The sequence below is a fragment of the Brevibacillus ginsengisoli genome (assembly GCF_050113715.1).
Lineage (GTDB): Bacteria > Bacillota > Bacilli > Brevibacillales > Brevibacillaceae > Brevibacillus_H > Brevibacillus_H ginsengisoli.
The window spans coordinates 1-55,827 of record NZ_JBNJQR010000014.1; the positions used below are offsets into that span (position 1 = coordinate 1).

72 protein-coding genes and 2 other annotated features (1 of these 74 only partly in view) are annotated in these 55,827 nt (G+C 44.9%); of the genes, 3 read left to right on the forward strand and 69 right to left on the reverse strand.

The window, feature by feature from the left end; genetic code table 11:
• Positions 1-275 precede the first annotated feature (275 nt).
• Together ACQCN2_RS22400 and ACQCN2_RS22405 are read right to left on the reverse strand one after the other, a co-directional pair.
• On the reverse strand, positions 276-509 hold the full coding sequence (locus ACQCN2_RS22400; RefSeq protein ID WP_426931192.1) for a hypothetical protein: 234 nt from the start codon (positions 507-509) through the stop codon (positions 276-278).
• A gap of 171 nt (positions 510-680) precedes the next feature.
• Complete coding sequence (locus ACQCN2_RS22405; RefSeq protein ID WP_426931193.1) at positions 681-1,328, reverse strand: stage II sporulation protein M; 648 nt, start codon at positions 1,326-1,328, stop codon at positions 681-683.
• 208 nt (positions 1,329-1,536) lie between these two features.
• Between ACQCN2_RS22405 and pdaB the strand changes: the two genes are divergently transcribed.
• Positions 1,537-2,307 (forward strand): polysaccharide deacetylase family sporulation protein PdaB, encoded by a 771-nt coding sequence (gene pdaB, locus ACQCN2_RS22410; RefSeq protein ID WP_426931194.1) that lies wholly within the window; start codon positions 1,537-1,539, stop codon positions 2,305-2,307.
• Between the two features lie 38 nt (positions 2,308-2,345).
• Here pdaB and ACQCN2_RS22415 read toward each other — a convergent pair whose 3' ends face one another.
• Positions 2,346-2,936: a KinB-signaling pathway activation protein gene (locus tag ACQCN2_RS22415; protein WP_426931195.1), complete on the reverse strand. Its 591-nt coding sequence runs from the start codon at positions 2,934-2,936 to the stop codon at positions 2,346-2,348.
• A gap of 116 nt (positions 2,937-3,052) precedes the next feature.
• Here ACQCN2_RS22415 and gerD point away from each other — a divergent pair, with 116 nt between their 5' ends.
• Positions 3,053-3,727 (forward strand): spore germination lipoprotein GerD, encoded by a 675-nt coding sequence (gerD, locus tag ACQCN2_RS22420; RefSeq protein ID WP_426931196.1) that lies wholly within the window; start codon positions 3,053-3,055, stop codon positions 3,725-3,727.
• 39 nt (positions 3,728-3,766) lie between these two features.
• Here gerD and ACQCN2_RS22425 read toward each other — a convergent pair whose 3' ends face one another.
• From ACQCN2_RS22425 to rpsJ, 41 genes are all read right to left on the reverse strand, one after another.
• Positions 3,767-4,396 carry a DUF2087 domain-containing protein gene (locus ACQCN2_RS22425; RefSeq protein ID WP_426931197.1) on the reverse strand — a complete coding sequence of 210 codons (630 nt, stop codon included), beginning with the start codon at positions 4,394-4,396 and terminating at the stop codon, positions 3,767-3,769.
• A gap of 162 nt (positions 4,397-4,558) precedes the next feature.
• Positions 4,559-5,641 carry an Mrp/NBP35 family ATP-binding protein gene (locus ACQCN2_RS22430; RefSeq protein WP_426931198.1) on the reverse strand — a complete coding sequence of 361 codons (1,083 nt, stop codon included), beginning with the start codon at positions 5,639-5,641 and terminating at the stop codon, positions 4,559-4,561.
• Positions 5,642-5,726: 85 nt separating this feature from the next.
• Positions 5,727-6,443, reverse strand: a complete 717-nt coding sequence (gene cwlD, locus ACQCN2_RS22435) for an N-acetylmuramoyl-L-alanine amidase CwlD (RefSeq protein ID WP_426931199.1) — start codon at positions 6,441-6,443, stop codon at positions 5,727-5,729.
• Positions 6,444-6,512: 69 nt separating this feature from the next.
• Positions 6,513-8,234: an O-antigen ligase family protein gene (locus ACQCN2_RS22440; RefSeq protein WP_426931269.1), complete on the reverse strand. Its 1,722-nt coding sequence runs from the start codon at positions 8,232-8,234 to the stop codon at positions 6,513-6,515.
• An 87-nt stretch (positions 8,235-8,321) separates the two neighbouring features.
• Positions 8,322-10,517, reverse strand: coding sequence for a hypothetical protein (locus tag ACQCN2_RS22445; RefSeq protein WP_426931200.1), 2,196 nt, complete (start codon positions 10,515-10,517; stop codon positions 8,322-8,324).
• Between the two features lie 144 nt (positions 10,518-10,661).
• Complete coding sequence (rpsI, locus tag ACQCN2_RS22450; protein WP_426931201.1) at positions 10,662-11,054, reverse strand: 30S ribosomal protein S9; 393 nt, start codon at positions 11,052-11,054, stop codon at positions 10,662-10,664.
• A gap of 21 nt (positions 11,055-11,075) precedes the next feature.
• Entirely contained in the window at positions 11,076-11,513 is a 438-nt protein-coding gene (rplM, locus tag ACQCN2_RS22455) for a 50S ribosomal protein L13 (protein WP_426931202.1), read from the reverse strand.
• A 225-nt stretch (positions 11,514-11,738) separates the two neighbouring features.
• Positions 11,739-12,473, reverse strand: coding sequence for a tRNA pseudouridine(38-40) synthase TruA (gene truA, locus ACQCN2_RS22460; RefSeq protein WP_426931203.1), 735 nt, complete (start codon positions 12,471-12,473; stop codon positions 11,739-11,741).
• A complete protein-coding gene (locus tag ACQCN2_RS22465) occupies positions 12,470-13,273 on the reverse strand; it encodes an energy-coupling factor transporter transmembrane component T family protein (RefSeq protein WP_426931204.1) in 804 nt (267 codons plus the stop codon). Before ACQCN2_RS22465 ends, truA begins: the two co-directional genes overlap by 4 nt.
• Entirely contained in the window at positions 13,270-14,148 is an 879-nt protein-coding gene (locus ACQCN2_RS22470) for an energy-coupling factor transporter ATPase (protein ID WP_426931205.1), read from the reverse strand. The genes ACQCN2_RS22465 and ACQCN2_RS22470 overlap by 4 nt, the downstream gene beginning before the upstream one ends.
• Positions 14,124-14,975, reverse strand: coding sequence for an energy-coupling factor transporter ATPase (locus ACQCN2_RS22475; protein WP_426931206.1), 852 nt, complete (start codon positions 14,973-14,975; stop codon positions 14,124-14,126). Before ACQCN2_RS22475 ends, ACQCN2_RS22470 begins: the two co-directional genes overlap by 25 nt.
• Before the next feature lie 105 nt (positions 14,976-15,080).
• The gene (rplQ, locus tag ACQCN2_RS22480) at positions 15,081-15,440 is read right to left on the reverse strand and encodes a 50S ribosomal protein L17 (protein ID WP_426931207.1); all 360 of its coding nucleotides are present in this window, start codon (positions 15,438-15,440) and stop codon (positions 15,081-15,083) included.
• 54 nt (positions 15,441-15,494) lie between these two features.
• Positions 15,495-16,439 (reverse strand): DNA-directed RNA polymerase subunit alpha, encoded by a 945-nt coding sequence (locus ACQCN2_RS22485; protein ID WP_426931208.1) that lies wholly within the window; start codon positions 16,437-16,439, stop codon positions 15,495-15,497.
• 159 nt (positions 16,440-16,598) lie between these two features.
• On the reverse strand, positions 16,599-17,000 hold the full coding sequence (gene rpsK / locus ACQCN2_RS22490) for a 30S ribosomal protein S11 (RefSeq protein WP_426931209.1): 402 nt from the start codon (positions 16,998-17,000) through the stop codon (positions 16,599-16,601).
• A 15-nt stretch (positions 17,001-17,015) separates the two neighbouring features.
• Positions 17,016-17,384, reverse strand: a complete 369-nt coding sequence (gene rpsM, locus ACQCN2_RS22495; RefSeq protein WP_426931210.1) for a 30S ribosomal protein S13 — start codon at positions 17,382-17,384, stop codon at positions 17,016-17,018.
• 23 nt (positions 17,385-17,407) lie between these two features.
• A complete protein-coding gene (rpmJ, locus tag ACQCN2_RS22500) occupies positions 17,408-17,521 on the reverse strand; it encodes a 50S ribosomal protein L36 (RefSeq protein ID WP_122906754.1) in 114 nt (37 codons plus the stop codon).
• A gap of 29 nt (positions 17,522-17,550) precedes the next feature.
• Entirely contained in the window at positions 17,551-17,769 is a 219-nt protein-coding gene (infA, locus tag ACQCN2_RS22505; protein WP_003333772.1) for a translation initiation factor IF-1, read from the reverse strand.
• 73 nt (positions 17,770-17,842) lie between these two features.
• Positions 17,843-18,589 (reverse strand): type I methionyl aminopeptidase, encoded by a 747-nt coding sequence (gene map / locus ACQCN2_RS22510; RefSeq protein WP_426931211.1) that lies wholly within the window; start codon positions 18,587-18,589, stop codon positions 17,843-17,845.
• 6 nt (positions 18,590-18,595) lie between these two features.
• Complete coding sequence (locus ACQCN2_RS22515) at positions 18,596-19,240, reverse strand: adenylate kinase (protein ID WP_426931212.1); 645 nt, start codon at positions 19,238-19,240, stop codon at positions 18,596-18,598.
• Between the two features lie 66 nt (positions 19,241-19,306).
• Entirely contained in the window at positions 19,307-20,602 is a 1,296-nt protein-coding gene (gene secY / locus ACQCN2_RS22520) for a preprotein translocase subunit SecY (protein ID WP_426931213.1), read from the reverse strand.
• Positions 20,602-21,042, reverse strand: a complete 441-nt coding sequence (gene rplO, locus ACQCN2_RS22525) for a 50S ribosomal protein L15 (protein WP_426931214.1) — start codon at positions 21,040-21,042, stop codon at positions 20,602-20,604. The genes secY and rplO overlap by 1 nt, the downstream gene beginning before the upstream one ends.
• A 31-nt stretch (positions 21,043-21,073) precedes the next feature.
• On the reverse strand, positions 21,074-21,262 hold the full coding sequence (gene rpmD / locus ACQCN2_RS22530) for a 50S ribosomal protein L30 (protein ID WP_426931215.1): 189 nt from the start codon (positions 21,260-21,262) through the stop codon (positions 21,074-21,076).
• Positions 21,263-21,277: 15 nt separating this feature from the next.
• Positions 21,278-21,775, reverse strand: a complete 498-nt coding sequence (gene rpsE, locus ACQCN2_RS22535) for a 30S ribosomal protein S5 (protein WP_426931216.1) — start codon at positions 21,773-21,775, stop codon at positions 21,278-21,280.
• A gap of 29 nt (positions 21,776-21,804) precedes the next feature.
• Positions 21,805-22,167, reverse strand: a complete 363-nt coding sequence (rplR, locus tag ACQCN2_RS22540; protein ID WP_426931217.1) for a 50S ribosomal protein L18 — start codon at positions 22,165-22,167, stop codon at positions 21,805-21,807.
• A gap of 33 nt (positions 22,168-22,200) precedes the next feature.
• The gene (gene rplF, locus ACQCN2_RS22545) at positions 22,201-22,737 is read right to left on the reverse strand and encodes a 50S ribosomal protein L6 (RefSeq protein WP_426931218.1); all 537 of its coding nucleotides are present in this window, start codon (positions 22,735-22,737) and stop codon (positions 22,201-22,203) included.
• Between the two features lie 30 nt (positions 22,738-22,767).
• Positions 22,768-23,166 (reverse strand): 30S ribosomal protein S8, encoded by a 399-nt coding sequence (gene rpsH, locus ACQCN2_RS22550; RefSeq protein ID WP_426931219.1) that lies wholly within the window; start codon positions 23,164-23,166, stop codon positions 22,768-22,770.
• Between the two features lie 27 nt (positions 23,167-23,193).
• Positions 23,194-23,379, reverse strand: coding sequence for a type Z 30S ribosomal protein S14 (locus ACQCN2_RS22555; protein WP_426931220.1), 186 nt, complete (start codon positions 23,377-23,379; stop codon positions 23,194-23,196).
• A gap of 24 nt (positions 23,380-23,403) precedes the next feature.
• Positions 23,404-23,946, reverse strand: a complete 543-nt coding sequence (rplE, locus tag ACQCN2_RS22560; RefSeq protein ID WP_426931221.1) for a 50S ribosomal protein L5 — start codon at positions 23,944-23,946, stop codon at positions 23,404-23,406.
• A 26-nt stretch (positions 23,947-23,972) separates the two neighbouring features.
• Positions 23,973-24,287 carry a 50S ribosomal protein L24 gene (rplX, locus tag ACQCN2_RS22565; RefSeq protein WP_426931222.1) on the reverse strand — a complete coding sequence of 105 codons (315 nt, stop codon included), beginning with the start codon at positions 24,285-24,287 and terminating at the stop codon, positions 23,973-23,975.
• A 49-nt stretch (positions 24,288-24,336) separates the two neighbouring features.
• On the reverse strand, positions 24,337-24,705 hold the full coding sequence (rplN, locus tag ACQCN2_RS22570; protein ID WP_426931223.1) for a 50S ribosomal protein L14: 369 nt from the start codon (positions 24,703-24,705) through the stop codon (positions 24,337-24,339).
• 41 nt (positions 24,706-24,746) lie between these two features.
• The gene (rpsQ, locus tag ACQCN2_RS22575) at positions 24,747-25,013 is read right to left on the reverse strand and encodes a 30S ribosomal protein S17 (protein WP_426931224.1); all 267 of its coding nucleotides are present in this window, start codon (positions 25,011-25,013) and stop codon (positions 24,747-24,749) included.
• 21 nt (positions 25,014-25,034) lie between these two features.
• Positions 25,035-25,232: a 50S ribosomal protein L29 gene (gene rpmC, locus ACQCN2_RS22580; protein ID WP_426931225.1), complete on the reverse strand. Its 198-nt coding sequence runs from the start codon at positions 25,230-25,232 to the stop codon at positions 25,035-25,037.
• Complete coding sequence (gene rplP / locus ACQCN2_RS22585) at positions 25,222-25,656, reverse strand: 50S ribosomal protein L16 (protein WP_426931226.1); 435 nt, start codon at positions 25,654-25,656, stop codon at positions 25,222-25,224. The genes rpmC and rplP overlap by 11 nt, the downstream gene beginning before the upstream one ends.
• Positions 25,657-25,658: 2 nt before the next feature.
• A complete protein-coding gene (gene rpsC / locus ACQCN2_RS22590) occupies positions 25,659-26,321 on the reverse strand; it encodes a 30S ribosomal protein S3 (RefSeq protein ID WP_426931227.1) in 663 nt (220 codons plus the stop codon).
• A 13-nt stretch (positions 26,322-26,334) separates the two neighbouring features.
• Positions 26,335-26,667, reverse strand: coding sequence for a 50S ribosomal protein L22 (gene rplV / locus ACQCN2_RS22595; protein WP_426931228.1), 333 nt, complete (start codon positions 26,665-26,667; stop codon positions 26,335-26,337).
• A gap of 30 nt (positions 26,668-26,697) precedes the next feature.
• Entirely contained in the window at positions 26,698-26,979 is a 282-nt protein-coding gene (gene rpsS, locus ACQCN2_RS22600) for a 30S ribosomal protein S19 (protein ID WP_426931229.1), read from the reverse strand.
• Between the two features lie 49 nt (positions 26,980-27,028).
• Positions 27,029-27,859, reverse strand: coding sequence for a 50S ribosomal protein L2 (gene rplB, locus ACQCN2_RS22605; RefSeq protein WP_426931230.1), 831 nt, complete (start codon positions 27,857-27,859; stop codon positions 27,029-27,031).
• A 33-nt stretch (positions 27,860-27,892) separates the two neighbouring features.
• Entirely contained in the window at positions 27,893-28,183 is a 291-nt protein-coding gene (gene rplW / locus ACQCN2_RS22610) for a 50S ribosomal protein L23 (protein ID WP_426931231.1), read from the reverse strand.
• Entirely contained in the window at positions 28,183-28,806 is a 624-nt protein-coding gene (gene rplD, locus ACQCN2_RS22615; RefSeq protein ID WP_426931232.1) for a 50S ribosomal protein L4, read from the reverse strand. Before rplD ends, rplW begins: the two co-directional genes overlap by 1 nt.
• 17 nt (positions 28,807-28,823) lie before the next feature.
• Positions 28,824-29,450 (reverse strand): 50S ribosomal protein L3, encoded by a 627-nt coding sequence (gene rplC / locus ACQCN2_RS22620; protein ID WP_426931233.1) that lies wholly within the window; start codon positions 29,448-29,450, stop codon positions 28,824-28,826.
• Between the two features lie 177 nt (positions 29,451-29,627).
• Positions 29,628-29,936, reverse strand: a complete 309-nt coding sequence (rpsJ, locus tag ACQCN2_RS22625) for a 30S ribosomal protein S10 (protein WP_003333796.1) — start codon at positions 29,934-29,936, stop codon at positions 29,628-29,630.
• Between the two features lie 365 nt (positions 29,937-30,301).
• Here rpsJ and ACQCN2_RS22630 point away from each other — a divergent pair, with 365 nt between their 5' ends.
• Positions 30,302-30,709, forward strand: a complete 408-nt coding sequence (locus tag ACQCN2_RS22630) for a globin domain-containing protein (protein WP_426931234.1) — start codon at positions 30,302-30,304, stop codon at positions 30,707-30,709.
• A 155-nt stretch (positions 30,710-30,864) separates the two neighbouring features.
• On the opposite strand, the gene tuf is transcribed toward ACQCN2_RS22630, so the two are convergent.
• From tuf to ACQCN2_RS22755, 25 genes are all read right to left on the reverse strand, one after another.
• On the reverse strand, positions 30,865-32,055 hold the full coding sequence (tuf, locus tag ACQCN2_RS22635; protein ID WP_426931235.1) for an elongation factor Tu: 1,191 nt from the start codon (positions 32,053-32,055) through the stop codon (positions 30,865-30,867).
• 158 nt (positions 32,056-32,213) lie between these two features.
• Complete coding sequence (gene fusA, locus ACQCN2_RS22640) at positions 32,214-34,292, reverse strand: elongation factor G (protein WP_426931236.1); 2,079 nt, start codon at positions 34,290-34,292, stop codon at positions 32,214-32,216.
• Between the two features lie 72 nt (positions 34,293-34,364).
• A complete protein-coding gene (gene rpsG / locus ACQCN2_RS22645) occupies positions 34,365-34,835 on the reverse strand; it encodes a 30S ribosomal protein S7 (protein WP_426931237.1) in 471 nt (156 codons plus the stop codon).
• A 51-nt stretch (positions 34,836-34,886) separates the two neighbouring features.
• Positions 34,887-35,342 (reverse strand): 30S ribosomal protein S12, encoded by a 456-nt coding sequence (rpsL, locus tag ACQCN2_RS22650; RefSeq protein ID WP_426931238.1) that lies wholly within the window; start codon positions 35,340-35,342, stop codon positions 34,887-34,889.
• 115 nt (positions 35,343-35,457) lie between these two features.
• The gene (locus tag ACQCN2_RS22655) at positions 35,458-35,712 is read right to left on the reverse strand and encodes a 50S ribosomal protein L7ae-like protein (RefSeq protein ID WP_426931239.1); all 255 of its coding nucleotides are present in this window, start codon (positions 35,710-35,712) and stop codon (positions 35,458-35,460) included.
• Positions 35,713-35,861: 149 nt separating this feature from the next.
• Complete coding sequence (gene rpoC / locus ACQCN2_RS22660; protein WP_426931240.1) at positions 35,862-39,494, reverse strand: DNA-directed RNA polymerase subunit beta'; 3,633 nt, start codon at positions 39,492-39,494, stop codon at positions 35,862-35,864.
• A 29-nt stretch (positions 39,495-39,523) separates the two neighbouring features.
• Complete coding sequence (rpoB, locus tag ACQCN2_RS22665; RefSeq protein WP_426931241.1) at positions 39,524-43,063, reverse strand: DNA-directed RNA polymerase subunit beta; 3,540 nt, start codon at positions 43,061-43,063, stop codon at positions 39,524-39,526.
• A 256-nt stretch (positions 43,064-43,319) separates the two neighbouring features.
• Positions 43,320-43,922, reverse strand: a complete 603-nt coding sequence (locus ACQCN2_RS22670; protein WP_426931242.1) for a class I SAM-dependent methyltransferase — start codon at positions 43,920-43,922, stop codon at positions 43,320-43,322.
• A 92-nt stretch (positions 43,923-44,014) separates the two neighbouring features.
• Positions 44,015-44,377: a 50S ribosomal protein L7/L12 gene (rplL, locus tag ACQCN2_RS22675; protein WP_426931243.1), complete on the reverse strand. Its 363-nt coding sequence runs from the start codon at positions 44,375-44,377 to the stop codon at positions 44,015-44,017.
• Between the two features lie 29 nt (positions 44,378-44,406).
• Positions 44,407-44,922 carry a 50S ribosomal protein L10 gene (gene rplJ, locus ACQCN2_RS22680; RefSeq protein ID WP_426931244.1) on the reverse strand — a complete coding sequence of 172 codons (516 nt, stop codon included), beginning with the start codon at positions 44,920-44,922 and terminating at the stop codon, positions 44,407-44,409.
• A 74-nt stretch (positions 44,923-44,996) separates the two neighbouring features.
• Positions 44,997-45,155 (reverse strand) — a sequence feature (ribosomal protein L10 leader region).
• A gap of 48 nt (positions 45,156-45,203) precedes the next feature.
• Positions 45,204-45,887 carry a 50S ribosomal protein L1 gene (gene rplA / locus ACQCN2_RS22685; RefSeq protein WP_426931245.1) on the reverse strand — a complete coding sequence of 228 codons (684 nt, stop codon included), beginning with the start codon at positions 45,885-45,887 and terminating at the stop codon, positions 45,204-45,206.
• 99 nt (positions 45,888-45,986) lie between these two features.
• Positions 45,987-46,412: a 50S ribosomal protein L11 gene (gene rplK / locus ACQCN2_RS22690; RefSeq protein WP_426931246.1), complete on the reverse strand. Its 426-nt coding sequence runs from the start codon at positions 46,410-46,412 to the stop codon at positions 45,987-45,989.
• Between the two features lie 180 nt (positions 46,413-46,592).
• Entirely contained in the window at positions 46,593-47,129 is a 537-nt protein-coding gene (gene nusG / locus ACQCN2_RS22695; protein ID WP_426931270.1) for a transcription termination/antitermination protein NusG, read from the reverse strand.
• A 45-nt stretch (positions 47,130-47,174) separates the two neighbouring features.
• Positions 47,175-47,390, reverse strand: coding sequence for a preprotein translocase subunit SecE (secE, locus tag ACQCN2_RS22700; protein ID WP_426931247.1), 216 nt, complete (start codon positions 47,388-47,390; stop codon positions 47,175-47,177).
• 31 nt (positions 47,391-47,421) lie between these two features.
• The gene (rpmG, locus tag ACQCN2_RS22705; RefSeq protein WP_426931248.1) at positions 47,422-47,574 is read right to left on the reverse strand and encodes a 50S ribosomal protein L33; all 153 of its coding nucleotides are present in this window, start codon (positions 47,572-47,574) and stop codon (positions 47,422-47,424) included.
• A gap of 373 nt (positions 47,575-47,947) precedes the next feature.
• Positions 47,948-48,607: an RNA polymerase sporulation sigma factor SigH gene (sigH, locus tag ACQCN2_RS22710; RefSeq protein ID WP_426931249.1), complete on the reverse strand. Its 660-nt coding sequence runs from the start codon at positions 48,605-48,607 to the stop codon at positions 47,948-47,950.
• A 79-nt stretch (positions 48,608-48,686) separates the two neighbouring features.
• Positions 48,687-49,211: an NYN domain-containing protein gene (locus tag ACQCN2_RS22715; protein WP_426931250.1), complete on the reverse strand. Its 525-nt coding sequence runs from the start codon at positions 49,209-49,211 to the stop codon at positions 48,687-48,689.
• A 1-nt stretch (position 49,212) separates the two neighbouring features.
• Positions 49,213-49,968, reverse strand: a complete 756-nt coding sequence (gene rlmB, locus ACQCN2_RS22720) for a 23S rRNA (guanosine(2251)-2'-O)-methyltransferase RlmB (RefSeq protein WP_426931251.1) — start codon at positions 49,966-49,968, stop codon at positions 49,213-49,215.
• Positions 49,965-50,375, reverse strand: a complete 411-nt coding sequence (locus ACQCN2_RS22725; RefSeq protein ID WP_426931252.1) for a Mini-ribonuclease 3 — start codon at positions 50,373-50,375, stop codon at positions 49,965-49,967. Before ACQCN2_RS22725 ends, rlmB begins: the two co-directional genes overlap by 4 nt.
• Positions 50,376-50,387: 12 nt before the next feature.
• Entirely contained in the window at positions 50,388-51,797 is a 1,410-nt protein-coding gene (gene cysS / locus ACQCN2_RS22730; RefSeq protein WP_426931253.1) for a cysteine--tRNA ligase, read from the reverse strand.
• Entirely contained in the window at positions 51,778-52,443 is a 666-nt protein-coding gene (cysE, locus tag ACQCN2_RS22735) for a serine O-acetyltransferase (RefSeq protein WP_426931254.1), read from the reverse strand. Before cysE ends, cysS begins: the two co-directional genes overlap by 20 nt.
• A 77-nt stretch (positions 52,444-52,520) precedes the next feature.
• Positions 52,521-52,753 (reverse strand) — a binding site (T-box leader).
• A gap of 6 nt (positions 52,754-52,759) precedes the next feature.
• Positions 52,760-54,241 carry a glutamate--tRNA ligase gene (gene gltX / locus ACQCN2_RS22740; protein WP_426931255.1) on the reverse strand — a complete coding sequence of 494 codons (1,482 nt, stop codon included), beginning with the start codon at positions 54,239-54,241 and terminating at the stop codon, positions 52,760-52,762.
• Between the two features lie 64 nt (positions 54,242-54,305).
• The gene (ispF, locus tag ACQCN2_RS22745; RefSeq protein WP_426931256.1) at positions 54,306-54,785 is read right to left on the reverse strand and encodes a 2-C-methyl-D-erythritol 2,4-cyclodiphosphate synthase; all 480 of its coding nucleotides are present in this window, start codon (positions 54,783-54,785) and stop codon (positions 54,306-54,308) included.
• A gap of 6 nt (positions 54,786-54,791) precedes the next feature.
• Positions 54,792-55,487, reverse strand: a complete 696-nt coding sequence (gene ispD, locus ACQCN2_RS22750) for a 2-C-methyl-D-erythritol 4-phosphate cytidylyltransferase (RefSeq protein WP_426931257.1) — start codon at positions 55,485-55,487, stop codon at positions 54,792-54,794.
• Positions 55,488-55,630: 143 nt separating this feature from the next.
• Positions 55,631-55,827 carry the end of a PIN/TRAM domain-containing protein gene (locus tag ACQCN2_RS22755; protein ID WP_426931258.1) on the reverse strand. 895 nt of this gene lie beyond the right edge of the window, so only the last 197 of its 1,092 coding nucleotides appear in the window; its start codon lies off the right edge, out of view; its stop codon occupies positions 55,631-55,633.

Genomic DNA, 55,827 nt, shown 5'->3' on the forward strand with positions numbered 1-55,827 from the left:
GCGTTCGTCCTGAGCCAGGATCAAACTCTCCAATAAAGTTGAGTTGATTCTAAACTTCAAAACAGTTTTGCTTGGCTAGTGTTTCATTCACTAAACGTTAATTGTTCAGTTTTCAAAGAGCATCTTGTCCAAAAGCGACTTTTATATTATAAAACAACTAATATTATAAAGTCAAGCATTTTTATTTCTCGTTTATGTGAGAAGCAGTAAGCTTGTTTCGGACAAGAAATAATCTATCATGTTTAGGTGTGTTAAGTCAATACTTTTTCAAAAAATTATTTAAAGTACTCTTCTTCCACTTTACGACGCCGAATATACTTAGATAATTCGTTTGGTTTAGCAATTCGGGCATACATGCGAAAAAGGATAGAGTACCTCTCTTCCATTGCGCGTTTGACTAAGAAATCAATTCGTTTATCACTAAAGTCCAACAACATTTCTTCTAGTTCACGTTTAAGTAGATACTCTAATTCTTGGCACTCCTTTGCATTAAATAAAAAACCTAGCAAAGATACCGACCTCCCCCGGCCATGTGATGTACGTTTATCTTGTCCATCACAATATTTCCATATTCAACTCTCCTTCACCATTAATTAATTCTGATACCAAATAAAAAAAACACCCAACGAAATCATTAATCGCTGGGTGCCCATACATCTATGTTCGAATTGATATTCATTTTACTTGCTTTTAATAAAATCAACCTGAGTGCCAAAGGTTGCTTTGATAAGAGCCGGCGTAATCACACTCTCGATAACCCCAGCTATCGCCAAAAGGAAGACAATGGTTAGTAGCGCCACCGGAAACTGCTTAATATTAAGCAACCACGCTGCTTTGATTTCTTCTCGAATGGATCGGTCCCATAAGGACGTGATCGAGCGTATTGTCAACGCCCCATATCGTATGCCAATTCCCGCCGCAAATATTACAGCGGGCAGTTCAATGATCCCATGCGGCAGAATCGCTACCGAAAATATTTGCAAGGTATTCAAACCAGCCGCTCCCAATTTATGCAGCATATAGCCTAGCAGAATTCCGTTGGTCACGATCCCGTAAACAGGGAAAATCGCGAATAAGACACCAAATATCATCATGCAAAAGGCTGTAAGCACATTATTAATAAATATCATTCGAAATGCGGTTAAAGAATTGTTGCTTGAACCGATTTTATCGGCGATTTGTTTTATTTGACCTAGCATCTCTCGGGCAATCGCATCTACTTTATCCGCTTGAACAATCCCGATTAAGATACCCGCTAGCATTAAAATACATCCAATATAAAAGTACTTCCGATTATCTAGCCATAGGTTTTTCAGTATCCCTAACATCTTTTTCTCCTCCTCCTAAACCATCTGTGAAGCCGCTTCTATTATTATCATGCTTGCCATGAACCCCATTAAGCAATGGCCACCGCTGACATGTCGTTCTGTTATTATCTTATGATTCTTCCCTTGGTTATACGATTATGTTTAAGAATATCCTTGCCTCCTCTGCATAGAATTGTACAGGGACAAACAGGTATAGGGGGTGAAACAATTGAAATTCATGTATGTGATAAGCGCAAAAAAACTAAAGCAATTATTTGTCATCGTCACAGCCATTTTGTTTGCCGCTGGAATTGCTTATGCTGAACGAGATACTATCGCTGTTATTACGGAAGGTAGCAAAGGAAAGGTCCCCCAGGCTGTCTACAAAGTCGATACAAAGGAAAAGAAAATTGCTTTAACCTTTGACATCAGCTGGGGCGAGACGAGAACCATTCCAATTCTGGACGTTTTAAAAGAAAAAAAGCTGTCCAATGCCACCTTCTTTTTATCCTCGCCGTGGAGCTTACGCCATCCCGACACAATTAAGCGGATCAAGGAAATGGGATATGAGATCGGATCCCACGGTCACAAACATGATAATTACAGCAAATATTCAGATGACGAAATTCGTATCCAAATTGGAAAAGCCCATACGATCCTTACCGAATTAACCGGTAAAAAACCCACCTTGATCCGAATGCCGAACGGGGATTTCGATAAACGCGTTTTGAAAACAGCTGCTGATCTAGGTTATACCGTGATTCAATGGGATACGGATTCAAAGGATTGGATGAATCCTGGTGTAGACCAAATCGTAAACAATGTGGTGAGTAAAGCGCACCCCGGGGATATTATTCTGTTGCATGCGAGTGATTCCTGTAAACAGACCCATCTTGCTTTACCCCAAATCATTGATCAGTTACGCTCTTCCGGATATGAATTCGTCAGCGTCTCTGAACTGATTGCTGGTACTCAAGTCAATTCTCAAGAAATTGATTAATTCTTCATGAATAAAAAGCTGATGCCCGCTTGTGGGAATCAGCTTTGTTTTTTGGTTAATCGATGCAATTGCATGACTTGCCACACATTACAGAATAAAAGGGGAACAATCATAAACTGAATAGAATAAATGTTATCCTGCTTCAATCCAGGTATCCATTCCAAGATCGTCACAACAAACATGAAAAACAGCGTGGGAATAGCTGCCTGAGAATTCGTTTGTTTAACCTTGGCATACATGACGATTAACGAAACAAATAATAAAAGAACAGGTTCCACAAAATAAGGCAAGAAGGTATCTCCTCTTGTTCCGAGTGAATATCGCAAATAAACCATGTCAAAAAAGGCAAACAAAATAAAGAATAGTTGGATACTTTTCCACGCAGATAGGTTCTTTCCAAAAAAACTTAGTCCCAAATAATTAAACGTCATGTACGCGAAAAAGCCCATTTGCGACAACACACTGATGAGTATCCCTAACAAGAGATTCGTCAAGGTTCCCATCAACATATTGTTAATAGTTCCACTAAAAAGTTCATTTCTCCCAACAAGAAATCCAGCCAGCATTCCGCCCAAACCACCTATTCCTAAAGTGGTGTAAAATAGCCAGCCATATTTACGCAAATTCAAGCTTAACCCCCCCATCTAATCGTAATGATTGTACCAACCACGTACAAAAAATACTAGCGTAATCCTTATTCAAAATGAGCATTTTATAAGTAGCAATCGAAAGGAGGAAGCCTCCAATGGGCAAAGTCCGCATCTCCTTCTGGATGACGACTTTATTTGCTTCAATCTTACTCCTCTCTAGCTGCGGTGGCGGTGGTGGCGGAGGAAGCAAAACGCAAAGCAGTTCACAACCTGATTATAAAACCATTAAAACTATGGTTTTAGACATTATGCAGACAGACGAAGCAAAAAAAACCGTAGGCAAAATGATGAAGGATGATACGTTCAAACAAAGTATGGTCATGGATGCCTCTACCGTTCGCACCACTTTGATAAAAAGCATCGCTGATCCCAAAAACCCGCAGATCAAAGAGGCATTTAAGGACCCTAAATTCACCAGCACACTGGCAAAATCAATGAAAGAAGAAAATAAAAATCTGTTGAAAGATCTGATGAAGGATCCAGAGTATCAGAAAATGATGGTTAGTGTCATGAAAGATCCGGAGTTCGAGAAAAATTTAATGGATTTGATGAAGAGTAGTGCTTACCGTCAACAAACGATGCAAGTCATGAAGGACGCAATCAAAAGCCCGCTGTTTCAAGCAGAATTGTTAAAAATCATGACCAAAGCAAATGAAGAAATGATGAAACCAAAGGAAGAGCAAGGAAAAGGCGGGAAGAAAAAAGGCGGAGGTAAAGGCGGTAAAGGTGGAGGCAAAGGTGGCGGTGGTGGCGGTGGCGGCACAAGCTAAAGTGAGCCTGTTAATGGGCTCACTTTTTTGTTCCTCGATTTACTCGACTGTTTTCCATAATTCTCGTGGGTTCAAGCTGTAGGTCCCATCCGCCCTGTGCATGATATGGTTCATAATCAATTCTCGTCGCAGTGTCGCAAAGTCATCATGGAATTGCCGTAGGTACTCACTGATTTCCTTTTCCGAATAAGTTCTGCCATATTCAAGACCGGACACTAATTTCTCCAAAACATAAAGACGTTTTTTCCATTGAGAAGGAATCTGCTTCAGTTTGCCATCCTCTTGGAAGAATGGTGCTGAAATCCGTTCTTTTTCCGTATCTGCCATAGTCTGTTCCTCCTCTTCGGCAGCCTGCTCTCCACGCCAGATATCCCACTCTTCAAGAACAGGCAAATCTGACGGCAAAACCGTTGCCACCAAGCTTTGTGAATATCTACTCAATTCACGCGGGAGCAAAAAGAAAGTAATCGTGTTTTTATCACGTTTCTCTTTCACAATTCCGATTTTTTTTAGTTTTTGTGTATGGTGGGTGATCGTGGCTGGAGTAAGACCCAAACGCTCCGCAAGTTCTGAACCACTCATCGGTTTTCTCGCAAGGAGTGACAAGATACGAATCCGAGTGACATCTCCAACTGCTTTATGGAATTCAACTAAGGTCTCAATTTGCAAGTAGGTTCACCTCCTGAAAAGGGAGAAATAACTTTAGATAATTGTCTAATTAGAAATTTATCAAATTGGCTAGCATCTGTCAAATCTTGAGGGCAACAAAAAAGGAGCATTACGCAGATCGTAATGCCCCCATTGAAAATACGATTATTTTGAAGCAACTGTCTACGCTTTTGCGTTTACGCGCTCCGCCAATTCCATGTACAGTTGGCCAATAGCTGAATCCTGTTTATAGATGGAAGGTGAGTAATCCGGTTCGGCAGGATGATTTTCTGGTTGAGCCAACGGAATCTGAGCAAGTAAATCGGTTGACAGCTGTTCAGCCAACTTCGCTCCACCACCACGGCCGAAGACATATTCTTTTGAGCCGTCTTTTGCTTCATACCAAGCCATGTTCTCTACAATCCCGATTACTTCATGTCCTGTTCGAAGTGCCATAGCTCCCGCACGAGCAGCTACGAACGATGCGGTAGCATGAGGAGTCGTTACAATAATCTCCTTGCTTTGTGGAATCATTGTGTGTACGTCAAGCGCTACGTCACCGGTTCCTGGAGGTAAATCCAAGATGAGATAGTCAAGATCACCCCAGTGAACTTCCGAGAAGAAGTTGCGAATCATTTTACCCAACATTGGTCCACGCCAAATGATCGGAGAATTATCTTCAACGAAGAAGCCCATGGAGATTACTTTTACTCCAAACTTCTCGATTGGCAGCAGCATCTCCCCAATTACTGTAGGTCGTTGCTCGATATTCATCATATCCGGTACGCTGAACCCGTAAATATCCGCGTCGATAATCCCGACTTTTTTGCCGAGGCGAGCCAAAGATACAGCCAGGTTAACCGTTACCGTAGATTTACCCACGCCACCTTTACCTGATGTAACAGCGATGAAGGTTGTTTTGGAATCAGGAGCCAGAATCGGATTCAATACCTGGCCCGGAGCACCGTTATGAACTTGTCCTTGGCCACCACGCAATTGAGCGCTAAGCGCTGCTCTTTCTTCGTCAGTCATCGTTCCAAAACGAAGATTCACCTTAGTTGCCCCCAAAGCTTTTAAGGCGTTGACTACATCTTCTTCTATTTTTACTTTCAATGGACAGCCGCTAATCGTAAGAACTACTTCCAGACTAATCTCCTGTCCCTCAATATCAATATTACGAATCATATTTAATTCTACTAGGCTGCGGTTGATCTCTGGATCGTGAACCTCTCGCAGCGCTTCCAATACCTGATTTTGTGTAATCATTCTTTCACCTCAAACAATTATTATCTGCATATTCTTCTCCAATTCGGCTTCATTATAGCACATCGGACGATTGTTTATTGTGACGTTAGTTAGTTCCTTGAATTTTTTCACCCGCATAATGCCGCAAAATTCCTTGATATATGGCGTTGGCCATGGCCTTTTGATACTCAACAGATTCCAACTGCTTCGCCTCCGCTGTATTAGATAAAAAGCCAACCTCGACTAATACAGAAGGACACTCAACCTCACGGATTAAGAACACATTGTCTGTTGTCTTGGGTACGCGATTCGTATTCTCAAGTACCCGCTTGATTTCATCCTGAATGAGGTAAGCCATTTCTCCGCTTTCTTTATATGCCGCTGAATAGAAGGTTTGTGCTCCCGAATATTTAGCGGAAGGAAATGCGTTCAGGTGAATGCTGACCAGAAAATCCGGGGTGTTTTCATTCACGAATTTAACTCTTCCGCGAATATCCTCCGATTTGCGTTTCCGTTGAAGGTGCGCTTCTGGCGATGCCAAATCCTTATCTTCCTCTCGAGTCATAACCACAAACGCTCCAGATTGCTGTAAAAAGTCGCGTAAGTACAAACTGATCGACAAGGTAACGTCCTTCTCTACTATTTTCCCATCCTTGCTGGTCGCTCCTCCATCCATACCACCATGACCTGGATCAATGGCTATAACCGTTCCTGCCAAAGGCATCGTCCAAGTCGACCATGAGGAGTGATCGGGAAGTCGATAGGTAAAAATAACGATGAGCACGAAGAATGCCAATATCCATCCGATCACCTTTCTTGTCACACCAACCGCCCCTTTGTCCCATTTTCCTTTTCATCTTATGGACGAGACGGCCAAAATATGACTGAAACTCTATGGGGAAGCTGATTCTTGGATTAACTGTTGAAGGCGGTCTGTTGGATGTAGGGTAGGTATATGCTTTTTAAATATGGCTTCTTGGTAGACCTTATGTTTTTCTTCCTCTAACTGCTTCGGAATCTGCAAAACGCGCTCATTATCTCCAGCCAAATGCAAGGCTTCTGCGTACAACTCGTAATTGTCCACTAATCTTGGTTGCAGTAAGATTAACTGCTCCGCCATTTCAACTGCTCGCCTATCAGTCATCAATTGAAGCGAGCTATATACATATGGAGGATAAAAACGCAGGTCTTCGTGATCTTCTTTTATTCCCCCACCTAAATAATACAGACTCTTTTGCCAATCTTCGGGCTTTTGGGTTCGTTTAGCCTTCTCAAGAAATGCCCGCCCGAGCAACAGCGCCCGATCTTTTGACGGAATACACCATTCAGGCAGTTGTTCATATTTCAGAACCGTTCGGACATTTCCTTCAGCCAATGCAGCTTCACCTTTTACCACAAGACCTTCACGGTACCCTGCAATAACTCCACTTACTATCATGAACGTGCCAATGAACATCACAACACCTCGGGAAATAACCAAATCTCCCTCTCCACCCGTCTGTAAAACCACTCTTCTGACAACCAAATAAAACAAAACCGCACAGAATAAGGCTGGAAAAGAGAGAATAAAATCGAGTGTTGAATACACAACAACCGCAATCGTAGACAGCCAGATGGACTGCATATCTGTTGGAACCTGCTTGTTCGAGCATTTGCGAATGATTGAATAATCGCGGATCATAACCCAGATGAATACACCCCACGCAAGTAGAGCAAGAATCCCGCCTTCCAGCCATAGTTGCAGTACATGATTATGGATATGTCGTACAGAATAGAGGGCCGTCTGATATTGATACTGAAGTTTATCCCAACCCTCTGCCCCAACGCCTAACAACGGATGATCCAGAGCAATTCTAAGTGCGTCCCAATCATAGGTCAGACGAATTCTAAGAGAAGATGTTTGTGTCAGTTCTTGCCATAACTCCTCCAAGAAAAATCGTACACTCACTATAAGTAAGCTAAGTGCAGCTAAGATTCCATAGCAGATACGCCTTACAACTCGCGTGCTTTCCTGACCGGATAAGATCCAGGTTTGCCATATTACACTGACTAGAGTTATTCCCCACGCGATTCTTGCACCCGTCGCTAAAAGGGAAGCAAGAAAGAAGATGAACAAGGCAATCGATACCCAGCGTTTCTTCTGATCTTCGGAGAAAAGTTGAGGAAAAGTAAAAATAATCGCCATCATACACAGGGCAGCCACAAGATTGGCATAGTCAAAAACAGATTCAAGTAATCCATCCGAACGAATCAGCCAACCTAATAGGAGAAGGGCACAGACGTTCCACAGATACACCCGGTACCATTTCATCACATCATCAAAGCTTTTGACCACTTGAACGCCAGAAATAACAAAAGCACAGACCAGTATCAATTTTATTAGTGAGATCAGGCTAGCATTGGTCGGGTATATGATTAGCGACAAACCGTATCCCAATAGAAACAACCCTAGAATACTCCCCTCAACTTTCGGAACATAAATGGAAGCTTTTATTCGCGCGAGATAGAAAAACAAGATTCCCAGAAGCGCTAAATAGAAGCAAGACTCCCACCCCCAAAACAAGCCTTGTACCCAGAAACCAAGGCAGCTAAGACCTATGTATCCCCAATTCATCAATGTCTATTTCTCCTTTACTCTCTCCAACCGAAATAATACTGGATTCGTGAAGAAAGCTTCCCCAATCAGGAGAAGCCTTCTTTCCTATAGAGAAACGCTTACCTCAATTTCATCTGGTTCATTCTTTATTGCGTCATTCCATACGTCTATATCATCTAACAGTTTTTTCCACGTATAGTCATCCTCCCTAATTTTTATGTGAATGTCTTGGGGCAGGAAGGAATACTGGAGGTCATACCATTTCTGCTGATGATTTCGGGATAAATCTTTCCACTTGTAGCGTAGCGCAATCCCTTTAGAACTCTTGTTTTTCTTTCCGATGAGATAATAGTGGTCATTTTTATTACTTTCAGCAGCATGAACTGAAAGAAAAACTTTATCCCCTTGTACAAAATAGTTGTCTGCATCTTTATCCAAGACAATGATTTTTCCAGTTGCGATATCGTATCTTTGTAAGGGTAACCTCGACCTACCGTTTGGTCCGATGAAGTAAATGACGTTATCCGAAATTTGCAGATGTTGAGCAGCCCGCCGATCCTTCGTAGAATAAATAGTCTTTTCCTGATTACTTCCTAGATCATACAGAACAACCTTACTGAGATTATTTTCAGCCTGATTCCAGACAATTCGCTTCCCATCGAATGCCAGTTCATCTATATCCTTGTCCTCCCGTGACCACTTTGCAATCGTTAGCGGTTTTTCACCCATTCGCTGTAGTTTAATTTGCAAGTGTTCTTCGTCATCATCTTCCTCTATCCAGACGAATGTATCATTATGAACTGCAAATGATTGCATATATTTAACGTTTGATACTGGATAATCTACTTGATCATTCTTAGGATCATAACAGCCAATCCAATCTTTATGATCTTCTATCCAGTATATTTTACCTGAATCCTCCAAAAGACCATTGCCGAAGAAGCCGTAATTATCTAGAGATTGGACTAATTTTGCTACTCCCTGTCCAAAATCAATTCGATATAAGCCATACGTGTTCGAATATGGATTGTCATTTTCATCATCAGTGGCAGATTCGTCTCTTTTAATTGCATAGCCAAGTGCATACAAATCCTTGCCAACAAATTTGGCGGAAAACCATTTTCCTGGCACTAGATACGTACGAGAATCAGTTAGTTTCTTATACTTGAGTTCTGAAGACCACCCATCTTCGGACCATGCCAAATATTCAGGTGAGGAGACAATAAAACTGGCTCCATACGATAAATGGCCATGAATTCCGGCAACATATTTAGAATTGATGAATTCCGGCTGGTATTTCTTTAAGGATTCAGCGTTAAAATTACTGGACAATTGATGATAATTGATCAAATAGACTTGAAGCTTGGAATCATCTTCGGAGGCAATAGCTATTTTGCCGTTAAATACTTCAGCAGATCGAAATGCAGACCATAACTCCTGAGTAAGCTCAGGGGATACCTCGTGTAAAGGAAGTACGGAAACGTGCTTATCCTCGAAGGAATAGGTTGCTAGACCTTCTTTTTCCAACCAGTATGTGTACGTATCATCCATACCGAGTAGTTCTGTTTTTTTAGGTTGGTCTGTAAGCTTGTAGTATCCTGGATTTGTTTGAGGATCCGATAGATAAATATTTTTCGCCTTTTCCCAGCCTAGATATTTATCAGTAGAAGCCCAGTCTTTAACTCTTCCATATTCATAATCATGAATTTTAAAAGATCGGAGGTACTCTTTACGGTTTTGCTGATCAAATTTGTAAAATGAATCAAGCGTAGCGCCAAAAGAAGCATTTGAGCTTAATTCTTTTGATTCTACATTGTATTTGTATGTAGTTTTTACCCCGTTACAAATTTCCTCCCACGTAATATAGGGATAGGTTATCTGCAGATTTCTAAGGGTCATTTCGTTATAATCTTTAATGACTTTCTTCTTTCCATCCATTTTATAAAACAAGCGGAAATGATCGAAATCTGTATTCAGAGATTCTACCCATACCTGAATTCCATCTTGTTCTACCTTTTCAATTTCGTATCCGCGAAAATCTTCAATCTGCTCTACACTTGAGCCATCGAAATGAAAAATTTCGGTATCTTTGTCTTTGTTTTCAAAAGTCCAGAGCAAACCATCCCTACCGAAATAGCGAATCTGAATGTCCTTTCCCTGCCCATTCCAGATCGATGAGATCGCCTGATCATTCTGGAGTTGCTTGATCTTTTTGGTCTTCGCAAATACAGGTGAACCCGTCATCATGATGAGAGTAATAATACAGAATAGCATGAAGCACCGACGAAAAATCCTCCTCAAACTGAACCCCCCATTGTCTCTTTCTATCAATCTCTTTTTAACCACATAATACCATAACTGTATATTTCGACAATATCTAACAGACTACAGGATAAAATAAAAAACCCCTGCCTCCCAAAGGAGACAAGGGTTTGATAAACAAAATTAACGTTTGGAGAACTGTGGAGCGCGACGAGCAGCTTTAAGACCGTATTTTTTACGTTCTTTCATACGTGGGTCACGAGTTAAGAAACCAGCACGTTTCAAAGCGCCACGAAGTTCTGGATCAGCTTTCAAAAGGGCACGTGCTACACCGTGACGGATTGCACCAGCTTGACCTGTAGTACCGCCACCAGCAACGTTAACCAATACATCGTAACGACCAAGAGTTTCAGTCAAAACGAGTGGTTGTTTTACGATCAATTTCAAAGTATCTAAACCAAAGTAGTTATCCATTTCACGCTTGTTGATCACAATGCGACCTTCACCTGGAACCAAGCGAACGCGTGCTACGGAGTGTTTACGACGACCTGTACCGTAGTATTGTACTTGTGCCACGAGTCATTTCCTCCCTTTTAATTAACCACGAATTTGCCAAGCTTCTGGCTTTTGTGCTTCATGTGGATGTTCAGTACCAGCGTATACTTTCAGCTTCGTGAACATTTGACGTCCCAAGCTGTTTTTAGGCAACATACCTTTAACTGCTAGTTCGAACATACGATCTGGGCGCTTATTCAACATATCACCAGCAGTAGTTGCTTTCAAACCACCTGGATACAGGGAGTGAGTGTAGTAGATTTTGTCGGTAAGCTTTTTACCAGTCAATTTGATCTTGTCAGCGTTGATTACGATTACGAAATCACCAGTGTCAACGTGTGGAGTATATTCAGGCTTTAATTTACCGCGCAGAATGGAAGCTACTTCGCTTGCAAGACGACCAAGAGTTTGGCCTTCAGCATCAACGATGTACCATTTACGCTCAACTTGAAGCGGTTTCGCCATATATGTGGTACGCATTTTTGTCCCTCCTAAATAATTGCCCGTTACATTTAGTCAAAGGAGAGTTGCAACGGTAATCAACCTCTCCAGGTGTGTCAAATAAAAAGCACTACATTTTTGTTTCAAATCGTTCCTTTTATCTTTCAATCCCGGGGCTAGAGTGGGGCTAGCGGGTATGAAAAATACCAAGAAATATCGTACTATAAATTACAGCCATAGTCAAGAGACTACAAAAAAATGAATTCAGTAAAATACTTCCCACATGGTTAAGCCTTTGGCTGGAGCGGTCAAACCGGCCATTTCACGATTACAAGCTGCCAGAATGCTCGGAATTGTATCCGGATCACGTCTTCCTTGGCCCACCTCTATCAGCGTGCCTGCAATGATTCTCACCATGTTATAGAGAAACCCATTCCCTCGGCAAATGATCCAGACCAGATTCTGATCACGTTCCACACGCACATCAAAAATCGTCCGAATCTTGTCCTCCACATGAGTCTTCGCAGAGCAAAAAGAAGTGAAGTCATGTTCCCCAATCAAATGGGATGCTGCCCGCTGCATTCTCTCACAATCCAACAGCATTCGTATATGTTCGGCATAGCGATGTCGAAACAGATCAGGTACTGTTCCGTTATCAATACAATAGCGGTATTCTTTAGCTTTGACATCAAACCGCGAATGGAACTCCTGTTCTACTTCCTCTACCGATTGAATGATGATTGCATCTGGCAATTGATTGTTTAAGATAAAACGCCATTTATCTATCGGAATGGTACTCTCTGTATCAAAGTGAAAGACTTGGCCCCTAGCATGCACGCCCGCGTCTGTACGACCTGAACCGGCGATCGAAATTGCCTGTCCCGTCACTCGCTGCAGGACCGCCTCTATTTCCCCCTGAATGGTAACCTGATCAGGCTGAATTTGGAATCCGGAGTAGTCTGTCCCATCATAGGCAACCATACACTTTAATCGCTTCATGTCCTTACCCACCCTATCACCACGGTTAAAACTAGACAAAGGAGCAGTAAAACACCGTCGTTTCTGGTAAATCGCAATTGTTTCAAACGAGTACGATGATCCCCTCCATGATATCCACGCGCCTCCATGGCGAGCGCCAATTCCTCCGCACGTCGAAAAGCGCTGATAAACAAGGGAATGATAATCGGCAGCATATTCTTGACTCGCTGCAGGATGTTTCCCGTCTCAAAATCCGCACCCCGAGCCATCTGAGCCTTCATGATCTTTTCCGTCTCTTCCAGCAGTGTAGGGATGAACCGCAAAGCAATAGAAAGCATCAATGCCATTTCATGAACAGGCACACGCAGTTTCTTTAACGGAGCAAATAGTCGTTCTAATCCGTCCGTCAAATCCATGGGAGCAGTCGTTAACGTGAGGATTGAGCTAACCAGTACAAGCAGGGTCAGTCGAATCGACATATAAATCGCCTGTCTTACCCCTTCTTCTTCGATACTGATCCAATGCCATTGAAAATAAACAGTACCGCCTTTGGTCGTAAGCAAATGGATGATAACCGTAAATACGATCAACCACCATACCGGCTTCAACCCGTTAATAATATATTTTCCAGATATTCTCGAAAGACCAATGACTCCAGCAATAAATAAAAGTAATATTCCATAACTGACAGGGTTATTGGCTAAAAAAACGATAAACGCAAACAAGATCGTAAACAGGAGCTTACTGCGGGGATCCAAGCGATGAACGAAGGAGTTCCCAGGTACATACTGACCGATCGCAAAATTCTGCAGGATACTCATCTAAGAGCCTCCTTAGACCCAAGGATCTTCTTCACCAAATAGGCTTCCAGATCTTCTTCCTTGTATAACGTAAGGAGAATCTGCTCAGACGCTGGCAGCCGCTGGTTCAGTTCTTGGATGAGCTGGACCGTTTCCGGCACATCCAGGGATAATTGCCGAAGGGTATCAACCTCTGCAAAAACCTCCTCGGGCTTTCCTTGCATGGCCACTCTCCCATGAGACATCACGATCAAATAGTCCGCGTAACGGGATACTTCCTCCATACTGTGCGTAACCAGCACGGTCGTCATCTCTCGTTCCCGATGAATTCGATAGATTCCCTCCAGGATGGCTTTGCGCCCCGCAGGATCCAATCCAGCAGTTGGCTCATCCAGCACTAATACACTTGGTTGAAGTGCTAATACCCCAGCTATCGCTACTCTTCGCATCTGCCCACCACTCAAGTGAAATGGAGACAAATCCTTCACCTGTTCATAGGATAGCCCAACAATCGACAGAGCTTCTCTCACCCGAGCTTCTACCATCTCGGGAGGCAATTGCTGATTGGCGGGACCAAACCCTACGTCTTTCGCGATGGTTTCCTCAAACAACTGATGCTCGGGATATTGAAAGACCAATCCCACGTTCTTCCGCCACTCATTCGACTTCTTGGTGGTTGCCGTAAGTTCCAGTTCCCCCATTCGAATCGTGCCGGAAGTAGGTTTTAAGAGTCCATTCAGATGTTGGATTAAAGTGGACTTGCCTGAACCGGTTTGCCCGATTATCCCAACAAACGCACCATGTGGAATAGTCAGTGAAACATTGGATAACGCTTCTTTTTCAAAAGGAGTATCCTTCCCATACAGATGGCTTACGTTTTCGAGAGTAATTTGCATAATTCCTGAACCAGCTCCTCTCGATACAGTACCTGTTCGATCTCAACACCCTTACGTAAAAATTGGTGACGCAGCCGTACTGCCAGAGGTACTTCCAACCCTATCTCATGGATACGTTCGACGTCAGAGTAGATCTCTCTCGGTGTTCCATCCAGATATACTTTTCCCGCATTCATGACAATGACCCGATCTGACTCAAGCGTCTCTTCTGGAAAATGGGTAATATGGAGGATCGTAATCCCTTCCTCCCGATTCAACCGATGGGCAAGGGACATGACTTCCTGTTTTCCTTGTGGATCAAGCATCGCTGTCGCCTCATCGAGGATGATCACCGAAGGTCGCATGGCAATAATTCCAGCTATCGCTACACGCTGCTTCTGACCCCCCGACAAATGATGCGGTTGACGTTTAACGTAATCTTCCATGTGAACGGATTTCAAAGACTGCTCAATGATTGCAGGCATTGCCTGGGGGTCAACACCAAGGTTCTCCAACCCAAAGGCCACATCGTCCTCTACGGTCACACCAACTATCTGATTATCTGGATTCTGAAACACCATGCCTACCTCGCGCCTGATTTCCCAAAGAACATTCTCGTCTTCGGTATGGAAGCCTGAAACAACCAGTGTCCCCTCTGTAGGGAGTAACAAGGCATTGATGAGCTTGGCAAAAGTAGATTTACCCGAACCATTGTGCCCGATAATAGAGATAAATGAACCACGGGTCAGATCTAGATTTAACTCGTTGAGAACCAGCCCGCGTTCTGTTCGGTCGTGTTCGTAGCGATAGGAAAGATCTTTTGCAACCACAACTGACTCATGTTTCATGATGCGTTTCACATCCTCGGCTGTATGAAAAAGAAAAAAAGGGCACGAATCAGAATCTGTAAAAAACAGACTCTGCCCTCACCCTTTTCTAGCTACAACGCACTATTAAACTAATTCAAGATACGCCATTGGTGCAGCGTCGCCACGGCGAGGACCAATTTTGAGGATACGAGTGTATCCACCATTACGTTCAGCAAAACGTGGTGCGATATCATCGAACAATTTTTGAACAGCGTCGCGTCCTTCAGCGGTTGCAACTTCTTTACGCACGAAAGCAGCTACTTGACGACGAGCGTGCAAGTCACCGCGTTTAGCTAGCGTAATCATCTTTTCAGCAATCGAACGAACTTCTTTAGCCTTCGTCTCAGTTGTCTCGATGCGTTCGTTGATGATAAGATCCGTTACCAAGTCGCGGAACAGCGCTTTACGAGCCGAGCTTCTACGACCCAATTTACGGTATGCCATTGTGTTACCTCCTTTTTACTGCCAAATCAGCAACAAATGTTATGTCTAACTGCCTTAGTCTTCCAAACGTAAAGAAAGACCCAATTCAGCCAATTTTTCTTGCACTTCTTCCAAGGATTTGCGACCAAGGTTACGGACCTTCATCATATCCTCTTCAGATTTTTGGGTTAACTCTTGAACCGTGTTGATACCAGCACGTTTCAAGCAGTTATAAGAACGAACAGAAAGATCCAGTTCCTCGATTGTCATCTCCAGAACTTTTTCTTTCTTATCTTCTTCTTTTTCTACCATAATCTCAGCATCTTTTGCTTCGTCAGTCAGACCAACAAAAAGGTTAAGATGCTCAGTCATGATTTTAGCACCAAGACTAACGGCTTCTTCCGGTCGGATACTGCCATTCGTCCAAACTTCAAGTGTCAATTTGTCGTAGTTCGTCATTTGACCAACACGAGTGTTTTCTACTTGATAGTTTACGCGCTTGATCGGTGTGTAAATAGAATCAATTGGGATTACACCAATTGGTAGGTCTTCGGATTTGTTACCATCCGCTTGAACATATCCACGGCCACGACCAGCTGTCATGCGAATGTGCAGACGTCCGCCTTCAGACAGTGTTGCGATGTGAAGATCAGGGTTTAAGATCTCAACGTCGCTATCCGCACGAATATCTCCAGCTCTCACTACACCTTCGCCATCGGCATCGATTTCGAGAATCTTCTCTTCATCGGAGTGGATCTTCAAAGCCAATCCTTTGATGTTAAGAATGATTTCGGTAACGTCTTCGACAACGCCAGGAACAGTGGAGAATTCGTGCAAAACACCATCAATTTGAACAGACGTAACGGCAGCACCTGGCAATGAAGACAGGAGAATACGTCTGAGTGAATTGCCAAGGGTTGTTCCGTAACCACGCTCAAGTGGTTCAACGACGAATTTTCCGTACAAATTGTCGTCGTTAACTTCCACAACCTCGATTCTTGGTTTTTCTATTTCTATCATTAAACAAACCCTCCTTCAAAACGTCGAAATTCGAGGGTGGGCTAAATCGAAAGCCCACTCAGGAATTTCCATCGGCGGTTTACCGGTGCGTGCATGTCAAGCCAAAAAAGCAGAATCTACCATTCTAGTATGGACATGTTCTGAACTTTATAAACCCGATTACACGCGGCGACGTTTTGGTGGACGGCAGCCGTTGTGCGGGATTGGTGTAACATCTTTAATCATGTTAACTTCCAAGCCAGCTGCTTGCAAAGAGCGGATTGCTGCTTCACGACCAGCACCTGGTCCTTTAACAAGAACTTCCAAAGAACGCATTCCGTGTTCCATTGCAGTTTTTGCAGCAGTTTCAGCGGCCATTTGCGCTGCAAATGGAGTGCTCTTACGGGAGCCTTTGAAGCCGAGGGCACCTGCGCTGGACCAAGCAATCGCGTTACCGTGTGGATCAGTGATCGTTACGATTGTATTGTTGAACGTAGAACGGATATGTGCTACGCCGACTTCAACATTCTTACGGTCACGACGACGGGTACGTGTAGCTGTCGCTTGCTTTCTTTTAGCCATGTCAGTTTACCCCCTTTACTTCTTCTTGTTAGCAACCGTACGACGTGGACCTTTACGCGTACGTGCATTTGTTTTTGAACGTTGTCCACGAACTGGTAGACCACGACGATGACGGATACCACGGAAGCATCCAATTTCCATTAAACGTTTGATGTTGAGAGAAACTTCACGGCGAAGATCTCCTTCTACTTTTACGTTCTTATCGATGAATTCACGAAGTTTGCTAACTTCGTCTTCAGTCAAATCGCGAACGCGAGTATCAGGATTAATGCCGGATTCAGCCAGAATACGTTGTGACGTGGGGCGACCAATACCAAAAATATAGGTCAATGCAATCTCCACGCGTTTTTCGCGAGGCAAGTCAACGCCTGCAATACGTGCCATGCTGTAAAAGCACCTCCTTGGAATTACCCTTGTTTTTGCTTATGTTTTGGGTTTTCACAAATAACCATTACGTTCCCTCTACGACGAATGACCTTGCATTTTTCGCAAATCGGTTTAACCGACGGTCTCACTTTCATGGTTCTTGCCTCCCTCTTTTAGGGGTTTACTATTTATAGCGGTAGGTTATACGACCGCGGGTTAAATCATACGGTGACAATTCAACAGTTACTTTATCCCCCGGAAGGATACGGATAAAGTGCATGCGAATTTTGCCAGAAACATGTGCCAGTACCTTGTGTCCATTTTCCAATTCAACACGAAACATTGCGTTTGGTAGTGGTTCGATAACAGTACCTTCCACTTCAATTACGTCATCCTTGGCCATCCATAATCTCCTTTCGTATGTTCTTCAGTCAGACCATATAGATCGGTATGCGTCGGAATTTCATCAAACCGTGTTAAGGCTTAGTCAAGATCTCATATCCATCTTCCGTAATCGCAATGGTATGTTCATAGTGTGTGCAATTCTTACCGTCTACTGTAACAACTGTCCAGTTATCAGCCAGTGTACGGACATATCGCTCACCTGCGTTAACCATTGGTTCGATTGCCAAAACCATTCCGGGCTTCAGCCTTGGGCCACGATCGGGTGGTCCATAGTTAGGAATTTGCGGATCTTCATGTAAATCTCGACCAACGCCATGCCCCACATACTCGCGAACGATTGTGAAGCCGGCTGCTTCAGCATGAACCTGAATCGCATGAGAAATATCAGAAAGACGTGCGCCAGGAATGGCTTTTTCCAATCCTTTAAACAAGGACTCCTCTGATACTTGCATCAAGCGTCGATCTTCTTCAGATATGTTGCCGACTGCGTATGTCCAAGCGGAGTCACCATGATAGCCTTCGAATTGTGCACCAATATCGATACTAATGATATCTCCTTCTTGCAAAATACGTTTACCAGGAATCCCGTGGACGAGTTCCTCGTTGACTGAAGCACAGATACTACCTGAGAAGCCATTGTATCCCTTAAAGGAAGGTTTAGCTCCCTTACCACGGATAAAGGTTTCGGCCAATTCATCCAGTTGTTTCGTGGTAACACCAGGTTTAATCGCTTTCGCCAGCTCTTGATGAGTAAGAGCGACGATACGACCTGCTTCGCGCATGATATCAATTTCCGACTTGGATTTTAAGATAATCATGATCGCTTACCCTCTCAGTAAAGAGGCAATTTCGGAGAATACGATATTAATATCTTGATCTCCGTTCACGTTACGAAGCAGCCCCTGTGATGAATAATAATTGACCAACGGCTGTGTTTGCGCAATGTTTACATCGAGACGCTGCGCAACTACTTCGATTTTATCATCTTCCCGTTGATAAAGTTTTCCGCCATCTTTGTCGCAAATCCCTGCCACTTGAGGTGGGTTGAAGATTGTGTGATAGCTGGATCCGCACACTGGACAAATCCAGCGTCCAGTTAAACGCTCAATCAGAATCTCGCGGTCTACATCGATGTTAATCACATGGTCGATTGTGCGTCCCATGTCATTCAATGTAGCAGTCAATGCTTCTGCTTGTGGAACTGTACGTGGAAATCCATCCAATAGGAATCCTTTTTCACAATCTTCTTTGCTCAGGCGCTCGCGAACGATACCGATTACGACTTCATCTGGTACTAAATGCCCTTGGTCCATATAAGACTTCGCTTTTAATCCCAGAGGTGTTTCGTTTTTTACGGCAGCTCGGAACATATCGCCTGTAGAGATGTGCGGGATCTTGAATTCTTCTACGATACGCTCAGCCTGTGTACCTTTACCGGCTCCAGGCAAGCCCATCAAAATGATATTCATCGTCCATCCCCCTCGTCCATTCAGAAGAAAGTGTATCCTTCTTCATTCTAAACAACCAAAGTTACTTTACTTGATGAACCCCTTATAGTGGCGCTTAATCAATTGGCTTTCGATTTGTTTCATTGTATCCAATGTAACCCCGATCAAGATCAGCAAGGAAGTACCCCCAACGTAAACAGATTGAGGAAGACCAGCCATCTTACTGAAGAGAAACGGAAGAACCGATATCGCACATAAGAATAACGCACCAGCCAAAGTAAGGCGGTTCAACGTACGTGTAATGTAGACTTCAGTGTTCTTACCAGGACGGATTCCAGGAATGTAACCACCATTTTTTCTCATATTCTCCGCCATTTGCACAGGATTAATCTGTACGAATGTGTAGAAATAAGTGAATCCAAGAATAAGAATCGCGTAAAGCGTCATTCCTAGTCCAGAGCTAACTTGGAAGTTTTGATAAATCCAGTTAGCAATTCCCTGACCGGATGCATCAGCCCAGAAACTAGCAATCGTAGCTGGGAAGATTACAAGTGAAATCGCAAAGATTACTGGGATAACCCCAGCAGAGTTCACTTTGAGCGGGATGTGAGTGGATTGTCCACCATACATCTTACGTCCAACAACTCGTTTTGCGTACTGCACTGGAATCTTACGAACACCTTGGTGCATATAGATAACACCGACGATAATCGCTACAATCGCTAAGAATATAAGCAATGCTTTAATGATGCTAAAGAAGATTTGACCAGCAGCGTTAACGAAAAGTGTGGAATATACCGTTTCAATCCCTTTTGGAATTGCTGCGATAATACCAGCCAAGATGATAATGGAGATTCCATTACCAATACCTTTTTCAGTTATTTGCTCACCCATCCACATTAAGAAAGCCGTTCCTGCGGTTAAGGTGATTGCAATCAACGCATAACTGCCAAATGATTCATCCGTTACCAATCCAGGATACATCCGATTAAAACCAAATGTTAATCCAACAGCTTGGATCAGACCTAGAATAACTGTTCCATAACGAGTAATTTGAGCGATTTTACGACGACCTACTTCGCCTTCTTTAGCCCATTGTGTAAACTTCGGCACAACATCCATCGACAACAACTGCATGATAATCGATGAAGTAATGTAAGGCATGATTCCCATCGCGAAAACGGAGAACTTTTTCAATGCCCCACCGGCGAAGGTGTCCAAAAAGCCAAGAAGGTTGTTCGTAGAGTGTTGCAACATCCCAATATTAATGTTAGGAACCGGAACAAAGCTTCCAATTCGGAAGACGACAAGCATCAAGAGGGTGAAGATCACCTTCCGACGCAGGTCGCCTATTTTAAAAATGTTAGAGAGGCTCGCTAACATTAGATCACCTCGGTAGTTCCACCGACTTGAGCAATCTTCTCAGCTGCCGCACTAGAGAACTTGTGAGCTTTTACAGTCAGCTTCACAGTAAGTTCACCATTAGCCAATACTTTTACGCCATCACGAAGTGCGCTGATAACACCAGTTTCTTTCAAAAGTTCTGGAGTAACTACAGTGCCTTCTTCGAAACGGTTCAAGGCATCTAAGCTAACAATCGCAAACTCTTTTCGAGAAATGTTTGTGAAACCGCGCTTAGGCAAACGACGATACAGTGGGTTTTGGCCCCCCTCAAATCCTGGACGTACTCCACCACCGGAACGAGCGTTTTGACCTTTGTGACCTTTACCAGCTGTTTTACCAGTTCCGCTACCAATACCGCGACCGATGCGTTTGCGTTCGTGACGGGAACCTTCTGCCGGCTTAAGTTCATGCAATTTCATACGTTGCACCTCCTAACTTACAAAATCTGATTTATGCTTCGATTTCTTTTACGTCAACCAGATGTTTCACTTTGAAAACCATACCGCGGGTAGCGGCATTGTCTTCTTTTACTACAGAAGAGTTAATTTTGCGAAGGCCGAGGGCTTTCACGGTTGCCTGTTGGTCAACTGTGCGACCGATAAGGCTACGCTTTAGGGTAATCTGCAATTGTTTAGCCATTTCCCAATCCCCCTCCTAACCTAATAATTCTTCAACGGTTTTACCACGCAATTTAGCAACTTCATCAGCTGTTTTCAGGCGCTTAAGCCCTTCAAGCGTAGCATTAACCATGTTGATTGGGTTGTTGGATCCCAAAGATTTACTTAATACATCGCCTACACCAGCAAGTTCAAGAACCGCACGAACTGGTCCACCAGCGATTACTCCAGTACCCTCAGAAGCAGGTTTGATCAACACTTTTCCGGCACCAAAGTGGCAAAGCACTTGGTGTGGAACGGTTGTTCCTTTAAGTGGTACGCGGATCAAGTTTTTCTTAGCGTCTTCAATAGCTTTGCGAATAGCGTCTGGAACTTCCTGGGCTTTACCCATACCGGAACCAACGTGACCGTTTTTATCACCAACAACGACTAACGCGCTGAAGCTGAAACGACGACCACCTTTAACCACTTTCGCAACGCGGTTAACGGCAACGACTTTCTCTTCTAGCTCTAATTTGCTAGGGTCGATACGCATTCCATACCCTCCTTGTTAACAAAAGTTGATTAGAATTGCAGACCAGCTTCACGTGCTGCGTCAGCAAGTGCTTGAATACGTCCATGGTACAAGTAACCACCACGATCGAATACTACTTCAGTAAGACCTTTCTCTGTGGCGCGTTTTGCGATCAAAGAACCTACTGCTGCAGCAGCTTCAGTGTTAGCACCATTTTTGAGTCCAAGTTCTTTATCCAATGAAGATGCGGATGCGATTGTTACGCCAGAAGCATCATCAATTAATTGTGCATAGATATGCTTGGAAGAACGGAACACGTTCAAACGCGGACGTACTACAGAACCGATCACACGCTTACGGATACGCAGTTGACGTTTTTTCCGAGCTTTGTTTTTATCGCCTTTAGTAAACATTACGCGGCCTCCCTTCTCGTGAAACTACGAAGCTTATTTACCTTTTTTACCTTCTTTGCGGCGAACCACTTCATCACTGTATTTAACCCCTTTACCTTTGTAAGGCTCAGGTTTACGGATGGAGCGAATTTCAGCTGCAACTTGACCTACGCGTTCTTTACTGATCCCTTTAATAACCAAAGTGGTTTGGTTAGGAACATCGATTTCGATTCCTTCTTCAGGCGTGATTTCTACCGGATGGGAGAAACCAAGAGAAAGAGTTACACCTTTACCAGCTTTAGCGGCACGGTACCCAACGCCCACCAGTTCCAAAGTACGGGTAAAGCCTTCAGACACACCAGTTACCATATTTGCAACTAGTGCGCGAGTCGTACCGTGCAGGGAACGATGCAGTTTGTTATCAGACGGACGCTCAACAACAACTTCAGAGTCACTGATGTTGATCTTGATATCCGGATGGAATGTTCTAACGAGTGTACCCTTAGGGCCTTTTACCGTCAACTCTAAACCGTTCAGAGTGAGGGTAACGCCTGCAGGAATCGCTATCGGTTTTCTACCGACACGTGACATGTCTTGCACCTCCTGTGCCTAAATCGTTAATTACCAAATGTATGCGAGAACTTCTCCGCCAACATGTGCTTGACGAGCTTGTTTGTCAGTCATAACACCAGCAGAAGTAGAAAGAATTGCTACACCAAGTCCACCAAGTACGCGAGGTACCTCGTTGGTTTGTGCGTATACACGCAAACCTGGTTTAGAAATACGCTTCAGACCAGTGATTACACGATCATTGTTCTGGCTGTATTTCAAGAACAAGCGGATCATACCTTGCTTGTTATCATCGATAAACTCAGCATCGCGAATAAAACCTTCTTCTTTAAGGATACGTGCAATTTCCTTTTTGAGGTTTGATGCAGGAATCTCCACTTTCTCGTGGCGAACCATATTCGCATTGCGGATACGAGTAAGCATATCTGCGATTGGATCAGTCATTACCATGAGAGTAAAACCTCCTTCCCGTCTATATTACCAGCTAGCCTTTTTCACACCTGGAATTTGACCCTTGTAGGCTAATTCACGGAAGCAAATACGGCATAATTTGAATTTGCGTAATACGGAGTGGGGACGTCCACAACGTTCGCAACGAGTATAGGCGCGAACAGCATATTTCGGTTGACGCTGTTGCTTGATAACCATTGATTTCTTTGCCACTTGATTCCCTCCTTACGATAGGGTTTATTTGCGGAATGGCATACCCATTTGGGTTAAGAGTTCACGTGCTTCTTCATCCGTTTTAGCGGATGTAACGATTACGATGTCCATACCGCGCACTGTATCGATTTTATCGTACTCAATCTCCGGGAAGATGAGTTGTTCTTTCAAGCCAAGCGTGTAGTTACCGCGACCATCAAACGCTTTGGAAGAAATACCGCGGAAGTCACGAACGCGTGGTAAGGATACGTTCATCAGTTTGTCTAGGAAGTGATACATACGCTCGCCGCGCAGTGTCACTTTAGCACCGATTGGCATACCTTCACGAAGTTTGAAACCCGCGATTGATTTCTTCGCACGAGTTACTACTGGTTTTTGACCAGCGATTAACTGCAAGTCTTCAATAGCAGTATCAAGTGATTTCGCGTTTGCAACTGCCTCACCAACACCCATGTTGATGATGATTTTCTCAACTTTAGGAACCTGCATTACGCTTTTGTAGTTAAACTTGCTCAAGAGCGCTGGCACGATTTCATTTTGATATTTTTCTTTCAATCTTGTTGCCACCTAGGACACCCTCCTTTCAGACCTGACTACTTATCGATTACTTCGCCAGATTTCTTAGCAATCCGAACTTTTGTACCGTTGTCTAATACTTTGTAACCAATACGAGTTGGTTTTCCGGATTTAGGATCGATCAAGGAAACGTTAGAAACGTGGATTGGAGCTTCTTGAGTTACAATCCCGCCTTGTGGGTTAGCTTGAGATGGACGAGCATGTTTTTTCACGAGGTTAATACCTTCAACCAATACTCGATCCTTCTTCGGATAAGCAGCCAACACACGACCCTTTTTACCTTTATCCTTGCCCGCAATCACGATAACGGTATCGCCTTTTTTAACGTGCATCGTTTGGTGCACCTCCTATCGAACAAACTACATATCTTAAACGTGTCGATTAGATAACCTCTGGAGCCAAGGAGATAATTTTCATGTAGTCTTTGTCACGGAGTTCACGAGCAACCGGTCCAAAGATACGTGTTCCACGAGGAGATTTATCATCCTTGATGATTACAGCTGCGTTTTGGTCAAAACGGATGTAAGAACCGTCGTTACGGCGAACACCACTAACGGTACGCACCACAACTGCCTTCACCACTTGACCCTTCTTGACAACGCCACCGGGTGTAGCGGATTTAACGGAGCACACAATTACGTCACCAATGTTCGCGGTTTTGCGACCGGAGCCACCAAGAACCTTGATGCACATTAATTCCTTCGCGCCGGAGTTGTCTGCAACAGCCAATCTGGTTTGAGTTTGGATCATTCAAAGTCCCTCCCTTCGGATTAGTTCATCCGAAATCTTGCTTATACGATTACTGCCTCTTGGACGATCTTCACTAAGCGAAACTTCTTGTCTTTCGAAAGCGGACGAGTTTCCATGATTTCAACGATATCACCGGTTTTAGCCGTATTGTTCTCGTCATGTGCTTTGAACTTCTTAGAGTATTTCACGCGTTTACCGTACAAAGGATGTTTCTTATAGGTTTCAACAAGCACCACGATAGTTTTGTCCATCTTGTCAGATACAACTCGACCTACCATGGTTCTACGCATATTGCGTTCTGCGGTCATCGTTCGAACCTCCTTCCTTTATTAGCCGATACCCAATTCTCTCTGGCGCAGGATGGTTTTCGCACGTGCGATATCCTTACGAACTTGCTTAATACGAGCTGTGTTTTCCAGTTGACCAGTAGCCAATTGGAAACGGAGGTTGAACAATTCTTCTTTGAGGGAAGAAACGTTCTGTTCAATCTCAGCAGTGGTCAGATTGAGGAACTCATTAGCCTTCATGTGCGTCACCACCCACTTCTTCGCGCTTCACAAACTTACATTTGATAGGAAGTTTATGCATAGCAAGGCGCATTGCCTCACGAGCGATTTCTTCAGATACGCCAGCAAGTTCAAACATGATCTTGCCTGGTTTAACTACTGCAACCCAGTGTTCAGGAGAACCTTTACCGGAACCCATGCGGACTTCCAAAGGTTTTTGAGTAACTGGTTTGTCAGGGAAAATTTTGATCCAAACTTGACCGCCACGGCGGATATAACGAGTCATCGCGATACGAGCTGCCTCAATTTGGCGGTTAGTAATCCAAGATGGCTCGAGTGCTTGCAAACCGTATTCACCGAACGCGATGGTGGTACCACCTTTTGCGTTACCCGCCATCTTACCACGGTGTTGTTTGCGGTGTTTTACGCGTTTAGGCGTCAACATGTTTACTTCACTCCTTCCTCAACAGCTACATTCTTCTTAGTTGGAAGAACTTCGCCACGGTAGATCCACACTTTTACGCCGATACGGCCATAAGTTGTGTGTGCTTCTGCAGTTCCGTAATCAATGTCCGCACGCAATGTGTGAAGAGGTACTGTACCTTCGCTGTAGCCTTCGGAACGAGCGATATCCGCTCCACCAAGACGACCACTAACAAGAGTTTTAATACCTTTAGCACCAGAACGCATGGAACGAGTGATTGTTTGTTTTTGTGCACGGCGGAAAGAAATACGGTTTTCCAATTGACGTGCAATGTTCTCAGCTACAAGTGTAGCATCGAGATCAGGTTTTTTCACTTCGTTGATGTTGATGTGAACGCGTTTGCCAGTCATTTCGCTCAAGGTTTTGCGAAGTACTTCTACTTCTGCTCCACCTTTACCGATAACCATACCAGGCTTAGCCGTGTGAATAGTTACGTTTACGCGATTAGCCGCACGTTCGATTTCGATAGTAGATACAGCCGCGTCTTTCAGACGGCCTTTAACATACTTGCGGATGCGAAGGTCTTCATGCAAGAAATTCGCGAAATCCTTGTCAGCGTACCACTTGGATTCCCAGTCACGAATAACACCAATGCGAAGACCAACCGGGCTTACCTTTTGACCCACACGTAATCCCTCCTTATTTCTCGTTTAGTACTACTGTGATATGACTAGTACGTTTATGGATACGGCTTGCACGTCCCATAGCGCGCGGGCGGAAACGTTTCAAGGTTGGACCTTGGTCAACGAACACTTTACCAACTACAAGGCTGTTAACGTCCATTTCGAAGTTGTTTTCCGCGTTAGCGATAGCCGAATTAAGAAGTTTTTCAACAACTGGAGAAGCTGCTCTTGGCGTATGTTTCAAGATAGCCAACGCTTCACCTACTTGCTTGCCTCTGATCAAGTCAACCACCAGTCGAACTTTACGAGGAGCTATACGAATATAGCGAGCAACTGCTTTGGATTCCATCTTTGTACCTCCTCTCTGTGAAGAGAAAAATTAGCGCTTCTTGGATTTTTTGTCGTTATCGACGTGACCCTTGAAGGTACGAGTTGGCGCGAACTCACCCAATTTGTGTCCTACCATGTCTTCAGAAACATAAACTGGTACGTGTTTACGGCCATCGTATACTGCGAGTGTGTGACCAATGAAATCAGGGAAAATTGTAGAACGACGAGACCAGGTCTTAACTACGCGTTTCTCACCTTTTTCGTTCAGTTCAACAACTTTCTTCATCAAATGATCATCAATGAAAGGGCCTTTTTTCAAGCTGCGTCCCATAAGTGAACCTCCTTTCGCCAAAGGCGTTCGGTTATTGTTTCATCCTGCCTTACTTCTTGCGACGACGGATGATATATTGATCGGACTTGTTTTTCTTTTTGCGAGTTTTGAGACCAAGTGTAGGTTTACCCCAAGGAGTAACAGGAGCTTTACGTCCGATAGGAGCGCGACCTTCACCACCACCGTGTGGGTGATCGTTAGGGTTCATTACGCTACCGCGAACAGTAGGACGTACGCCCAACCAACGGGAACGACCAGCTTTACCAATGTTGATCAACTCGTGATCAAGGTTACCCACTTGACCGATAGTTGCGCGGCACTCTTTGTGGAAGCGACGGATTTCACCGGAACCCAAACGTACGATTACGAAATCGCCGTCACGGCCGAGAAGTTGTGCTTCAGCACCAGCTGCGCGAACTAATTGTCCACCTTTACCAGGTTTCAATTCGATGTTGTGGATTGTAGTACCAACTGGGATGTTTTCAAGTGGCAATGCATTACCAGTTTTGATATCTGCATCTGCACCGGAGAAGATTTCGTCGCCAACTTTGAGTCCTAAAGGAGCCAAGATGTAACGTTTTTCCCCATCCGCATAGTTGATCAATGCGATGTTAGCGGAACGGTTTGGATCGTACTCGATCGTTGCTACGCGACCTGCGATACCATCTTTGTCACGCTTGAAGTCGATAATACGGTATTTGCGTTTATGACCGCCACCTTGATGACGAACGGTGATTCTTCCTTGATTATTACGACCTGCTTTTTTGTTAAGAGGCGCTAAGAGAGATTTCTCCGGAGTGGAGGTTGTGATCTCTTCAAAGGTAGAAACCGTCATTTGGCGACGACCAGGAGAAGTCGGTTTAAACTTTTTGATACCCATTTACATTTCCCTCCTTATCGATAGTCGTCGGGCTTACACGCCTTCGTAGAATTCGAGTTCTTTGGAATCAGCGCTCAATTTAACGATAGCTTTTTTCCACTCAGAAGTGTAACCAGAGTATTTGCCATAGCGTTTTGGTTTAGCTGCAACGCGAATTGTGTTAACAGCTTCAACTTTTACACCGAATGCTTTTTCAACCGCTTGTTTAATCTCGGTTTTGTTAGCTTTAAGAGGTACTTCGAAAACGTACTTCTTCTCAGCCATCATATCGGTGGTGCGCTCCGTAATGATAGGGCGCTTGATAATATCAAAATGGCTCTTCATTAGGCGAGCACCTCCTCTACCTTCGCAATCGCATCTTTCGTTACGATTACTTTGTCGTGAGCAACTAGATCAAGCACGTTGATTCCAGCTGCATCGATGAATTTTGCTCCAGGAATGTTACGGGAAGAAAGAGCTACGTTTTGATCAAATTCAGAAGTTACGATCAACACTTTGCGATCCACTTTCAAGTTGTTCAAAACAACAGTCATTTCTTTCGTTTTTGGAGCAGACAAGTTCAATGCATCAAGTACGAACAACTCGTTGTTTTGAACTTTTGTAGACAATGCGGATTTCAAAGCTAAGCGACGAACTTTACGATTCAATTTGTAACCGTATTTGCGAGGTGTTGGTCCGAATACCACGCCGCCACCTTTCCATTGTGGTGAGCGAATGGATCCTTGACGAGCACGACCAGTACCTTTTTGACGCCATGGCTTACGTCCACCACCGCGTACTTCAGAACGGTTTTTCACGTCATGAGTACCTTGGCGCTGGGAAGCTTGTTGCATTACGATCGCATCGTACAACACCGCAGAGTTAGGCTCGATACCGAATACGCTATCTGCCAATTCTACTTCGCCGACTTGCGCGCCAGCTTGATTATAGAGAGCTACTTTTGGCATGTCTGTTCCTCCTTTCCTTAGTTCTTAACAGCCGTACGAACGACTACATAGCTGTTTTTAGGTCCAGGTACAGATCCTTTAACGAGAATCAAGTTGCGCTCAGTGTCAACTTTGATTACTTCGAGGTTTTGGATTGTTACGTTGTCGCCACCCATTTGACCTGGCAATGTTTGACCTTTGAATACACGGTTAGCTGCGATGGAACCCATGGAACCTGGTCCGCGATGGTAGCGGGAACCGTGAGCCATTGGTCCGCGGGATTGATTGTGGCGCTTGATGGAACCTTGGAAACCTTTACCCTTGGTTACACCCGCAACGTCAACAACATCTCCTGCGGCAAAAACATCAGCTTTGATTTCTTGACCAACCTCATACTCACCGAGGTTAATTCCTTTGAATTCACGAATGAAGCGCTTAGGTGCCGTGTTAGCCTTGGAAGCAATACCTTTTTCAGGCTTGTTAGCACGGTGGTCTTTTTTATCATCGAAACCTACTTGGATCGCCTCGTACCCGTCGTTCTCAAGATCTTTCTTTTGAAGAACTACGTTAGGGCCAGCTTCGATAACTGTTACAGCAATTGCTGTACCGTTAGGACCGAATACTTGGGTCATGCCCAACTTCTTACCTAAGATTCCTTTGGTCATTTGTGCCACCTCCTGTACCTTGTTTCTTTTCTTACGACAATTAATGACCTTTTGTTGTATCAAGTCCCTACTGACGTGCAGGGGTGCATTCAGGGATTACCAACTTAAAAAGCGATAAACATCTATGTGCCACGCGGCTCACTAAGACAACGCCTGCGTGTGTGTCGCGTTTTCTGCTTACAGTTTGATCTCGATGTCAACACCAGATGGAAGATCCAAACGCATAAGCGCATCAACCGTTTGTGGTGTTGGGTTCAAGATGTCGATCAAACGTTTGTGTGTACGCATCTCGAATTGTTCACGAGAATCTTTGTACTTGTGAACCGCACGAAGGATTGTGTAAACTGCTTTCTCAGTAGGAAGTGGAATCGGACCGGATACGTTAGCACCAGAACGTTTCGCAGTTTCAACGATTTTCTCAGCGGATTGATCGAGGATTTTGTGATCATACGCTTTCAAACGGATACGAATCTTTTGTTTTGCCATTTTAGTCCCTCCTTTTTCGCCCATTTATATAACGGACATTTCTCCGTGGAAATATCCTGCACCCCAGCCATGGCAAAGGGTCCGGGTGTGTCAGCAACCTCCCACATCATCGCAAGTCCATGACCAACATTCACTATTTTACTAAAAATGCATAGGCGTTGCAAGTTTTTTTTGCTTCACTTTTTCATTTTTTCATAGTGTTTATTTCTTTGGTTCGTAAACTCACTTTGACTATGTTACAGGCTTCCTTCCTAAAATGCAAGCGGGATTGTCTCCCAGATGAGATTTCCTTGTTAATTCGCTACAATACGATTACCTTATATATAGAAGAGATGAAGATAATAATGAAATTAGGTGATCCATATATGATTGAACAAACTCCTTATGAGGCTCTGGGTGGAGAAGAAACCATACGTATGCTGGTTGATAATTTCTACCCGCGAGTTGCCAATGATCCGTTGTTAAGCCCTATCTTTCCAAAGGACCTAACGCCAGTACAGGAAAAGCAGTTTCTATTCCTTACTCAGTTCCTTGGAGGAGAACCCCTCTATTCTAATGTGCATGGTCATCCGTTGATGCGAGCTCGCCATCTACCCTTCAAAGTTACACCGAAACGCGCTGAGCGCTGGTTGAAGTTAATGCGTGAATCGATGGATGCGATTAGCTTACAGGGACATGCCAGGGACTTCATGTATGAGCGCTTGATTCAAGTAGCTGGGCATATGGTGAATTCTCCTGACGACGAAGAAACAGAATATCTTGCAACCTTATAAATAAGAAGAGTCATGAAAATCGTGGACACCTGTCTGCGGTTTTTTTGCATTACATTTGCTTTTGATTGTTTGATTAAAAACAAATGACCCGTAAGAAGGGTCACCTTGGGAAAAGTGTCCAACTTACGGGTCACAACAGATCTGAGTCTGTTTAATTATTCAACGATAGTAGCTACTACGCCAGCGCCTACTGTACGGCCACCTTCGCGGATCGCGAAACGAGTACCTTGTTCCATCGCAACTGGAGCGATAAGTTCAACAGTGAACTCAGTGTTATCGCCAGGCATGATCATTTCAACGCCTTCTGGCAATTGGATGATACCTGTTACGTCAGTTGTACGGAAGTAGAATTGTGGACGGTAGTTAGCGAAGAATGGAGTGTGACGTCCACCCTCTTCTTTAGAAAGAACGTAAACTTCTGCTTTGAACTTAGTGTAAGGCTTAACGGAACCTGGTTTAGCCAAACATTGTCCACGCTCGATGTCTTTACGCTCAACACCACGGAGAAGAGCACCGATGTTGTCCCCTGCTTGTGCAGAATCCAACAATTTACGGAACATCTCAACACCAGTTACAGTAGTTGTGCGAGTTTCTTCAGCAAGACCAATAACTTCTACTTGGTCACCAACTTTAACTACACCGCGCTCTACACGACCAGTAGCAACTGTACCACGACCAGTGATGGTGAATACGTCCTCTACAGGCATCAAGAAAGGTTTGTCAGTTGCACGTTCAGGAGTTGGGATGTAGCTGTCAACAGCTTCCATCAATTCCTTGATTTTGTTAGCCCACTCACCAGTTGGGTTATCAAGAGCTTCTTTAGCAGAACCTTTGATTACTGGAGTGTCATCGCCTGGGAATTCGTATTGGGAAAGAAGGTCACGAATTTCCATTTCAACGAGTTCAAGCAACTCTTCATCGTCAACCATGTCGCATTTGTTCATGAATACTACGATGTAAGGTACGCCTACTTGTTTGGAAAGAAGGATGTGCTCACGAGTTTGTGGCATTGGACCATCAGCAGCAGATACTACGAGGATCGCGCCGTCCATTTGAGCAGCACCAGTGATCATGTTTTTAACGTAGTCAGCGTGTCCAGGGCAGTCAACGTGAGCGTAGTGACGGTTGTCAGTTTCGTACTCAACGTGAGCTGTGTTGATTGTGATACCACGTTCGCGCTCTTCTGGAGCAGCGTCGATGCTACCGTAATCCATAGCTTTTGCTTTACCGGATTGGGAAAGAACTGTTGTGATAGCAGCAGTCAAAGTTGTTTTACCATGGTCAACGTGACCGATAGTACCAATGTTAACGTGTGGTTTATTACGCTCAAACTTTTCTTTAGCCATGAGAGTTTAATCCTCCTTAAAAATTAGAGATTCTAGTTTAAAAGAAAGGCTTACCATATGTAGCATGGTTGTCCATGAAATATTGTAAACCTTTCTCGATTTAAGATAAAGAGAAAAGAAGATCATTGGCAATTTTTTTGCCAATCCAAAAGTGAGGATTATTCGCCCTTGGATTTTTTGATGATTTCTTCAGAGATGAACTTCGGTACTTCTTCGTAGTGGTCAAGATGCATAGAGTATTGTCCACGACCTTGAGTACGGGAACGAAGTACTGTAGAGTATCCGAACATCTCGGAGAGTGGTACCATGGAACGGATAACTTGTGCATTTGCACGAGCGTCCATACCTTCGATACGACCACGACGAGAGTTCAAGTCACCCATTACATCGCCCATGTACTCATCTGGTACAGTTACTTCTACTTTCATGATTGGCTCAAGAAGAACCGCGCCACACTTCTTCGCAGCTTCCTTCAATGCCAAGGAACCAGCTACTTTAAACGCCATCTCGGAGGAGTCAACATCATGGTAGCTACCGTCTACGAGGACAGCTTTGATGTCAACCAATGGGAAGCCTGCGAGTACACCATTTTTCATGGATTCTTCGATACCAGCTTGAACAGCAGGTACGTATTCGCGTGGTACTACCCCACCGACGATTTTGTTTTCGAACTCAAAGCCTTTACCAGCTTCAAGTGGAGAGAATTCAACCCAAACGTGACCGAATTGACCACGACCACCAGATTGACGGACGAATTTACCTTCCACTTTAGCGTGGGTACGGAATGTTTCGCGGTAAGCAACCTGAGGCGCACCTACGTTTGCTTCCACTTTAAATTCGCGTTTCATACGGTCAACGATGATTTCAAGGTGAAGCTCACCCATACCGGAGATGATTGTTTGACCAGTTTCTTCATCTGTATGTGTACGGAACGTCGGATCTTCTTCAGCCAATTTAGAAAGGGCGATACCCATCTTGTCTTGATCTGCTTTGGATTTAGGTTCAATCGCTACAGAGATAACTGGCTCTGGGAATGTCATAGACTCAAGGATAACTGGGGATTTCTCATCGCAGAGTGTATCACCAGTTGTTGTATCTTTAAGACCTACGGCAGACGCAATGTCACCAGAGTATACAACTTCAATCTCTTGACGGTGGTTAGCGTGCATTTGCAGGATACGTCCTACGCGTTCACGTTTACCTTTTGTGGAGTTCAATACATATGAACCAGAGTTGAGTGTACCAGAGTACACACGGAAGAAGGTCAATTTACCAACATAAGGGTCAGTCATGATCTTGAACGCAAGAGCAGAGAACGGACCATTGTCGTCGGATTCACGAGTTACTTCTTCATCAGTATCTGGAATCATACCTTTGATCGCAGGAATGTCAATCGGAGCTGGCAAGTAAGCAACTACTGCATCCAACATCGGTTGAACCCCTTTGTTTTTGTAAGAAGATCCACAAAGAACTGGAGTGATGCTTACTTCGATAGTACCTTTACGAATTGCGCGTTTGATCTCGTCAACCGTCAACTCTTCACCTTCGAGGTATTTCATCATGAGTTCTTCATCTTGTTCAGCTGCTGCTTCAACAAGTGCAAGGTGAAGCTCTTCGCATTTGTCTTTCAAGTCAGCAGGGATCTCGGTAGCTTCAGATGTTTTACCAAGGTCATCAGTATAGATGATCGCTTTCATTTCAACGAGGTCAACCATACCCAAGAACTTGTCTTCAGCACCGATTGGATATTGAATAGCAACAGGGCGAGCACCAAGACGTGTGCGGATTTGCTCCAAGCACATGTCAAAGTTAGCACCGATGATGTCCATTTTGTTGATGTAGCATACACGTGGTACACCGTAACGGTCAGCTTGGCGCCAAACAGTTTCGGTTTGTGGTTCTACTCCACCTTTTGCATCGAAAACAGTAACCGCACCATCGAGTACGCGAAGGGAACGTTCTACTTCAACTGTGAAGTCTACGTGCCCTGGTGTGTCAATGATATTAATACGGTGACCATCCCATTGAGCAGTGGTAGCAGCAGAGGTGATTGTGATACCGCGCTCTTGTTCTTGTTCCATCCAGTCCATGGTAGCTGCACCTTCGTGCACCTCACCAATTTTGTGAACGCGACCAGTATAGAAAAGAATGCGCTCAGTAGTTGTCGTTTTACCAGCATCGATGTGTGCCATAATACCGATATTACGAGTATTCGCTAGTGAGAACTCGCGAGCCATTTAGGAATGCTCCTTCCATACTCAATATATGAGAAAATGCGGGCGTCCTAAGCGGACACCCGCTTTGGGATCCTACCAGCGATAGTGCGCAAACGCTTTGTTTGCTTCAGCCATTTTGTGAGTATCCTCACGTTTCTTAACAGCTGCACCAGTATTGTTCGCTGCATCCATAATTTCATTCGCTAAACGAAGTTCCATCGTTTTTTCACCGCGGTTACGCGCGTAGTTTACCAACCAACGAAGACCAAGAGTCGTACGACGCTCTGGCTTAACTTCGATTGGAACTTGGTAGTTAGCACCACCAACACGGCGAGCTTTTACTTCAAGAACTGGCATGATGTTTTTCAGTGCTTCTTCAAACACTTCCATTGGTTCACGACCAGTGCGTTCTTGAATGAGGTTGAAAGCAGAGTACAGGATGTTTTGAGAAACACCGCGCTTACCATCCAACATCATACGGTTGATCAAACGAGTTACGAGTTTGCTATTGTAAATAGGATCAGGTAATACGTCTCGACGAGTTACAGGACCTTTACGTGGCATATGTTCCCCTCCTTCTTCCAAAGATGATTACGTTATATGACTAACGTTAACTTATTTTTTCTTAGGAGCTGCTGCAACCGGTTTGCCGTCTTTACCAAGTTTAGGACGTTTAGTACCATACTTGGAACGAGCTTGCATACGGTTGTTAACACCAGCTGTGTCAAGCGCACCACGAACGATGTGGTAACGTACCCCTGGTAAGTCTTTTACACGACCACCACGAACGAGTACTACGCTATGCTCTTGCAAGTTGTGACCAATACCACCGATGTAAGCAGTTACCTCGATTCCGTTAGTCAAGCGTACACGAGCATATTTACGAAGCGCGGAGTTCGGCTTCTTAGGTGTCATAGTACCTACACGAGTACATACACCGCGTTTTTGTGGAGAGCTTTGGTTCGTTTGAGACTTCTTGAAGCTGTTGTACCCTTTTTGAAGAGCTGGGGACTTAGACTTCACGACTTTGTCTGTACGACCTTTGCGCACTAATTGATTCATTGTAGGCATTGTATTTACCTCCTTCCTTAATTCCTTCTCAAGACCACAGATCCAGGTGAGTCATAAATGGCCAAATAGAAAGTTCTTGTTTGCAAGTTACAGAGAAATTGCAACAAAAACGTGGTTAACTACTTTTTTTAATCGCAGCAATCGCTGCGCCTACATCGATGCCACATGCCTTGCCTAAGCGCCGCATGGAATCAACATAGATGACCGGCACACCCTTCTCCTTGCATAGAAGCGCGATTTTTTGAGTCAGACGTTTGTCCGCATCTTTGGCGATGAAGACTTCCTCAACCGTGTTGTTACCCACTGCTTTGGTTGTCTGATTAATCCCAATCGCTAACTCCTTCGCCCGCTCTACTTTTTCATAAGACATGTGATCATATCCTCCAAAGCAAAGTATATCAGGCACACTTGAATATAGTATCAGGTGGCTATCAGAAAGTCAACTCTATTTAAAAAAAGTTTGTAAAAATATTTGAGAGAAGACACCTCCGTGTTATGAGAGGCGTCTTCTCCTAAGCATTATTCTGCCATTGTTACGGTTTCACGAGATTCTAACTCCTGAGCATCTAACAACTCTTGTTGCTGTTCTGCTGTAAGGACTTTGGTATTGCGGTAACGAGACATACCAGTACCTGCAGGAATCAGCTTACCGATAATAACGTTCTCTTTGAGACCAAGCAAGCGGTCCACTTTTCCTTTGATCGCGGCATCAGTCAAGACACGAGTTGTCTCTTGGAAGGACGCTGCCGATAAGAAGGAATCAGTTTCCAGGGATGCTTTGGTAATACCAAGCAATACTGGGCGACCAACCGCTGGGTTTCTTCCTTCCATGAGAACTTTAGCATTGGCTTTCTCAAACTCATGGGTTTCCACGAAGGAGCCTGGCAACAGATCAGTGTCTCCGCTGTCAGCAACACGAAGTTTGCGCAGCATCTGACGGATCATAACCTCAACGTGCTTGTCGTTGATTTCTACCCCTTGCATACGGTATACCTTCTGTACCTCTTGGAGGATGTAGTTGGAAACACCGCGCAATCCGCGAACTTTGAGCATTTCCTTCGGATCAACAGAACCCTCGGTCAACTCATCACCCGCACTTACTTTTGTACCAACGGAAGTTTTTACACGGGAACCGTAAGGAACAGCATAGACTTTGTTCTCTGCTTCTCCGCGCACTTCGATTTCGCGGCGGTCTTTACCTTCACGAATATCGATAACTTCCCCGTCAATTTCAGAGATAACGGCTTGACCTTTCGGGTTACGCGCTTCAAACAACTCTTGAATACGCGGCAAACCTTGCGTGATATCGTCTCCGGCAACCCCACCGGTATGGAACGTACGCATGGTGAGCTGTGTTCCAGGTTCCCCGATGGACTGAGCGGCGATGATACCAACTGCTTCACCGATTTCAACCTCTGCGCCTGTTGCAAGGTTGCGTCCATAGCAACGTTTGCAGACACCGTGGCTGGTACGGCAAGCCAAGACATTACGGATATAAACATCTTTAATTCCGACACGAACAATCTCTTCAGCCATTTCTTCCGTAATCTCTTCGTTACGGCTAACCATGACTTCGCCTGTTTCTGGGTGGCGTACGGTTTCGAAGCACGTACGACCAGTCAAGCGATCAGACAATTTTTCGATCTCTTCCTTACCATCGCGAATTGCGCTAACGCGGATACCTTTATCGGTTCCACAATCGATATCACGTACGATTACGTCTTGCGCTACGTCAACCAGACGACGAGTCAAGTAACCGGAGTCCGCTGTACGAAGAGCCGTATCCGCCAAACCTTTACGCGCACCGTGCGTGGAGATAAAGTACTCCAATACCGTCAGACCTTCACGGAAGTTGGATTTGATTGGCAACTCAATGATTCGACCGGATGGGTTGGCCATCAGACCACGCATACCGGCGAGCTGGGTAATCTGCGATACGTTACCGCGGGCACCAGAGTTAGCCATCATGAAGATCGCGTTAAATTTATCCATCGACTTCATCAATACTTCAGTAACTTCGTCCTTCGCTTTGGACCAGATGGAGATAACACGGTCATAACGCTCGTCTTCCGTAATCAAACCACGGCGATATTGCGTTTGTACCGTTGCCACTTTCTCGTCGGCAGCCGCAAGGATTTCTTTTTTCTTTTCAGGTACAACGATGTCATGAACCGCGATGGTAATCCCTGCTTTGGTAGAGTAAGTGAAGCCCAACTCTTTAATTCGGTCCAAAATGATGGACGATTGAGTGGTTCCAAAGCGGCGGAAACATTCCGCAATGATAGTTCCCAAGAAACCTTTTTTCACAGCGGAGTTTTCAGGGATTGCCTTGATGAATTCTTTTACGTTTGTACCTTTTTCAAAAATAAAGTACTCATCAGGTACTTTGTTTGCCAAGTTATCTTTGCTCGGCGTGTTAATAAACGGCAATTCCGGCGGGAAGATTTCATTGAAGATCACTTTACCCGCAGTCGTTACCAGAAGCGCCTTCTCCTGTTCAGGTGTAAAGGACGTTTTCTTCAAGCTGCTTGCTGGCACGGCAATGCGTGTTTGCAAGTGAATGTATCCATTTTGATAAGCGGCGATCGCATCGGCAGGATCGCGGTAAACTGTACCTTCCCCTTTTGCGCCTTCGCGTTCAAGCGTCAAGTAGTAGGAACCGAGAACCATGTCCTGAGATGGCGTAACAACCGGCTTACCGTCTTTCGGGTTCAAGATGTTCTGAGCAGCGAGCATCAGGATACGCGCTTCTGCTTGAGCTTCTGCAGAGAGCGGTACGTGAACCGCCATTTGGTCACCGTCGAAGTCAGCGTTATACGCTGTACAAACGAGTGGGTGCAAACGGATTGCACGTCCTTCAACAAGCACTGGTTCAAATGCCTGGATACCCAAACGGTGAAGGGTAGGGGCACGGTTTAACAGAACTGGATGTTCACGGATTACTTCCTCCAAAACATCCCAAACTTCTGGTTGAACGCGCTCTACTTTGCGTTTCGCGCTCTTGATGTTGTGCGCCAATCCTTTGGACACCAGTTCCTTCATAACAAACGGCTTGAAAAGTTCCAGAGCCATTTCTTTTGGTAAACCACATTGGTAAATCTTCAGGTTTGGACCTACGACGATAACAGAACGACCAGAGTAGTCAACACGTTTACCGAGTAAGTTCTGACGGAAACGACCTTGTTTACCTTTGAGCATATGGCTCAAAGATTTGAGCGGACGGTTACCAGGACCTGTTACAGGGCGACCACGGCGGCCGTTATCGATCAACGCGTCTACCGCTTCTTGCAGCATGCGTTTTTCATTTTGCACGATAATGTCTGGTGCACCCAGTTCAAGCAGGCGCTTCAAACGGTTGTTACGGTTAATGACACGGCGATACAAATCGTTCAAGTCGGAAGTAGCAAAACGTCCGCCATCCAATTGAACCATTGGACGAAGTTCTGGTGGAATAACCGGCAGAACATCCATGATCATCCAATCAGGACGGTTGCCAGAGTTACGGAACGCCTCCAACACTTCCAATCGTTTGATCGCACGGTTACGGCGTTGTCCTTGAGCCGTTTTGAGCTCTTCTTTCAAAAACTCTACTTCTTTATCCAAATCGATTTCAGCAAGCAAACGCTTAATTGCTTCTGCCCCCATCATCGCTTGGAAAGAATAGCCGTACTTCTCACGATAGTTGCGGTATTCTTTTTCGGAAAGAAGTTGCTTCTTATCAAGCGGGGTATCTCCTGCATCCGTTACCACATAGGATGCGAAGTAGATAACTTCTTCCAAGGAACGAGGGGACATGTCAAGAACAAGTCCCATACGGCTTGGAATCCCTTTGAAATACCAGATGTGAGACACTGGCGCTGCCAATTCGATATGACCCATACGTTCACGACGAACTTTGGCGCGAGTTACTTCAACTCCGCATCGGTCACAAACTACGCCTTTGTAACGAACACGTTTGTACTTACCGCAATGACACTCCCAGTCCTTCGTTGGACCGAAGATACGCTCGCAGAACAAACCGTCTTTTTCCGGTTTGAGTGTACGGTAGTTAATGGTTTCTGGCTTTTTCACTTCACCAAAAGACCAAGAACGAATTTTTTCTGGGGAAGCCAGACCAATCTTCATGTATTCAAAATTATTCACGTCTATCACAGGGCGTTACCTCCCTTTGTACCGGAATCTTACTCTTCGTCCAAGCCTCCGCCTTCAAGCACGAGATTCAGCTTTTCGCCTGTACCTTCGTCCTCGTCGTCGGTTTCGCGCATCTCAATTTCTTTCTCATCCCCAGAGAGGATCTTCACGTCCATACCTAAGCTTTGCAATTCCTTAATCAATACCTTGAAGGATTCAGGAACGCCTGGTTCTGGTACGTTCTCACCTTTGACGATCGCTTCGTATGTTTTCACACGACCCACAACGTCATCGGATTTCACTGTGAGAATCTCTTGAAGTGTATAGGCAGCTCCGTATGCTTCAAGCGCCCAAACCTCCATCTCCCCGAAACGCTGTCCACCGAATTGAGCTTTACCACCCAACGGCTGCTGCGTAACAAGCGAGTACGGTCCAGTGGAACGAGCATGGATTTTATCGTCAACCAAGTGAGCCAGTTTGAGCATATACACGCAACCAACGGTTACACGGCGGTCAAACGGTTCTCCGGTACGACCATCAAACAAAATGGTTTTTCCATCACGATCAAGTCCTGCTTCATCCAGTGTCTTAAACACATCTTCTTGACGAGCTCCGTCAAAAACTGGTGTCGCAACATGAATGCCCAGCATCTTCGCTGCCATACCCAAGTGTGTTTCCAACACCTGACCGATGTTCATACGCGACGGTACGCCCAACGGGTTCAAGACGATCTCAACAGGGGAGCCATCTGGCAAGAATGGCATATCTTCTTCCGCCATGATACGAGCAACTACCCCTTTGTTACCATGACGACCCGCCATTTTATCCCCTACAGAGATTTTGCGTTTTTGTGCAATGTAGACACGAACCAATTGGTTAACACCTGGAGGCAATTCATCGCCGTTTTCACGTGTAAATACTTTCACGTCTACGATGATACCGGAGCCACCATGCGGTACACGCAAGGAGGTATCACGCACTTCACGAGCTTTTTCACCGAAGATCGCATGCAAGAGGCGCTCTTCAGCTGTCAGTTCCGTTACACCTTTAGGCGTAACTTTACCAACAAGGATATCTCCATCCTGAATCTCTGCACCGACACGGATAATTCCGCGTTCATCCAGGTTCTTCAATGCGTCTTCGCCCACATTCGGGATATCACGCGTGATTTCTTCTGGACCCAGCTTGGTGTCACGAGCTTCAGATTCGTACTCTTCAATGTGAATGGAAGTATACACATCGTCTTTTACCAGTTTCTCACTTAGAAGGATCGCATCCTCGTAGTTGTAACCTTCCCACGTCATGAAGGAAACAATTACGTTACGTCCAAGAGCCAATTCGCCCTTCTCTGTAGATGGTCCATCACCAATGATATCACCTGGTACGATCCAATCGCCTTTTTTCACAATTGGACGTTGGTTGATACAAGTTCCTTGGTTGGAACGGATAAACTTGTGCAGCTTGTATTTATCCAAATCTCCGGCTACTTTCTTGCCATCGATTTCTTTATAACGGCGCACGCGAATTTCACGAGCGGATACATGTTCGACTTGACCAGGCCATTTTGCAACAACGGCAACACCTGAGTCTTGAGCGGCTTTATGTTCCATTCCCGTTCCTACAAACGGAGCTTGCGGAATCAAGAGTGGTACCGCTTGACGCTGCATGTTGGAACCCATGAGCGCACGGTTAGCGTCATCGTTTTCGAGGAATGGAATCAATGCTGTCGCAACAGATACGACCTGTTTCGGTGATACGTCCATAAAGTCGACCTTATCGCGTGGAACAAATAAGTTCTCACCTTTACGACGGCAGAGAACCATCTCGTTAACGAAATATCCGTTATCATCCAATGGTTGGTTTGCCTGAGCAACGTTGAACACGTCTTCTTCATCAGCAGTCAAGTAGTCTATATCGAGCAATACTTGGCCTGTTTCTGCATCTACTCGACGACGAGGAGTCTCGATGAAGCCATAGTCGTTAATTCGAGCAAACGAAGACAAGGAGTTGATCAAACCGATGTTTGGACCCTCCGGCGTCTCGATTGGACACATACGTCCATAGTGAGAGTGGTGAACGTCGCGGACTTCGAAACCAGCGCGCTCACGAGTCAAACCACCAGGACCCAGTGCGGAGAGACGGCGCTTATGCGTAAGCTCAGCCAACGGATTGGTTTGATCCATGAACTGAGACAACTGAGAGCTTCCAAAGAACTCTTTGATTGCCGCAATAACAGGACGAATGTTAATTAATGCTTGCGGTGTGATTTGATTTTGGTCTTGAATGGACATACGTTCACGAACAACACGCTCCATACGAGACAAACCGATACGGAATTGGTTTTGCAACAATTCCCCTACAGAACGCAAACGACGGTTACCCAAGTGGTCGATATCGTCTGTTGTTCCTACACCATGCAGCAAGTCAACGAAATAGTTAATGGACGCTACGATATCAGCAGGTGTGATATGTTTTACGTTTTTATCGATTTGTCCATTACCGATAACCTTGATAATCTTGCCTTCCTCAATTGGAGAGAAGATGTTAATGGATTGTAGGTGGATTGCTTCCTCTTCAAGAACGCCGCCATGTGTACGAACGTCAACGAAGCCAACACTTTCTTCTAACGCTGGCAAGATACGGTCCAGTAAGCGGCGATCAATGATTTGACCTGCTTCTGCGATAATTTCACCTGTACGAGTATCCACCAGGGTTTCAGCTAGGCGTTGGTTATACAATCTATTTTTAATATGAAGTTTCTTGTTCATTTTGTAACGACCAACAGACGCCAGATCGTAGCGTTTTGGATCGAAGAAACGAGAAACCAATAGGCTCTTCGCATTATCGATTGTTGGCGGTTCACCTGGACGAAGACGCTCATAAATCTCGATCAACGCTTTCTCCGTAGAGTCCGTGTTGTCTTTTTCAAGAGAGTTCTTTACGTATTCATCTTCACCCAACAGGTTAAGGATATCTACATCCGAACCAAATCCAAGCGCACGCAGAAGTACCGTTACCGGAATCTTACGGGTACGGTCAATTCGAACATAGATAATATCTTTGGCGTCCGTTTCGAGCTCCAACCATGCACCACGATTCGGGATGACTGTTGCTGTAAACGTCTGCTTGCCGTTCTTATCTACTTTCGTGTTATAGTAAACACTAGGGGAACGAACAAGCTGACTTACAATGACACGCTCTGCCCCGTTGATAATGAAGGTACCTGTCTCAGTCATCAGTGGGAAATCTCCCATGAATACCTCTTGTTCCTTCACTTCGCCAGTCTCTTTGTTGAAAAGACGCACTTTTACGCGCAGAGGAGCCGCGTAAGTAACATCGCGCTCTTTGGATTCGTCTACGTCGTACTTGGGCTCACCCAAACTATAATCAATGAACTCCAACACAAGATTTCCAGTAAAGTCTTGAATCGGCGAAATATCTTGGAACATCTCGCGAAGACCTTCGTCTAAAAACCATTGGTAGGATTTTTGCTGAATCTCAATCAAATTTGGTAGACCCAGCACTTCGTTAATACGAGAATACGTACGACGCTGGCGGTGTCGGCCGCTTTGAATCAGTTTTCCTGCCAACTCATTCACCCCTCATGTTTGTGTTACTACACACTTCGTTTTTCACACAAAAATAAAAATGGGTTAGTGGTAACCTCATTTTTAAGCAATAAATCTCTATTCTAAAAGAATTCCCATATTCTTACACCTGCATTCCTCCCTTACTTAAAAAAGAAAAAAACAGGTTGACAAATTAGGAATTTCTTAAATTAGACAATGAACCCATATTGACATTTTATAATGCTATCACAAGCGAAAATTAACGTCAAGAGAGATTTTATATTATTTTCTTTGCGCGGAAAATGAAGTATCCTTTACTACGTTCTACCTCTTCCACTTCCTGATAGACCTCTTGCAGCTTTTTCAGTGCAGAAGGCGCACCTTGCTTCTTCTGAATAACCACCCACATCTCGCCGCCGTCCTCCAACAAATCATATCCTTCATTAAAAATCCGATGGACAATTTCTTTCCCCGCACGAATCGGTGGATTGGTGAGTATACAATCAAACTTTCTGCTTTTCACAGCTTCATATACATCACTAACGAGAAGTTCCACATTTCGGATGTGATTAAGCTCTGCATTTTCTCGCGCAAGAGCAACAGCCCGTTCATTGACATCAATCATCGTTACTTTTCCTTGAGAGGCTAGTTTCGCGGCAGTCAGACCCATCGGCCCGTACCCGCAGCCAACATCAAGAATCTTGGCATGTTCTTGAAATTGCATCGTTTCGATTAAAAGCACACTTCCAAAGTCTATGCGCTCGCGAGAAAATACACCCGAATCCGTTTGAAACTGAAGCGTAAACCCGCGCAGGTCAAAAGTAAATCGTTGAATGTCATGGGGAGTATCCGGACGGTTGGTGTAGTAGTGATTCGTCAATGCTTGCACACCTTTCAAACAGGAGTTAGATAGAGGATAGAAAGAAACCCCCTGTCATGCGACAAGGGGATTTCTTCATATGAAGAAGGTAATTACTTAACTTCAACTTGTGCGCCAGCTTCTTCAAGCTTAGCTTTAAGCGCTTCTGCTTCATCTTTAGAAACGCCTTCTTTAAGAGTTTTTGGAGCGTTGTCAACGAGGTCTTTTGCTTCTTTCAAGCCGAGGCCAGTAAGTTCGCGAACCACTTTGATAACGTTGATTTTGGAAGCTCCACCGCTAACGAGGTTAACAGTGAATTCAGTTTGCTCAGCAGCAGCTTCACCAGCACCACCAGCAACTACAGCTACAGGAGCAGCAGCAGTAACACCGAATTCTTCTTCAATTGCTTTAACAAGATCGTTCAATTCAAGAACGGACATACCTTTAATGGCTTCTAAGATTTGCTCTTTGCTCATTTTGTAATCCTCCTATTCGTTTATACAGATTAGGCGCCTTGGCCTTCTTTTTGTTCTGCCACAGCTTTAACAGCAAGGGCGAAGTTGCGAGCTGGTGCTTGAAGTACGCTGAGAAGCATGGACAACAAGCCTTCGCGGGATGGTAGGGAAGCAAGTGTTTGAATTTCTTCAGCACTTACTACTTTACCTTCGATTACGCCACCTTTGATTTCGAGCTTGTCATTCTTCTTAGCGAAGTTAGCCAAAATCTTAGCAGGCGCGATCAAATCGTCTTTACTTGTTGCGATTGCGTTTGGTCCAAGAAGATATTGGTCTAATTCAGACAATCCCTCTTGTGCAGTAGCCAGACGAGCCAAAGAGTTTTTGTAAACTTTGAACTCAACACCAGCTTCACGCAATTGTTTACGAAGTTCAGTAACTTGCGCAACAGTCAAACCACGGTAATCAGCAACTACTGTTGTTTGGCTTTCACGCAATTTAGTCGCGATGTTGCTAACCACTTGAACTTTTTCTTCACGAATTACGGTTGGACGAATTTCTGCCATTGTTACACCTCCCGTGCTTAAATCCTTAGACCATTATTCAAGTTCGTGTTCACTCACCCGAACAGTGCTCCAAGCCTGAAAAATAGAGAATGCCCTCGCAGACAAACGAGGGCATTCATATCCGATTCAGAACACAGGGTTCCTATCATCTAATCATAGGCCTCGGAGGGATTTTAAGCAGGTCTTGTACAAGACGCTGCACCTTCTGTCTACGGCAAAGCATTGTTTATTTAATCAACGTGTTCTATCATATCAACTTCCCAAGGGGAAATCAAGTGTTATTATTTTACAGCTACACGAACACCAGGGCCCATAGTAGAGCTGATAGATACATTTTTCATGTAAACACCTTTAGCTGCTGCTGGTTTCGCACGGTTAAGAGCGTCAGTCAATGCAGCAAGGTTTTCTGCCAATTTTTCAGTATCAAAAGATACTTTACCAATTGGAGCGTGGATGTTACCAGCTTTGTCAACACGGTACTCGATTTTACCAGCTTTGATTTCATTCACAGCTTTGGTTACGTCGAAAGTAACTGTACCTGTTTTAGGGTTTGGCATGAGGCCTTTAGGACCGAGTACACGACCCAATTTACCTACTTCACCCATCATATCCGGAGTAGCTACGATTACGTCAAACTCGAACCAGCCACCTTGGATTTTTGCGATCATATCGGATTCGCCTACGAAATCAGCGCCAGCAGCTTCTGCTTCTTTTGCTTTTTCCCCTTTAGCGAATACAAGTACGCGTTGTACTTTACCAGTTCCGTTAGGCAGTACTACTGCACCGCGGATTTGTTGGTCAGCACGTTTAGGGTCTACACCCAAACGGAATGCTGCTTCAACAGTTTCGTCGAATTTAGCTTTCGCAGATTGTTTAACGAGCTCAAGACCCTCTTGAACTTCATAAACTTTTGTCTTATCGACAAGCTTTTGAGCTTCTTGATATTTTTTACCGTGTTTCGGCATGATTCAATCTCCCTTCAATGTGGTCGTAGCGGTTTAATCCTCCCACAGTACAGGGATACCATAGCGTATCCCTGCAACGGAACAACAAGCGACAGACAATTAGTCTTCGATCACGATACCCATGGAACGAGCAGTACCTTCAACCATGCGCATAGCTGCTTCAACATCAGCTGCGTTCAGGTCAGGACGTTTCAATTCCGCGATTTCGCGAACTTTATCACGCTTCAAAGTAGCAACTTTAGTCTTGTTCGGTACACCAGAACCAGACTCAATACCAGCAGCCTTTTTCAAGAGAATTGCTGCAGGTGGAGTTTTCGTGATGAAAGTGAAGGAACGATCTTCAAATACAGTAATTTCTACTGGAATGATCATACCAGCTTCGCTTTCAGTACGAGCATTAAACTCTTTGCAGAAGCCCATGATATTAACACCAGCTTGACCGAGAGCCGGACCTACTGGAGGTGCAGGGTTCGCTTTACCTGCTGGGATTTGTAGTTTAATTACGCGGATAACCTTCTTAGCCACGTAAGACACCTCCTTCAACGAATGTGGTTATGCGGGGGATTACCCCCTCCCACTTTCCAGAAAGTCTTATGTAAAAGACCTCTATTAAACAGTGAGAGTACGGGAACCGCAATGTATTACTGCAGATTCCAGAACCAAATTGAAATGTATCACATCAAATGATATTTTTCAAGATGATTCCTAATCCAATTTATCAACTTGCGTAAAGTCTAGCTCCACTGGGGTTTCACGCCCAAAGATATCGACAAGTACGCGAACTTTTTGTTTGTCTGGTTGAATCTCGATGATCTCTCCGGCACGGCCTGCAAAGGGACCTTCCTTTACTCGGACCATATCGCGCAGAGCAAAATCGACCTTGATTTTCGGTGCTTCGATCCCCATTTGGCGAAGAATCGCTTCTGCTTCTCCAGGAAGCAGCGCTGTCGGCTTAGAACCGGCTCCTGTGGATCCGAAAAAGCCAGTCACTCCAGGGGTATTCCGCACGACATACCAAGAATCGTCGGTCATCACCATCTCAACAAGGACGTAACCTGGAAACACCTTTTTCGTAACGGTGCGCTTCTTCCCGTCTTTCGTTTCAATTTCTTCTTCAGTCGGTACTAAAACGCGGAAGATCTTGTCTTCCATACCCATCGATTCAACGCGTTTTTCCAGATTGGTTTTCACCTTGTTTTCATACCCAGAGTAAGTATGAACTACATACCACGCTTTTTCCATATCCACAAGGACGTTAATCCGTCCGTCCCTCCCAGGTTTCGAATATTACTTACCCAAAATCAGATCGATCAAGCGAGAGATGCCCAAGTCGATCACAAAGAAGAATATCGCCAACAGAATCACAGTAACAACAACTACAGATGTGTAGTTTAACAACTCTTTGCGATTCGGCCAACGAACTTTCTTCAACTCAGACCAAACGTCACCAAAGAAGTCACCTGTCCGGCGAAATCCGGATCCAATTCTCGAAAGGAAACTCATAGTGCCACCCCCAGAATGGTTGCTTCCACCATTACTTCGTTTCGCGATGGACAGTTTGTTTCTTGTCACGGGAGCAGTACTTTTTCAGTTCGATGCGTTCTGAATTCGTACGTTTGTTCTTGGTGGAGATATAGTTACGTTCACCGCATTCAGTGCACGCTAATGTAATATTTACTCGCATCATTGCCACCTCCATCTCATCTCATACCTATTTTAAAAAAGAGAATACAAAAAATCACACAGAAAAAACCGCTACTTTTTTTCGTGTCGATTCCAAAGAAGTAACCATAGAATCAGTTCTATGGCCACTTAAATAATTTATCATATCCCACACTTTTGTGTCAACAAAACATCTTGACAAATTATACATATATCGTTCTACGCTTCTAGGAAAACCTGTCACAATATCCAGAAATCAGCTTAGCTATAAATAAAAATAACGGATGAGACAGGAGTTTTCTCCTTTAGCAAGAATCTAACTATAACACAATTTAATCAGGTTGATCAATCAAACAAACTTAATCTATGCGAAAATAAAAAAGAGAGAGTCTCTGCCGCTACAGATTAATCTCTCTTCCTTCTAAATACCGCTCCAATTTGCGTTTCACCCGTTGCAGGGCATTGTCTATCGATTTGACGTGACGTTTGAGGTCGACGGCGATTTGCTGATAGGACCGACCATCCAGATAGAGCATCAAGACTTGTCGTTCCAAATCACTCAAAATCTCACTCATCTTTCCTTCAATATCATCAAACTCTTCGCGATTGATAAACAATTCTTCCGGATCTGTCACCTTGGTTCCGCAAATCACATCCAGCAAGGTGCGATCAGAATCTTCGTCATAGATAGGTTTGTCCAACGAAACATAAGAATTTAGCGGAATATGCTTTTGGCGGGTTGCTGTCTTAATTGCGGTAATAATCTGTCGAGTAATACACAATTCGGCAAACGCCTTGAACGATGTCAGCTTATCCCCTCGAAAATCGCGAATCGACTTGTACAGCCCGATCATTCCCTCTTGTACAATGTCTTCACGGTCTGCTCCGATCAAAAAATAAGAACGAGCCTTTGCTCGCACAAAGTTCTTATATTTGTTAATCAGATACTCTAGGGCTTCGGCGTCGTTGTCTCTGACCAGGTCTACTACTTCTTCATCGGACATCAGGTCGTATTGTGTATGCTGTTTTATCGGCTGTTCCTTGAGATCAACACTCACCTTCATCCCTCCGAAACTCACTTTCCATGCTATCAATAATTATACAGACCCCATAAAAAAGCGTCAACCAATCTGCCGTTTATTCCCTTCGCCATTTTTCGAATATTTTCGCTATTTCATCATTGAGGGGAATTCGTGATGTAAAGCGAGTTTCATTTGTCTCTTTCACTTTTTCTACGATTTCCTTCCCCGCGCTTTCGATTTCTAACAACAACTCCCGCGCAGACTTGCGCAAAGCTCCCTGACCAAATATCACTCGTTGAGAAGTATAATCCGACGTCGCCACGTAAATTTGTCGATTTTTCTCGTAAAACTCGTGAACAAGCTTCTCAATTCTCTCGTCTGCCGTCTCTTTTTCTTTGGTAAAGAAAATCTCGATCTGGTAATCGCTTTGTTTCCGGCCAATGCCTGGAACGGTATAAGCGTCAAAGACGACAATCACTTGGATCCCTGAGAAGCTTTGATAGTCCGCAAGTTTGGAAATCAGCAAATCCCGCGCTTCGTCCATCCGGTCCTGATCCTTCAAAACGCGTAAATCAGGCCAGGCGCCGATGATATTATAGCCATCGACAATCAGCAGCTGTTTTGCCTTTTTCCGTGACATTCTACTTCACCCGAGCCGGGAGAGGACTTCGCGCGCGATACACTTCGTACATCAACAAGGCAGCCGCTACAGATGCGTTCAAGGAAGTAACTTGTCCAACCATCGGCAAACTGAACAGGAAGTCACAGTTGTCCCGAACCAATCGACTGATTCCCTTCCCCTCGCTTCCGATTACCAGTGCAAGCGGCATGGTGAAATCGCCTTCACGGAAATCCTGTTTCGCGGAAGCATCAGTACCCGCAACCCAAACCCCTTGTTCCTTCAAATCCTCGATGGTTCTGACAATATTGGTAACTCGGGCAACCGGCACATATTCAATCGCTCCCGCCGATGCTTTGGCAACCGTTGCCGTTAAACTGACCGATCGTCTCTTGGGAATAATCACACCATGCGCTCCCACCGCATCGGCGGTACGCAATATCGAGCCGAGATTATGAGGATCTTCCAACTCATCGAGAATGAGCAAGAAGGGAACTTCATTCTTCTCTTGGGCTCGGGCAAGGATATCTTCAACTTCCACGTAATCATACGCGGCAACGGATGCGATTACGCCCTGATGGTTATCCGTTCCTGACAATTGGTCCAGCTTCTTGCGATTAGCCGTCGTCACGATGACCCCATTATCCTTGGCTAAACCAAAAATTGGGCCCATCTGGTTCTTGTTGGCGCCTTCCGCAATCCAAATCTTGTTAATCGTTCGACCCGATCGTAGAGCTTCAATCACCGGATTCTTACCGACAATCCATTCTTCACTCATACTTCTTGAACCCCTTCCACAATCTCAAATGCTTGTAACATGATTTCCGCAATACGTTCCTCTTCCCCTTGCAGGTACAAGTAGCCGATTAAAGCCTCGAGGGCTGTCGCGTGTCGATAGTCAATAATATCCGCATTCTTGGCAACGGAGCCAGATTTGGCATTCCGGCCCCGCTTCACTACGGATTGTTCTTCTTCGGTCAAAGTCGGCATCAGGTTTAAGAGAATATTGGCCTGCGCCTTGGCTGACACGTATCGTTTCGCTTCTTTATGCAGGTGATTAGGCTTAACCAGTCCACGAGCGATAAGATGATAGCGAACACAATGCGTATACGTAGCATCCCCAAGAAACGCCCAAGCTAAGGGATTGGATTGTTTGGGATCACGAGTCAATTCTTCTTTTATCATCACCATTACTCCTTATTTACGGCGCCAGCGGATTCCTTGCGGAGTATCTTCAAGAATGATGCCCTTCTCTTGCAGCAGATCCCGAATTTCATCAGCTCTTGCAAAATTACGCGCTTTGCGCGCTTCCGTCCGTTCAACGATGAGTTGTTCAATTTCTTCATCAAGCAGATCGGCGGTTGGTTCCTCGAGGATCAAACCAAGTACCTGACTTAATTCCAAGAGCAAAGCAGCATACGCTTTGAGTACCTCTGCCCCCACATTCGGATAGCGAAGATAGAGATTTGCTTCTTTGGCGGTATCAAACAACACCGTAATGGCATTCGCCGTATTGAAGTCATCGTCCATCTCTTGAATGAAACGATTACGCAAGTCCTCAATGATCTGTTTCTGTTCCTCTCCCACACCATTCGGTTCATCTTCACGAGCTGTTCCTTGGCGATGATTGATGTTGGCGAACGCCGTCTTGATGCGATCCAGTCCGTTAGCCGCTTGCTCAAGCAAATCATCACTAAAGTTGATTGGACTGCGATAATGACCGGTTAACAAGAAGAAGCGAATCAGCTGTCCACCATAGTGTGCCACCAAGTCCTTGAGTAACAAGAAATTCCCCTTGGACTTCGACATTTTCTCATTATTGAGATTCAGCATGGCATTATGCATCCAATAACGAGAGAATGGTTTGCCTGTCAAGCATTCGGATTGTGCGATCTCATTCTCGTGGTGAGGGAATACCAGGTCAGTTCCACCCGCATGAATGTCAATGGAGTCCCCTAAGAATTTCAGGGCCATTGCGGAGCACTCGATGTGCCAACCTGGACGTCCTTGACCCCATGGGCTATCCCAGGAGATCTCGCCTTCTTTGGCAGCCTTCCAGAGTGCGAAGTCGATCGGGTTCTCTTTTTTCTCGCTCACCTCGATGCGTGCACCCGCCAGTAAATCATCCAGCGGCTGGTGGGAGAGCTTGCCGTATTCGTTGAAGCGGCCTGTACGGAAGTAAACGTCCCCTTCGCTTTCATAGGCAAACCCCTTCTCAATCAATCCCTCCACGAACGAGATAATCTCCGGCATAGTTTGCATGACGCGCGGTTGGATATCCGGCAATTTCACATTTAAGGACTGCAGATCACGATTATAGCCTTCTGTATATCGGTCAGCCACTTCACGAACCGTTGTTCCTTCCGCATTGGCTACCCGAATCAGCTTATCATCTACATCTGTAATATTTTGCACAAACGTGACATCATATCCGCGGTACTCCAAGTATCGTTTCACGGTATCAAAAACAATCGCCGGACGAGCGTTTCCAATGTGAATATAATTATAAACAGTTGGACCGCACACATACATTTTTACTTTGCCCGGCTCAATCGTGACAAAATCTTCTTTACTTCGAGTCAACGTATTATATAACTGTATGCTCATTGTTCTTTCTTTCCTCCCTTACTTGGTTCAACTCATGACGAAGTTGTTCGATCTCTTTCTGCATCTGACGCAACATATCGGCTGTTGGGTCAGGCATATTACAGTGGTCAAAATCAGCCGTGACACGCTTGCCGTCCTGAACCACGATTTTACCTGGAATTCCAACTACCGTCGAATTCGACGGAACCTCTTGAAGTACGACAGAACCAGCCCCGATTTTACTGTTATCGCCAATTTTGAACGAACCCAAAACTTTTGCTCCTGAAGCAATGATGACATTGCTGCCAATTGTCGGGTGACGCTTCCCTTTTTCTTTTCCCGTTCCCCCAAGTGTAACGCCCTGATAGATCGTGACGTTGTCTCCGATCTCACACGTTTCACCGATCACGACTCCGGCCCCATGATCGATAAAAAGCTTATTGCCAATCCTAGCACCCGGATGAATTTCGATTAAGGTGAAGAACCGAGCTGTTTGTGAAACAATCCGCGCTAACATAAACCAACCATTTTTCCACAGCTTATGAGCTATCCTGTGTCCCCATATCGCATGCAGTCCCGCATAGGTAAGTATGACCTCAAGCTTACTGCGCGCAGCAGGGTCACGTTCAAATACAGCTTCTATATCATCTCTAAAAGTTTGCCACATGAAAATGACCCTCCTTCTAAGGTTAACCCCTAATCGGCAATATAAAAACACCGCCTCTATTGCCTACATCATATAGGCACAGAGACGGTGTAAACCGCGGTTCCACTCTGCTTAAGTCACACAAATGTGACCTCGCTCGTTTCCCAATAACGGTGGGGTCCCGGCCACTCCTTACTTAGCATGGTAAATCCATGTGTTCAGGGGGCTGCTCCCAGGTGCATTTCGGAAGGTTGTGCTAGACGACTTTCACCATTGTCATCCTCTCTGAAAGACACAGTCCCTTCTTACTTCTCCTGTTCTACGCGTTCTATTTCATTTATTCGTTAACAATTTTATCTAAATTGTTCAAGACTCGTTCAATCCGCGCAAACACCTGTTCACGACCGATCAAGAAGAGCGATTGTCCCAGGTCACGTCCGTGCGCTTGACCCGTAATCGCGACACGAACTGGCATGAAAAGAGCTTTTCCTTTGTGTCCAGTTTCTTTTTGAACGGCCTTTAAGGAAGCATTAATGACTTCTACAGTATATTCTGACGCTGCTTCAAGGTGTTTCTTGAAGGCATCGAGAACAACTGGAACTTGTTCTTCTTTCAATACATCCTTCGCTTCTTCATCGTACACTACTTCATCCAGGAAGAAAAGAGCGGACAAAGGAACGATCTGCGCGCAATAGGACATTTGTTCCTGATAAAGCGCCACAATACCACGTACACGATCAAGTGTAGCTTCGGAAGGATTCTCTTCTACAAAGCCTGCCTTCTGCAGATGCGGCAAGCAGAGTTCAAAAATATCTTCAACCGGACGTTGCTTGATATAGTGGTTGTTCATCCAGTTCATCTTCGTGGTATCGAAAACGGCTGGCGATTTGTTCACACGGTCAAATGAGAAGAGGTCGATCAGCTTCTCTTTGGAGAAAATCTCTTCTTCCCCACCTGGAGACCAGCCCAGAAGAACAAGGAAGTTCACAATCGCTTCAGGCAAGAAGCCTAAATCGCGATACTGTTCAATAAACTGAAGGATGCTCTCATCGCGCTTACTCATTTTCTTGCCATCTTGATTCAAGATCAACGCCAAGTGAGCAAATTGCGGCGGCTCCCAACCAAACGCTTCGTAGATCATCAGCTGACGAGGCGTATTGGAGAGATGCTCTTCCCCACGCGCAACATGGGAAATCTTCATGAGATAATCGTCAATGACAACCGCAAAGTTATACGTTGGAATTCCGTCAGGACGGCAGATTACGAAGTCTCCCATTTCCTTGGATTCAAATGTTACCTGTCCACGGATCATATCGTTTACCACATACGTACGATCATCCGGTACAAGGAAATGAATCGCTGGAACACGTCCTTCCGATTCGTATTGCGCTTTTTGCTCAGGGGTTACCGTACGGTGCTTTTCAGCAATGCGCGGAGTCTCACCACGAGCGACTTGCTCTTCACGCTCCGCATCCAATTCTTCTTTGGACGCATAGCAGTAATAAGCTTTGCCTTCTTCAAGCAGCTGGTCTAAATATTTTCGGAAAATGTCCAGACGTTCCATCTGTCTGTATGGCGCGTATGGGCCCCCGATGTCATCGCCTTCATCCCATTCCACTCCAAGCCACTTCAGGTTCTCCATCTGTTTCTCAGCCGCGTTCTCTACGTTGCGGATTTGGTCTGTATCTTCAATACGTACGATGAATTGTCCACCGTTGCGTCGTGCGTACAAATAATTAAATAATGCCGTACGCGCTCCCCCGATATGCAAATGTCCTGTTGGACTTGGCGCGTACCGCAAACGAAACTCGTTAGCCATGATGACACCATCCTTAATTATTCTTTATCCATATGTATACATGTCATACATGATACACCTTCGTTTATACCTTGACAAGCAAGCATACAGCCTGTGCGGCAATCCCTTCACCGCGTCCGGTAAAGCCTAATTTTTCTGTCGTTGTCGCTTTCAAATTCACTTGGGACAACTCTTCTGCATCCAGCGCCTTGGCAATGATCTCCCTCATCTGCGGGATGTGAGGCGCCATTTTGGGAGCTTGAGCGATGATGGTCGCGTCCACATTGCCCAGCTTGTAGCCTTTGTTCTTCACAATTCCCCACACATGATGCAGAAGCTTCAGACTGTCTGCGTCTTTAAACGCTGGATCGGTATCCGGAAAATGCCTGCCAATATCGCCCTCCCCAATCGCTCCCAGAATCGCATCGGCAATGGTATGCAGTAATACATCAGCATCGGAGTGCCCTAACAACCCTTTGTCATAAGGAATCGTGACCCCTCCGATAATCAGTGGACGCCCCTCAACCAGTTGATGAACGTCGAAACCTTGTCCTACTCGCATCATAAGTACCTACTCCCGTTCTTTTCTTTTCCGTAAGATTTCTTCTCCGAACCACAAATCGTCCGGCGTGGTGATTTTGATATTCTCATAACTCCCCATGATCACACTGACGGGTTGACCCAGCCATTCCACCAGCATGGCATCATCGGTTCCCAACTGATTCGTTTCATTAGCCTTCTGATGGGCTTCCTTCAGCAGTGACAAACGGAATGCCTGTGGAGTTTGTACCGAGTACAGGCTTTGTCGTTCAGGCGTGGATTGAACGATACCGGCCTGATTGACCACTTTGATGGTATCCTTGACGGGTACAGCCATTACGGTCGCCTGGTCGAATCGAACCTGTGTGATAATCGCTTGAATTTGTTCGTCCGTAATAAACGGTCTTGCTCCATCATGAACCAATACGTATTCAATAGAATCGGATAATTTATGAAGTCCTGACCTTACGCTATCTTGTCGCTCGGCACCGCCAATCGTAACCTTGATCCTGTCCTGATACGGGACGGTAGTCAGCCAGTTTAGGACTTCTTGATAATCCAGTTCACTTACGACCAGAATCGTCTCCTTAATTAGAGGATGTGTGGCAAAACGTTCAACGGTATGTGCCAAGATTGACTTCCCCGCAAGCGAGAGCCAAAGCTTGTTGCCGTTTGCCCCCATCCGTTTGCCCGAACCAGCCGCTACGATTACAGCACCAATACTCACTAAAATCCTCTCCATTAATTGCAATTCTACAGCTTACGCCTATTGTACCACTGAGAGAATCCACGGCCTAGACGAGTAGCCGTGAAAAGAAAAGCGGCATCCTCCCCACTGTTGCAGCGGGAAGAATGCCTGCCTTCGCGAACCTATAATGCTTTTTCCAGAAGCTTCGGCTTGGCAAAAATCATTCGTCCCGCCGATGTTTGAAGTACACTCGTTACCAATACTTCAATATCTGATCCGATGTACTCACGACCGCCTTCAACGACGATCATCGTTCCGTCATCGAGATACGCCACACCTTGGCCGTATTCCTTACCGTCTTTGATCACTTGGACTGTCA

Excerpts from the sequence above, each read along its gene's own strand:
- ACQCN2_RS22405 (WP_426931193.1), bottom strand. The coding sequence starts at position 1,328 with ATGTTAGGGATACTGAAAAACCTATGGCTAGATAATCGGAAGTACTTT.
- gerD (WP_426931196.1), top strand. The coding sequence starts at position 3,053 with ATGGGCAAAGTCCGCATCTCCTTCTGGATGACGACTTTATTTGCTTCA.
- ACQCN2_RS22430 (WP_426931198.1), bottom strand. The coding sequence starts at position 5,641 with ATGATTACACAAAATCAGGTATTGGAAGCGCTGCGAGAGGTTCACGAT.
- ACQCN2_RS22440 (WP_426931269.1), bottom strand. The coding sequence starts at position 8,234 with ATGAATTGGGGATACATAGGTCTTAGCTGCCTTGGTTTCTGGGTACAA.
- rplM (WP_426931202.1), bottom strand. The coding sequence starts at position 11,513 with ATGCGTACCACATATATGGCGAAACCGCTTCAAGTTGAGCGTAAATGG.
- truA (WP_426931203.1), bottom strand. The coding sequence starts at position 12,473 with ATGAAGCGATTAAAGTGTATGGTTGCCTATGATGGGACAGACTACTCC.
- ACQCN2_RS22465 (WP_426931204.1), bottom strand. The coding sequence starts at position 13,273 with ATGAGTATCCTGCAGAATTTTGCGATCGGTCAGTATGTACCTGGGAAC.
- ACQCN2_RS22470 (WP_426931205.1), bottom strand. The coding sequence starts at position 14,148 with ATGCAAATTACTCTCGAAAACGTAAGCCATCTGTATGGGAAGGATACT.
- ACQCN2_RS22475 (WP_426931206.1), bottom strand. The coding sequence starts at position 14,975 with ATGAAACATGAGTCAGTTGTGGTTGCAAAAGATCTTTCCTATCGCTAC.
- rplQ (WP_426931207.1), bottom strand. The coding sequence starts at position 15,440 with ATGGCATACCGTAAATTGGGTCGTAGAAGCTCGGCTCGTAAAGCGCTG.
- ACQCN2_RS22485 (WP_426931208.1), bottom strand. The coding sequence starts at position 16,439 with ATGATAGAAATAGAAAAACCAAGAATCGAGGTTGTGGAAGTTAACGAC.
- rpsK (WP_426931209.1), bottom strand. The coding sequence starts at position 17,000 with ATGGCTAAAAGAAAGCAAGCGACAGCTACACGTACCCGTCGTCGTGAC.
- rpsM (WP_426931210.1), bottom strand. The coding sequence starts at position 17,384 with ATGGCACGTATTGCAGGCGTTGACTTGCCTCGCGAAAAACGCGTGGAG.
- rpmJ (WP_122906754.1), bottom strand. The coding sequence starts at position 17,521 with ATGAAAGTGAGACCGTCGGTTAAACCGATTTGCGAAAAATGCAAGGTC.
- infA (WP_003333772.1), bottom strand. The coding sequence starts at position 17,769 with ATGGCCAAGGATGACGTAATTGAAGTGGAAGGTACTGTTATCGAACCA.
- map (WP_426931211.1), bottom strand. The coding sequence starts at position 18,589 with ATGATTATCTTAAAATCCAAGTCGGAAATTGATATCATGCGCGAAGCA.
- ACQCN2_RS22515 (WP_426931212.1), bottom strand. The coding sequence starts at position 19,240 with ATGAATATCATTTTGATGGGCTTGCCTGGAGCCGGTAAAGGTACACAG.
- secY (WP_426931213.1), bottom strand. The coding sequence starts at position 20,602 with ATGTTAGCGAGCCTCTCTAACATTTTTAAAATAGGCGACCTGCGTCGG.
- rplO (WP_426931214.1), bottom strand. The coding sequence starts at position 21,042 with ATGAAATTGCATGAACTTAAGCCGGCAGAAGGTTCCCGTCACGAACGC.
- rpmD (WP_426931215.1), bottom strand. The coding sequence starts at position 21,262 with ATGGCTAAACAATTGCAGATTACCCTAAAGCGTAGCCTTATCGGTCGC.
- rpsE (WP_426931216.1), bottom strand. The coding sequence starts at position 21,775 with ATGCGTATCGACCCTAGCAAATTAGAGCTAGAAGAGAAAGTCGTTGCC.
- rplR (WP_426931217.1), bottom strand. The coding sequence starts at position 22,167 with ATGTTTACTAAAGGCGATAAAAACAAAGCTCGGAAAAAACGTCAACTG.
- rplF (WP_426931218.1), bottom strand. The coding sequence starts at position 22,737 with ATGTCACGTGTCGGTAGAAAACCGATAGCGATTCCTGCAGGCGTTACC.
- rpsH (WP_426931219.1), bottom strand. The coding sequence starts at position 23,166 with ATGGTAATGACTGATCCAATCGCAGATATGCTTACTCGTATCCGCAAT.
- rplX (WP_426931222.1), bottom strand. The coding sequence starts at position 24,287 with ATGCACGTTAAAAAAGGCGATACCGTTATCGTGATTGCGGGCAAGGAT.
- rplN (WP_426931223.1), bottom strand. The coding sequence starts at position 24,705 with ATGATCCAAACTCAAACCAGATTGGCTGTTGCAGACAACTCCGGCGCG.
- rpsQ (WP_426931224.1), bottom strand. The coding sequence starts at position 25,013 with ATGACCGCAGAACGCAATATGCGTAGAACCATGGTAGGTCGAGTTGTA.
- rpmC (WP_426931225.1), bottom strand. The coding sequence starts at position 25,232 with ATGAAGGCTAATGAGTTCCTCAATCTGACCACTGCTGAGATTGAACAG.
- rplP (WP_426931226.1), bottom strand. The coding sequence starts at position 25,656 with ATGTTGACGCCTAAACGCGTAAAACACCGCAAACAACACCGTGGTAAG.
- rplV (WP_426931228.1), bottom strand. The coding sequence starts at position 26,667 with ATGGAATCCAAAGCAGTTGCTCGCTATATTCGTATAGCTCCTCGTAAA.
- rpsS (WP_426931229.1), bottom strand. The coding sequence starts at position 26,979 with ATGGGACGCAGCTTGAAAAAAGGCCCTTTCATTGATGATCATTTGATG.
- rplB (WP_426931230.1), bottom strand. The coding sequence starts at position 27,859 with ATGGGTATCAAAAAGTTTAAACCGACTTCTCCTGGTCGTCGCCAAATG.
- rplW (WP_426931231.1), bottom strand. The coding sequence starts at position 28,183 with ATGAAGAGCCATTTTGATATTATCAAGCGCCCTATCATTACGGAGCGC.
- rplD (WP_426931232.1), bottom strand. The coding sequence starts at position 28,806 with ATGCCAAAAGTAGCTCTCTATAATCAAGCTGGCGCGCAAGTCGGCGAA.
- rplC (WP_426931233.1), bottom strand. The coding sequence starts at position 29,450 with ATGACCAAAGGAATCTTAGGTAAGAAGTTGGGCATGACCCAAGTATTC.
- rpsJ (WP_003333796.1), bottom strand. The coding sequence starts at position 29,936 with ATGGCAAAACAAAAGATTCGTATCCGTTTGAAAGCGTATGATCACAAA.
- ACQCN2_RS22630 (WP_426931234.1), top strand. The coding sequence starts at position 30,302 with ATGATTGAACAAACTCCTTATGAGGCTCTGGGTGGAGAAGAAACCATA.
- tuf (WP_426931235.1), bottom strand. The coding sequence starts at position 32,055 with ATGGCTAAAGAAAAGTTTGAGCGTAATAAACCACACGTTAACATTGGT.
- fusA (WP_426931236.1), bottom strand. The coding sequence starts at position 34,292 with ATGGCTCGCGAGTTCTCACTAGCGAATACTCGTAATATCGGTATTATG.
- rpsG (WP_426931237.1), bottom strand. The coding sequence starts at position 34,835 with ATGCCACGTAAAGGTCCTGTAACTCGTCGAGACGTATTACCTGATCCT.
- rpsL (WP_426931238.1), bottom strand. The coding sequence starts at position 35,342 with ATGCCTACAATGAATCAATTAGTGCGCAAAGGTCGTACAGACAAAGTC.
- ACQCN2_RS22655 (WP_426931239.1), bottom strand. The coding sequence starts at position 35,712 with ATGTCTTATGAAAAAGTAGAGCGGGCGAAGGAGTTAGCGATTGGGATT.
- rplL (WP_426931243.1), bottom strand. The coding sequence starts at position 44,377 with ATGAGCAAAGAGCAAATCTTAGAAGCCATTAAAGGTATGTCCGTTCTT.
- rplJ (WP_426931244.1), bottom strand. The coding sequence starts at position 44,922 with ATGGCAGAAATTCGTCCAACCGTAATTCGTGAAGAAAAAGTTCAAGTG.
- rplA (WP_426931245.1), bottom strand. The coding sequence starts at position 45,887 with ATGCCGAAACACGGTAAAAAATATCAAGAAGCTCAAAAGCTTGTCGAT.
- nusG (WP_426931270.1), bottom strand. The coding sequence starts at position 47,129 with ATGGAAAAAGCGTGGTATGTAGTTCATACTTACTCTGGGTATGAAAAC.
- secE (WP_426931247.1), bottom strand. The coding sequence starts at position 47,390 with ATGAGTTTCCTTTCGAGAATTGGATCCGGATTTCGCCGGACAGGTGAC.
- rpmG (WP_426931248.1), bottom strand. The coding sequence starts at position 47,574 with ATGATGCGAGTAAATATTACATTAGCGTGCACTGAATGCGGTGAACGT.
- ACQCN2_RS22715 (WP_426931250.1), bottom strand. The coding sequence starts at position 49,211 with ATGTCACGGAAAAAGGCAAAACAGCTGCTGATTGTCGATGGCTATAAT.
- rlmB (WP_426931251.1), bottom strand. The coding sequence starts at position 49,968 with ATGAGTGAAGAATGGATTGTCGGTAAGAATCCGGTGATTGAAGCTCTA.
- ACQCN2_RS22725 (WP_426931252.1), bottom strand. The coding sequence starts at position 50,375 with ATGATAAAAGAAGAATTGACTCGTGATCCCAAACAATCCAATCCCTTA.
- cysS (WP_426931253.1), bottom strand. The coding sequence starts at position 51,797 with ATGAGCATACAGTTATATAATACGTTGACTCGAAGTAAAGAAGATTTT.
- cysE (WP_426931254.1), bottom strand. The coding sequence starts at position 52,443 with ATGTGGCAAACTTTTAGAGATGATATAGAAGCTGTATTTGAACGTGAC.
- gltX (WP_426931255.1), bottom strand. The coding sequence starts at position 54,241 with ATGGCTAACGAGTTTCGTTTGCGGTACGCGCCAAGTCCAACAGGACAT.
- ispF (WP_426931256.1), bottom strand. The coding sequence starts at position 54,785 with ATGATGCGAGTAGGACAAGGTTTCGACGTTCATCAACTGGTTGAGGGG.